The 57,048-nt window shown below is 73.5% G+C and carries 46 protein-coding genes (1 of these 46 only partly in view); 24 read left to right on the top strand and 22 right to left on the bottom strand.

Annotated elements, in window-relative coordinates; genetic code table 11:
- A protein-coding gene (locus KV557_RS08740; protein WP_218199200.1) for a cation:dicarboxylate symporter family transporter crosses the window boundary here: on the bottom strand, nucleotides 1-1,454 show its 5' portion. 16 nt of this gene lie to the left of the window's left edge; only the first 1,454 of its 1,470 coding nucleotides appear in the window; its start codon is at nucleotides 1,452-1,454; the stop codon falls past the left edge of the window.
- 186 nt (nucleotides 1,455-1,640) lie between these two features.
- Between KV557_RS08740 and KV557_RS08735 the strand changes: the two genes are divergently transcribed.
- From KV557_RS08735 to KV557_RS08710, 6 genes are all read left to right on the top strand, one after another.
- A complete protein-coding gene (locus KV557_RS08735; protein ID WP_218199199.1) occupies nucleotides 1,641-3,389 on the top strand; it encodes a sensor histidine kinase in 1,749 nt (582 codons plus the stop codon).
- The gene (locus KV557_RS08730) at nucleotides 3,386-4,138 is read left to right on the top strand and encodes a response regulator (RefSeq protein WP_218199198.1); all 753 of its coding nucleotides are present in this window, start codon (nucleotides 3,386-3,388) and stop codon (nucleotides 4,136-4,138) included. The genes KV557_RS08735 and KV557_RS08730 overlap by 4 nt, the downstream gene beginning before the upstream one ends.
- A gap of 190 nt (nucleotides 4,139-4,328) precedes the next feature.
- A complete protein-coding gene (locus tag KV557_RS08725) occupies nucleotides 4,329-5,828 on the top strand; it encodes a diaminobutyrate--2-oxoglutarate transaminase (protein ID WP_218199197.1) in 1,500 nt (499 codons plus the stop codon).
- Nucleotides 5,825-7,369 carry a pyridoxal phosphate-dependent decarboxylase family protein gene (locus KV557_RS08720; protein WP_218199196.1) on the top strand — a complete coding sequence of 515 codons (1,545 nt, stop codon included), beginning with the start codon at nucleotides 5,825-5,827 and terminating at the stop codon, nucleotides 7,367-7,369. Before KV557_RS08725 ends, KV557_RS08720 begins: the two co-directional genes overlap by 4 nt.
- Nucleotides 7,370-7,935: 566 nt before the next feature.
- Nucleotides 7,936-8,667, top strand: a complete 732-nt coding sequence (locus tag KV557_RS08715) for a tRNA-dependent cyclodipeptide synthase (protein WP_218199195.1) — start codon at nucleotides 7,936-7,938, stop codon at nucleotides 8,665-8,667.
- 29 nt (nucleotides 8,668-8,696) lie between these two features.
- Entirely contained in the window at nucleotides 8,697-9,995 is a 1,299-nt protein-coding gene (locus tag KV557_RS08710; RefSeq protein ID WP_218199194.1) for a cytochrome P450, read from the top strand.
- A gap of 21 nt (nucleotides 9,996-10,016) precedes the next feature.
- Here the strand turns inward: KV557_RS08710 and KV557_RS08705 are convergent, their stop codons facing one another.
- The 10 genes from KV557_RS08705 to KV557_RS08660 all read right to left on the bottom strand — a co-directional run bounded on the left by KV557_RS08705 (nucleotide 10,017) and on the right by KV557_RS08660 (nucleotide 22,244).
- Nucleotides 10,017-10,814 (bottom strand): inositol monophosphatase family protein, encoded by a 798-nt coding sequence (locus KV557_RS08705; protein WP_256177156.1) that lies wholly within the window; start codon nucleotides 10,812-10,814, stop codon nucleotides 10,017-10,019.
- Nucleotides 10,815-11,042: 228 nt separating this feature from the next.
- Nucleotides 11,043-12,245: a type III PLP-dependent enzyme gene (locus KV557_RS08700; protein ID WP_218199192.1), complete on the bottom strand. Its 1,203-nt coding sequence runs from the start codon at nucleotides 12,243-12,245 to the stop codon at nucleotides 11,043-11,045.
- A complete protein-coding gene (locus tag KV557_RS08695; protein ID WP_218199191.1) occupies nucleotides 12,242-13,948 on the bottom strand; it encodes an IucA/IucC family protein in 1,707 nt (568 codons plus the stop codon). The genes KV557_RS08700 and KV557_RS08695 overlap by 4 nt, the downstream gene beginning before the upstream one ends.
- Nucleotides 13,945-15,195, bottom strand: coding sequence for an MFS transporter (locus tag KV557_RS08690; RefSeq protein ID WP_218199190.1), 1,251 nt, complete (start codon nucleotides 15,193-15,195; stop codon nucleotides 13,945-13,947). Before KV557_RS08690 ends, KV557_RS08695 begins: the two co-directional genes overlap by 4 nt.
- Nucleotides 15,192-16,967 carry an IucA/IucC family protein gene (locus KV557_RS08685; RefSeq protein ID WP_308129814.1) on the bottom strand — a complete coding sequence of 592 codons (1,776 nt, stop codon included), beginning with the start codon at nucleotides 16,965-16,967 and terminating at the stop codon, nucleotides 15,192-15,194. The genes KV557_RS08690 and KV557_RS08685 overlap by 4 nt, the downstream gene beginning before the upstream one ends.
- On the bottom strand, nucleotides 16,964-18,172 hold the full coding sequence (locus KV557_RS08680) for an ATP-grasp domain-containing protein (protein WP_218199188.1): 1,209 nt from the start codon (nucleotides 18,170-18,172) through the stop codon (nucleotides 16,964-16,966). Before KV557_RS08680 ends, KV557_RS08685 begins: the two co-directional genes overlap by 4 nt.
- Nucleotides 18,173-18,288: 116 nt before the next feature.
- On the bottom strand, nucleotides 18,289-19,302 hold the full coding sequence (locus KV557_RS08675) for an ABC transporter substrate-binding protein (RefSeq protein WP_218199187.1): 1,014 nt from the start codon (nucleotides 19,300-19,302) through the stop codon (nucleotides 18,289-18,291).
- A gap of 61 nt (nucleotides 19,303-19,363) precedes the next feature.
- On the bottom strand, nucleotides 19,364-20,248 hold the full coding sequence (locus tag KV557_RS08670) for an ABC transporter ATP-binding protein (protein ID WP_218199186.1): 885 nt from the start codon (nucleotides 20,246-20,248) through the stop codon (nucleotides 19,364-19,366).
- Nucleotides 20,248-21,282, bottom strand: a complete 1,035-nt coding sequence (locus tag KV557_RS08665) for a FecCD family ABC transporter permease (RefSeq protein ID WP_218199185.1) — start codon at nucleotides 21,280-21,282, stop codon at nucleotides 20,248-20,250. The genes KV557_RS08670 and KV557_RS08665 overlap by 1 nt, the downstream gene beginning before the upstream one ends.
- Nucleotides 21,279-22,244 (bottom strand): FecCD family ABC transporter permease, encoded by a 966-nt coding sequence (locus KV557_RS08660; protein WP_256177153.1) that lies wholly within the window; start codon nucleotides 22,242-22,244, stop codon nucleotides 21,279-21,281. The genes KV557_RS08665 and KV557_RS08660 overlap by 4 nt, the downstream gene beginning before the upstream one ends.
- Before the next feature lie 228 nt (nucleotides 22,245-22,472).
- Between KV557_RS08660 and KV557_RS08655 the strand changes: the two genes are divergently transcribed.
- Both KV557_RS08655 and KV557_RS08650 read left to right on the top strand, forming a co-directional pair.
- The gene (locus KV557_RS08655) at nucleotides 22,473-23,417 is read left to right on the top strand and encodes a (2Fe-2S)-binding protein (RefSeq protein WP_256177136.1); all 945 of its coding nucleotides are present in this window, start codon (nucleotides 22,473-22,475) and stop codon (nucleotides 23,415-23,417) included.
- Between the two features lie 60 nt (nucleotides 23,418-23,477).
- Nucleotides 23,478-23,882 carry a VOC family protein gene (locus KV557_RS08650; RefSeq protein ID WP_218199184.1) on the top strand — a complete coding sequence of 135 codons (405 nt, stop codon included), beginning with the start codon at nucleotides 23,478-23,480 and terminating at the stop codon, nucleotides 23,880-23,882.
- Here the strand turns inward: KV557_RS08650 and KV557_RS08645 are convergent.
- Nucleotides 23,843-24,235 carry a DUF6191 domain-containing protein gene (locus KV557_RS08645; protein WP_218199183.1) on the bottom strand — a complete coding sequence of 131 codons (393 nt, stop codon included), beginning with the start codon at nucleotides 24,233-24,235 and terminating at the stop codon, nucleotides 23,843-23,845. The two genes, KV557_RS08650 and KV557_RS08645, sit on opposite strands and share 40 nt — an antisense overlap.
- A 209-nt stretch (nucleotides 24,236-24,444) precedes the next feature.
- On the opposite strand from KV557_RS08645, the gene KV557_RS08640 reads away from it, so the two are divergent.
- On the top strand, nucleotides 24,445-25,203 hold the full coding sequence (locus tag KV557_RS08640) for a dienelactone hydrolase family protein (protein ID WP_218199182.1): 759 nt from the start codon (nucleotides 24,445-24,447) through the stop codon (nucleotides 25,201-25,203).
- A 50-nt stretch (nucleotides 25,204-25,253) separates the two neighbouring features.
- Here the strand turns inward: KV557_RS08640 and KV557_RS08635 are convergent, their stop codons facing one another.
- Nucleotides 25,254-25,613 (bottom strand): hypothetical protein, encoded by a 360-nt coding sequence (locus tag KV557_RS08635; RefSeq protein ID WP_218199181.1) that lies wholly within the window; start codon nucleotides 25,611-25,613, stop codon nucleotides 25,254-25,256.
- A 424-nt stretch (nucleotides 25,614-26,037) separates the two neighbouring features.
- On the opposite strand from KV557_RS08635, the gene KV557_RS08630 reads away from it, so the two are divergent.
- From KV557_RS08630 to KV557_RS08620, 3 genes are all read left to right on the top strand, one after another.
- Complete coding sequence (locus KV557_RS08630; RefSeq protein WP_308129828.1) at nucleotides 26,038-26,805, top strand: alpha/beta fold hydrolase; 768 nt, start codon at nucleotides 26,038-26,040, stop codon at nucleotides 26,803-26,805.
- 115 nt (nucleotides 26,806-26,920) lie between these two features.
- Nucleotides 26,921-29,101 (top strand): serine/threonine-protein kinase, encoded by a 2,181-nt coding sequence (locus KV557_RS08625; RefSeq protein WP_218199179.1) that lies wholly within the window; start codon nucleotides 26,921-26,923, stop codon nucleotides 29,099-29,101.
- Between the two features lie 720 nt (nucleotides 29,102-29,821).
- The gene (locus KV557_RS08620) at nucleotides 29,822-31,462 is read left to right on the top strand and encodes a M4 family metallopeptidase (protein ID WP_256177135.1); all 1,641 of its coding nucleotides are present in this window, start codon (nucleotides 29,822-29,824) and stop codon (nucleotides 31,460-31,462) included.
- A 506-nt stretch (nucleotides 31,463-31,968) separates the two neighbouring features.
- On the opposite strand, the gene KV557_RS08615 is transcribed toward KV557_RS08620, so the two are convergent.
- From KV557_RS08615 to KV557_RS08605, 3 genes are all read right to left on the bottom strand, one after another.
- A complete protein-coding gene (locus tag KV557_RS08615; RefSeq protein WP_218199177.1) occupies nucleotides 31,969-33,252 on the bottom strand; it encodes an MFS transporter in 1,284 nt (427 codons plus the stop codon).
- 284 nt (nucleotides 33,253-33,536) lie between these two features.
- On the bottom strand, nucleotides 33,537-34,508 hold the full coding sequence (locus KV557_RS08610) for an ABC transporter substrate-binding protein (protein WP_218199176.1): 972 nt from the start codon (nucleotides 34,506-34,508) through the stop codon (nucleotides 33,537-33,539).
- A gap of 59 nt (nucleotides 34,509-34,567) precedes the next feature.
- Nucleotides 34,568-35,380 carry a MerR family transcriptional regulator gene (locus KV557_RS08605; protein WP_218199175.1) on the bottom strand — a complete coding sequence of 271 codons (813 nt, stop codon included), beginning with the start codon at nucleotides 35,378-35,380 and terminating at the stop codon, nucleotides 34,568-34,570.
- Between the two features lie 189 nt (nucleotides 35,381-35,569).
- Between KV557_RS08605 and KV557_RS08600 the strand changes: the two genes are divergently transcribed.
- From KV557_RS08600 to KV557_RS08590, 3 genes are read left to right on the top strand one after another with little or no spacing between them, the layout of a single operon-like run.
- On the top strand, nucleotides 35,570-37,168 hold the full coding sequence (locus KV557_RS08600) for a flavin-containing monooxygenase (RefSeq protein ID WP_218199174.1): 1,599 nt from the start codon (nucleotides 35,570-35,572) through the stop codon (nucleotides 37,166-37,168).
- A complete protein-coding gene (locus KV557_RS08595; protein ID WP_218199173.1) occupies nucleotides 37,165-38,148 on the top strand; it encodes an alpha/beta fold hydrolase in 984 nt (327 codons plus the stop codon). The genes KV557_RS08600 and KV557_RS08595 overlap by 4 nt, the downstream gene beginning before the upstream one ends.
- Nucleotides 38,145-39,056, top strand: a complete 912-nt coding sequence (locus KV557_RS08590) for an SDR family oxidoreductase (RefSeq protein ID WP_218199172.1) — start codon at nucleotides 38,145-38,147, stop codon at nucleotides 39,054-39,056. The genes KV557_RS08595 and KV557_RS08590 overlap by 4 nt, the downstream gene beginning before the upstream one ends.
- A 107-nt stretch (nucleotides 39,057-39,163) precedes the next feature.
- Here the strand turns inward: KV557_RS08590 and KV557_RS08585 are convergent, their stop codons facing one another.
- On the bottom strand, nucleotides 39,164-40,546 hold the full coding sequence (locus KV557_RS08585; RefSeq protein ID WP_218199372.1) for an aminotransferase-like domain-containing protein: 1,383 nt from the start codon (nucleotides 40,544-40,546) through the stop codon (nucleotides 39,164-39,166).
- A 104-nt stretch (nucleotides 40,547-40,650) separates the two neighbouring features.
- Here KV557_RS08585 and KV557_RS08580 point away from each other — a divergent pair, with 104 nt between their 5' ends.
- The 3 genes from KV557_RS08580 to KV557_RS08570 all read left to right on the top strand — a co-directional run bounded on the left by KV557_RS08580 (nucleotide 40,651) and on the right by KV557_RS08570 (nucleotide 44,330).
- Nucleotides 40,651-41,313, top strand: coding sequence for a LysE family translocator (locus tag KV557_RS08580; protein WP_256177134.1), 663 nt, complete (start codon nucleotides 40,651-40,653; stop codon nucleotides 41,311-41,313).
- A gap of 108 nt (nucleotides 41,314-41,421) precedes the next feature.
- Nucleotides 41,422-42,195, top strand: coding sequence for an SDR family NAD(P)-dependent oxidoreductase (locus KV557_RS08575; protein WP_218199171.1), 774 nt, complete (start codon nucleotides 41,422-41,424; stop codon nucleotides 42,193-42,195).
- Between the two features lie 290 nt (nucleotides 42,196-42,485).
- A complete protein-coding gene (locus KV557_RS08570) occupies nucleotides 42,486-44,330 on the top strand; it encodes an ABC transporter ATP-binding protein (RefSeq protein ID WP_218199170.1) in 1,845 nt (614 codons plus the stop codon).
- 44 nt (nucleotides 44,331-44,374) lie between these two features.
- On the opposite strand, the gene KV557_RS08565 is transcribed toward KV557_RS08570, so the two are convergent.
- Nucleotides 44,375-45,043 carry a lysophospholipid acyltransferase family protein gene (locus tag KV557_RS08565; protein WP_218199169.1) on the bottom strand — a complete coding sequence of 223 codons (669 nt, stop codon included), beginning with the start codon at nucleotides 45,041-45,043 and terminating at the stop codon, nucleotides 44,375-44,377.
- 173 nt (nucleotides 45,044-45,216) lie between these two features.
- On the opposite strand from KV557_RS08565, the gene KV557_RS08560 reads away from it, so the two are divergent.
- A complete protein-coding gene (locus KV557_RS08560; protein ID WP_218199168.1) occupies nucleotides 45,217-45,429 on the top strand; it encodes an EF-hand domain-containing protein in 213 nt (70 codons plus the stop codon).
- 104 nt (nucleotides 45,430-45,533) lie between these two features.
- On the opposite strand, the gene KV557_RS08555 is transcribed toward KV557_RS08560, so the two are convergent.
- Entirely contained in the window at nucleotides 45,534-47,732 is a 2,199-nt protein-coding gene (locus tag KV557_RS08555) for a bifunctional glycosyltransferase/CDP-glycerol:glycerophosphate glycerophosphotransferase (protein WP_218199167.1), read from the bottom strand.
- Nucleotides 47,733-48,536: 804 nt separating this feature from the next.
- Here KV557_RS08555 and KV557_RS08550 point away from each other — a divergent pair.
- Nucleotides 48,537-48,803 (top strand): hypothetical protein, encoded by a 267-nt coding sequence (locus KV557_RS08550; protein WP_218199166.1) that lies wholly within the window; start codon nucleotides 48,537-48,539, stop codon nucleotides 48,801-48,803.
- Nucleotides 48,804-49,044: 241 nt separating this feature from the next.
- Nucleotides 49,045-49,491, top strand: a complete 447-nt coding sequence (locus KV557_RS08545) for a YjbQ family protein (protein WP_218199165.1) — start codon at nucleotides 49,045-49,047, stop codon at nucleotides 49,489-49,491.
- A gap of 28 nt (nucleotides 49,492-49,519) precedes the next feature.
- Here KV557_RS08545 and KV557_RS08540 read toward each other — a convergent pair whose 3' ends face one another.
- Nucleotides 49,520-50,155, bottom strand: a complete 636-nt coding sequence (locus KV557_RS08540) for a DUF1990 family protein (RefSeq protein ID WP_256177133.1) — start codon at nucleotides 50,153-50,155, stop codon at nucleotides 49,520-49,522.
- 139 nt (nucleotides 50,156-50,294) lie between these two features.
- Between KV557_RS08540 and KV557_RS08535 the strand changes: the two genes are divergently transcribed.
- Nucleotides 50,295-50,510 carry a hypothetical protein gene (locus tag KV557_RS08535; protein ID WP_218199404.1) on the top strand — a complete coding sequence of 72 codons (216 nt, stop codon included), beginning with the start codon at nucleotides 50,295-50,297 and terminating at the stop codon, nucleotides 50,508-50,510.
- A 22-nt stretch (nucleotides 50,511-50,532) separates the two neighbouring features.
- Here KV557_RS08535 and KV557_RS08530 read toward each other — a convergent pair whose 3' ends face one another.
- Both KV557_RS08530 and KV557_RS08525 read right to left on the bottom strand, forming a co-directional pair.
- Nucleotides 50,533-53,571 (bottom strand): AAA family ATPase, encoded by a 3,039-nt coding sequence (locus tag KV557_RS08530; protein ID WP_218199164.1) that lies wholly within the window; start codon nucleotides 53,569-53,571, stop codon nucleotides 50,533-50,535.
- On the bottom strand, nucleotides 53,568-54,737 hold the full coding sequence (locus tag KV557_RS08525; protein ID WP_218199163.1) for an exonuclease SbcCD subunit D: 1,170 nt from the start codon (nucleotides 54,735-54,737) through the stop codon (nucleotides 53,568-53,570). Before KV557_RS08525 ends, KV557_RS08530 begins: the two co-directional genes overlap by 4 nt.
- A 516-nt stretch (nucleotides 54,738-55,253) precedes the next feature.
- Here KV557_RS08525 and KV557_RS08520 point away from each other — a divergent pair.
- Together KV557_RS08520 and KV557_RS08515 are read left to right on the top strand one after the other, a co-directional pair.
- Entirely contained in the window at nucleotides 55,254-56,114 is an 861-nt protein-coding gene (locus KV557_RS08520) for a hypothetical protein (protein WP_218199162.1), read from the top strand.
- Nucleotides 56,115-56,320: 206 nt separating this feature from the next.
- Nucleotides 56,321-56,959, top strand: coding sequence for a hypothetical protein (locus KV557_RS08515; protein ID WP_218199161.1), 639 nt, complete (start codon nucleotides 56,321-56,323; stop codon nucleotides 56,957-56,959).
- Nucleotides 56,960-57,048: the final 89 nt, after the last annotated feature.

The raw sequence follows: 57,048 nt of genomic DNA, 5'->3' as shown, positions 1-57,048 counted from the left end.
GCGCTGCCCCGGGCGGGAACGGCTTCAGGTTCAGGCGAAGGCGAACCCGCCGGAACTGCATGCGGCCCGTCCCCGTCGTGCGTGTCGATCAGCGTCCGCTCGTCGAACGGCAGCTCGCCCGCCAGCACCCGCCGCGCCCGCGCCGCGTCGAACTCGCCGGTCCAGCGCCCGATCAGGACGGTGGCGACGGCGTTGCCCGCGAAGTTGGTGAGCGCCCGGGCCTCCGACATGAACCGGTCGATGCCGACGATCAGCCCGACCCCGTCCACCAGCGCCGGCTTGTGCGACTGCAGCCCGCCGGCCAGGGTGGCCAGCCCGGCGCCGGTTACCCCGGCCGCGCCCTTGCTGGCGATCACCATGAAGACCAGCAGCGACAGCTGCTCGCCGATCGCCATCGGCTTGTCCATCGCCTCGGAGATGAAGATCGACGCCATGGTGAGGTAGATCGCGGTGCCGTCGAGGTTGAAGCTGTAGCCGGTCGGCACGGTGATGCCGACGACCGGGCGGCTGACGCCCAGGTGCTCCATCTTGGCGATCAGGCGGGGCAGCGCGCTCTCGGACGAGGACGTGGAGAGGATCAACAGGAACTCGCGGCCGAGGTAGCGCAGCAGCGCGAACACGTTGACCCCGGCGACCAGTCGCAGCAGCGCGCCCAGCACCACGATGACGAACAGGGCGCAGGTGACGTAGAAGCCGATCATGATGACGGCGAGGCTCTTCAGCGCGGCCGTGCCGGTCGCCCCGACCACGGCGGCCATCGCGCCGAAGGCGCCGATCGGCGCGACCCACATGATCATCGCCATGACCCGGAACACCAGCCGCTGCACGTGCTCGACGCCGCGCAGCACCGGGGCGCCGACCGGGCCCATCGCCTGCAGGGCGAAGCCGACGAGCAGTGCGACCAGCAGGGTCTGCAGCACCTTGCCCTCGGTGAGGGCCGAGAACATGGTGGTCGGGATCATCCCGAGCAGGAAGTCGGAGGTGGACTGCGCGCCGCCCGCCGCGGCCTGGGCGTGGCCGGACTTGGCCAGCGCGGCGGTCAGGTGCAGGCCGCCGCCGGGCTGCAGCAGGTTGCCGACCGCGAGGCCGATGGCCAGCGCGACTGTCGACATGGCGAGAAAGTAGCCGAGGGCCAGTCCGCCGACCTTGCCGACCTTGGCGGCCTTGGTGACCGAACCGATGCCCAGCACGATGGTGCAGAAGATCACCGGGCTGATCATCATCTTGATCAGGTTGACGAAGCCCGTCCCGACCGGCTTCAGCTCGACGGCGAAGTCGGGCGCGGCCAGCCCGACCACCACACCGGCGATCACGGCGGCGATGACGGCGAGGTAGAGGTAGTGGGTGCGGTCCCGCTTCGCGGGGGGCGGCGCGTCCTGCCCCCGCGTGCGGTGTCCGTCCGAGGTCTCCTCGGGTCTGCCCCCCGCCGGCTGTGCGGCTCCAGCGATCGACATCTGTGGCTCCTTCGCCCTGCAGTCCTGGCGGCCCCGGGTGGTGGGCCGCTCCGACTATCGGGCCCGGGAGTGACGGAGGTCACGTTTGCGTTCATAGAGTTCACGATCGGCTGAGCTGCCGTCGAGGTCCTGCAGGCGGGATCGCACCTCTGGGGGTGCGCGCGGACGTGGTGCACACTGGCAGGCATGTCCGTGCGCACCCCCACCGCCCCGCGCCGACTGCTCCTCGCCCCGCGCCGGCTGGTCCGCAGTCTGGCCGGGCAGCTGTTCGTCGTACAGGTGGTCATCGTCGCCGCCGTGGTGGCGGGCGGCGCCGTGCTCGCGTACCTCTTCACCGCCGACCGCACCGAGGCCGCGGCCCGCCGCGAGGTGACCGCCGTCGCCCACTCGGTCGCCGACTCGCCGACCGTCCGGACCGCCGTCACCGGGCCGGACCCGACGGCGGTGCTCCAGCCCTACGTCGAGCAGGTGCGCGCGGACACCGGGGTCTCGTTCATCACGGTCATGAACACCGACGGCGTGCGCTGGACCCACCCGTTGCCGGACCAGATCGGCAAGCGCTTCCTCGGGCACATCGACTGGGCGCTCGCGGGCGAGACCCGCAGCGAGACGTACACCGGCACGCTCGGGCCCTCCGTGCGCGTGGTCACCCCGGTCCTGGACGACCGGCACCGGGTGATCGCGCTGGTCAGCGCGGGCCTCACGGTGGAGAGCATCTCCGCACAGCTGAGCGGCCCGCTGCTGGCCCTGGCCGGGGTGGCGGTGGCCGCGCTCGCGGTCGGCGGCGCCGGTACGTACCTGGCCAACTCCCGGCTGCGACGGCATACTCACGGCATGGGGCCGGCCGAGCTCAGCCACGTCTACGAGTACCACCAGGCGACCCTGCACTCGGTGCGCGAGGGCCTGGTCCTGCTCGACCGGACGCACCGGGTGGTGCTGTGCAACGACGCCGCCCGTGAACTCCTCGGCCTGGCGGGGGAGGTGGAGGGTCGGCCGGTGGCGGAGCTGGGCCTGCCGGAGACGCTGGTGGCCGCCGTGCTCGGCGACGAGCCGGTGCGCGACGAGGTGCACCTGACCGCCGAGCGGGTGGTGGTGCTCAACACGTCCACCATCGGCACCGGCCTCGGCCGGGTCGTCACCCTCCGCGACCACACCGAACTGCAGTCGCTCAGCGGCGAGTTGGACTCCGTTCGCGGCTTCACCGAGGCGCTCGGCGCCCAGGCGCACGAGGCCGCCAACCGGTTGCACGCGGTCGTCTCGCTGATCGAACTCGGCCGCCACGAACAGGCGGTGGAGTTCGCGACGGCCGAACTCGCGCTCGCCCAGCAGCTCACCGACCGGGTCGTCGCCGCCGTCAGTGAACCCGTCCTGGCCGCGTTGCTGCTCGGCAAGGCAGCCCAAGCGGCCGAGCGGGGCGTGGAGTTGACCCTCACCGAGGACAGCCGGATCGACGACGGCGTGCTGCCGCCCGGCCTCTCCGCCCGGGACCTGATCACCGTGCTCGGAAACCTGATCGACAACGCCGTGGACGCGGCGATCGCCGGGGCCGCCGAGAGTCCTGTCCCGCCGGAGGTCACCGTCACCGCCCGGATCGACGTCGACCGCGGAGAAAACGAGGGCGGAGACATCGACGGCGGAGACATCGACGGGGCCGAGCACCTGGTGCTGCGCGTCGCCGACACCGGAACGGGTATCGACCCAGCCGCCGTCGAGGACGTGTTCCGGCGCGGCTGGAGTACCAAGCAGGACGGTCGCGGCCACGGCCTCGGGCTGGCCCTCGTCGCCCAGGCCGCCCGGCGCAACGGCGGCACCGTCGAGGTCGGCCGGGAGCGGGGTGCGGTGCTCACCGTCCGCCTGCCGCTCGCGGGGCAGGCGGGGCAGGGAAGGCAGGTCGGGCAGGGACTGCCCCTGCAAGGGGCGGGGGCGGCGTCGTGACGGGCGCTTCCGGGGCCGGCGCTTCGGCTCCCGGGATCCCGGTGCTGATCGTCGAGGACGACCCCGTCGCCGCCGCAGCGCACACCCTCTACGTCGAGCGCGAGCCCGGCTTCCACGCCGCCGGGACGGTGCACAGCTGCGCGGACGCGCTGCGCTTCCTGGAGCGCGCCCGCGCCGCCGGGACGCCCATCGGCCTCACCCTGCTCGACCTCTACCTGCCGGACGGTCACGGCCTCCAGCTCTGCCGCACGCTGCGCGCCGCCGGCCACACCACCGACGTCATCGCGGTGACCTCGGCCCGCGACCTTGCCATGGTCCGGCAGGCGGTCTCGGCGGGGGTTGTTCAGTACCTGCTGAAACCGTTCAGCGCCGCCGCCCTGCACGACCGCCTCGAACGCTACGCCCGCTACCGCGACACCCTCGGCCGGACCGGGGAGGCGACCGGCCAGGACGAGGTGGACCAGGCGCTCGCCCTGCTCCGTACGGCCGAGCGCAGCGCCCTCCCCAAGGGGCTCAGCGCGCCCACCCTGGACACCGTCGCCGGCGTGCTGCGCGAGGCCTCGACCGGCCTGTCGGCAGCTGCCGCGGGCGCCGCCGCCGGGGTCTCGCGGATCACCGCCCGCCGGTACCTGGAGCACCTCGTCGACACGGGGCTCGCGGCGCGCGAGCCGCAGTACGGGAGTGTCGGGCGGCCGGAGCTCTGCTACCGGTGGAAGGGGGACGGGGCGACGGCGGGGCGCCGGGGCTGACAGCGGTCGCGTCGGGGCTGACAGTCGGGGCTGACAAGGGAAGCGGTGGCATGCGTGACCTTTCGGCCGTGCGCTCGTTGGAACAGCGGGGGCTGTTCACCCGGTCGGGTGGTTCTGGGTGCCCCCGAGGCAATCGGCCAGGTCAGGGGCGATAAAGTTAGGCTTACCTAACTTCTTCTGGGGGTTCGTCTTGTCGCTCGCCACCGTTCCCGCCCAGGCCCCCGGCGAGGCCGTCCTGCGCCGCCAGCGCGTCCGCGAGTCCGCCGCCCGGACGTACGCCCGGTCCTTCCCGATCGTCCCCGTCCGGGCGAACGGCATGACCGTCGAGGGCGCGGACGGGCGGCGCTACCTCGACTGCCTCTCCGGCGCCGGGACGCTCGCCCTCGGGCACAACCACCCCGTGGTGCTCGAGGCGATCCGCCGAACCCTCGACAGCGGGGCGCCGCTGCACCTGCTCGACCTCGCCACCGCCGAGAAGGACGATTTCACCACCGCCCTGTTCGAGAGCCTCCCCGAGGAGTTCGCCGCCCGCGCCCGCGTGCATTTCTGCGGACCGGCCGGGACCGACGCCGTCGAGGCCGCGCTCAAACTGATGCAGACCGCCACCGGCCGCTCCAGCGCCCTCGCCTTCACCGGCGGCTACCACGGCATGACCGCCGGCGCCCTCGCGCTCACCGGCAACGTCGCCGTCAAGGAGCCGCTGCCGAGCGGCGGCGAGGTCGTCCGGCTGCCCTACCCCTATGGCTACCGCTGCCCGTTCGGCGTCGGCGGCGACGCGGGCGCCGACCTCGCCGCCACCTACGTCGAACGGCTGCTGGACGACCCCTCCGGCGGCGTCGTCACCCCCGCCGCGATGATCCTGGAGGCCGTCCAGGGCGAGGGCGGCGTCGTCCCCGCCCCCGACGGCTGGCTGCGCGAGATGCGCCGGATCACCGCCGAACGCGGCATCCCGCTGATCGTCGACGAGGTGCAGACCGGCGTCGGCCGCACCGGCGCGATGTGGGCCGTCGAGCACAGCGGCATCGTCCCGGACGCCATGGTGCTGTCCAAGGCCATCGGCGGCAGCCTGCCGCTCGCCGTCGTCGTCTACCGCGAGGACTACGACGGCTGGCGGCCCGGCGCCCACACCGGCACCTTCCGCGGCAACACCCTCGCCATGGCCGCCGGTGCCGCCACCCTCCGGTACGTCGCCGCCCACGGGCTCGCCGAGCGCGCCGCCGTGGTCGGTGACCGGATGGCCGCCCGGCTGCGCGACCTCGCCACCGAACTGCCGGTCATCGGGGACGTTCGCGGGCGCGGCCTGATGCTCGGCGTCGAACTCGTCGACCCCACCGCGGAACCCGACGCCTGCGGTGCCCGGCCGGCCGACCACACGTTCGCCGTGCGGGTGCGCGAGGCATGCCTGGCGCGCGGCCTGATCGTCGAACTCGGCGGCCGGCATGACGCGGTGCTGCGGCTGCTTCCGCCGCTCACCATGACGGACGAGCAGGCCGCCGCCGTGTTCGACCGGCTCGCCGACGCGATCGGTGCTGCGGCTGCGGGCGAGGGTGCAGGCGGGGCCGCAGGTAGGGGTGGGGCCGCGGGCGGGGGGCGGAATGCCGCGCGGGGTACTGCCCGGGGCTCCGTCCAGGCTGCCGCTCGGGATTCAGTCCGGGACTCCGCCCGGGACTCTGCCCGGGACGCCGGATGAGCGGCGGCGCGGGCACCGGTTCAGGGCACGGCTCCGAGTCCGACTCCGACCCCGAACTGCCCGGCAGTGCGGTCCCGTTGGACGCCCTCGCGGGCGGCGCCGGCGGGCCGGGCGCGCTCGGCCCGCTGCTCGCCACCGTCCTCGACGCCCTCGACACCGGCACCGGCCTGCGCGCCGGACCGCTGCCCGCCGGAAGCCCCGCCGAGCTCGCCGCCCTGGTCGCCGACGGCCTCGCCGGCGCTCACGGCCGCGGCGCCCTCGCCCGGCTCACCGAACTCCTCGCCTACGGTGCCGCCGACCCCGCCGACCCGGCCTGCGCCGCCCACCTGCACTGCCCGCCGCTCGCCGTGGCCGCCGCCGCCGACCTCGCCGTCAGTGCCCTCAACCCCTCCCAGGACTCCTGGGACCAGGCCCCCGCCGCCACTGCCCTGGAAACCGCGCTCCTCGCCGAACTCGCCGCCCTGGTCGGCTACGACCCCGCCCGCGCGGCCGGCGTCCTCACCTCCGGCGGTACCGAGTCCAACTTCATGGGCCTCATGCTGGCGCGCGACCAGAAGCTGGACGGCATCGTCGAGTTGGACGGAATCCCGGCCGGCGCCAGCCCGCGCATCATCGCCTCGGAGGCCGCCCACTTCTCCGTCCAACGCGCCGCCGCCCTGCTCGGTCTCGGCGAACGGGCCGTCGTCGCCGTCCAGGTCGACCGCCAACTCCGCATGGACCCGGTCGCGTTGGAACGCGCGCTCGCCGAGAACAGCTGGGCCGGACACACCCCGATCGCCGTCGTCGCCACCGCGGGCACCACCGACACCGGCGCGATCGACCCGCTGCACACCGCCGCCGACCTCGCCACCCGCTACGGCGCCTGGCTGCACGTCGACGCCGCGTACGGCGGCGGCGCCCTGCTCTCCGACCGGCTCGCCCCGCTCCTCGACGGCATCGCCCGTGCCGACTCGGTCTCCCTCGACTGGCACAAACTCGGCTGGCAACCCGCCGCCGCCGGCGTCTTCCTGGTCCGCCGGGCCGAGACGTACGTCTCCCTCGCCCGCCGCGCCGAGTACCTCAACCCCGTCGACGACGAACGCGCCGGCTACCCCAGCCTGCTCGGCCGCTCGCTGCGCACCACCCGGCGCGCCGACGCCTTCAAACTCGCCGTCACCCTGCGCACCCTCGGCCGCGACGGACTCGGCCGCCTCGTCGACGCCTGCCATGACCTCGCCCATGCCGCCGCCGGCGCCGTCCGCGCCGAACCGTCCCTGGAACTCCACGGCGAGCCCGTCCTGACCACGGTCGTGTTCCGCTTCCGGCCGTCGGAGGCGACGGACGAGGCGGCCGTCGACGAACTCAACGGCCAGCTGCGACGGTTGCTGCTGCGCACCGGGCGGGCGGTGGTCGGGCGCACCGAACTGCCGGGGGACGGGCCCGGCCGGGTCCGGCTGAAGCTGACCCTGCTCAACCCGCATGCCACGGTGGGGGAGGTCCGCGCGGTGCTGCGCGAGGTCGTCAAGGCGGGGCGCAAGGTCGCGGGGGAGCGGGCGAGTTAGGTCGGTCGGCACCGGCTCCGGCTCCGGCTCTGGCATCTGCTTCCGTTGCTGCTCCCGTTTCTGTCTCTGCCTCCGCCTCGCTTCTGCTTCGTACAAGGCCATGTGTGTGGGGTCGTTCACGTGCTTCCAAAACAAGTCCCTCTTTCAGTAGGGACCTTGGAGGAAGCCACACTGGCGTGAGAGGCTGGCCGGGCGATATCCCGCCGCGACCGGAAAGCGTCCGTGGACATACCGACGCAGGGGAGTACAGGCTGATTCCGGCCGCGCGGTGATCACATTTCGCCAACCCCGGGGCAGGACTTGCGGAGATCCCGAACGGCGGCGGTAACTTCATGTGGTCGCAGCCCCACCATGCGCACACGGCACTCCGGGGCAGGCCGCCTGACCAGGCGCGCGTCATCCACCGTGGTGAGCTCCCCCTTACATCCGGGTGAACTCCGCCTACCCGCCGTGCACTTCTGTGAATCCCGGTAAATCCCCATGAACACCGTCCTGCGACCACTGCTGCGATGCGGAGGCAAGGCATGCGCGAAACCCTCCCGGACGAAAGCCCGATAACCACTCCCATGACCGGTCCGACGGCTGCCTACGAGGCACTTCCCTACTCCCGCCGGTGCCACGAGATCTGGCGGCGCGGGGAGCACCTGCTCATCGGCGTCAGCCCGGGCAACAGCTATTTCAGTCACCGTCGGATCGCCGAACTCATCGGGTGGGGGCGGAAGTTCTTCGAAAGGATCGACATCGTCTACGCCGACCTGCACGTCGGTGCCCAGTACGAGACCTTCGGCTACACCCCCGAACACGCCGAGCGCCGCGCCCTCAAGGAGGTCAAGGCCACCGCCCGCCGGATCGAGCGCGGCGTCGAGGAGGCCGGCCGCCAGGAGGACGTCCGGGTGCACGCCCTCTCCTCCTTCACCGGCGAACCGGCCTACCGGCGGCTGCACTCACAGACCGTCGAGGCGCTCCGGACCGACCGGGTGTTCCGCGAGGCCGCCGAGGGCATGGCCCGCGGCTTCCTGGCAGCCCGGCTGGACGAGGGCCTCGCGCCCAGCGAACCCCAACTCGCCGCCGGACTCCGGTACATCGCCGCCGAACTGCCGTTCTTCCTGGACACCCCGGCGCTGCTCGGCGTGCCGTCCTCCGTCAGCTGCTATCACCTGGAACTCCCGCTCACCCCGGTCCTGTTCGGCCGTGACGAAGGCCTGCGCGCGGTGCCCGGCCAGGCCTACGCGGTGGTCCGCCCGGCCGCGACGCTGGCGGCCACCGCCGACTCTGTTGTGCCCGCCCGCGCCGCGTAGTTGACCATCCCCCCAGAGGAGCCACACCCATGACCGTGACCGATCCGGTAACCACCGATGACGCGGTAACCACCGATGACGCGGTAACCACCGATGACGCGGTAACCACCGATGACGCGGTGATCGCCGATGATGCGGTGACCACCGACGTCACCTTCCCGTTGCCGCGAAGAGGCGACGTCCTGCCCGTGGAGGCGAGCCGGCTGCGTGAGAAGCAGCCGATCGCCAAAGTCCGTACCCTGACCGGCGATCCGGCCTGGCTGGTCAGCAGCTACGCGCTGGCCAAGCAGGTGCTGGAGGACGAGCGGTTCAGCCTCAAGGACACCGCCAACCCCGGCGTCCCCCGCCAGTACGCGCTGACCATCCCGCCGGAGGTGGTCAACAACATGGGCAACATCAACAGCGCCGGGCTGCGCAACGCCGTCATGAAGACGCTCTCCCCGCGCGCCGACAAGGAACTCGACGGCTGGCTCCAGGCCGAGGCCCACCGGCTGATCGACGCGCTGGTCGCGCACGGCGCCCCCGGCGAACTGCGGGACGGCTTCACCGAGCCCTACTCCGCCGCCCTGCACTGCCGGTTGCTCGGCATCCCGGCCGACGACTGGCGGCGGCTGATGGCCGGCATCGACGTCGCCTTCCTCACCAGCCCGGTGCCCTTCGCGGGCTCGACTCCCAACTGGTACAAGGACCTCGGCTACATGCTCGGGCGGCTCAACGCAGACCCGGAACCGGTGGACGGCCTGCTCGGACGGTTCGCCGTGCTGCGCCGCTCCCCGGACGTCTCCGACCGGGTCAGCGACGAACTCCTCGCCACCGTCGCCCTGTCGCTGTTCGGCGCGGGCGCGGTGTCGACCTCGTCGTTCCTGCTGAACGCGATCATCTACCTGTGCGAGCAGCCCGAACTCGCCGACCGGCTGCGGCGGGAGCCCGCGCTGATCGGGCGCGCGGTGGACGAGCTGCTGCGGGTCAACCTGTCGATCGGCGACGCCCTGCCGCGGATCGCGCTCGCGGACGTGCGGGTGGGCGACGTGCTGGTGAAGGAGGGCGAGCTGGTGCTCGTCCTGGTCGAGGGCGCCAACTACGACCCGGCGGTGTTCCCGGACCCGGAGCGGATCGACTTCGACCGGACGAGCAACCCGCACCTCGCGTTCGGCGCGGGCCGCCACTTCTGCCCGGCCTCGGCGCTCGGCCGCACGCACGCCGAGATCGCGATCACGGCGCTCGTGGAGCGGCTGCCGGGCCTGCGGCTCGCCCTGCCGGTGGAGCAACTGGCCTGGCGGCCGGGGTTCATCAAGCGACTGCCGGAGCGGCTGCCGGTGGTGTGGTGACCCGCCGCACGGGGGTGGTCGTCAGTCGCCCATGAGGACGGCGCGGGTGAGCTCCCAGGTCGCCGGGTCGGCGGCGACGAGCAGGCCGTCCTCGCCGCCCGGGGCCTCGGGGCGGTAGGGGCGGCCGTCCAGGCGGGCGGCGACGCCGCCGGCCTCGGTGAGGAGCAGGGAGCCGGGGGCGTGGTCCCAGGGGAGGGTGCGCCAGTACAGGATGAAGTCGAACCGGCCCTCGACGACGTCCGGGTACTCGATCCCGGCGGCGCTCCGGCCGGGGGAGACCTCGCCGAAGGCCGAGCTGTTGGCCTCCAGGCGGCGGCGGTGGTCCGGGTCGAGGAAGCGGCTCTTCAGGATGCCGGTCAGCTTCCCGGCGTCGGCCGGTGCGGGCGCGCGGGTGAGGCGGACGTCGTCGCGCCAGGCACCGGCGCCCAGTTCGGCGCGGTAGGCGGTGGCGGTGGCGGGCTGCCAGATCCACGAGGCGACGGTCTGTCCGGTGCGGACGAGGGAGCACATCACGGCGTACTCGGGGCGGCCGGCGACGAAGTTGGACGTGCCGTCGACCGGGTCGACCAGCCAGACGGCGGGCTCGGAGTGCAGGGCCCGGGCGAGCGACGGGTCGGCCGCGACGGCCTCCTCGCCGACCACCGGGATGGGGAGCAGTTCGCGCAGCCGCCGTTCGATGATGGCCTCGGCCTCGCGGTCGGCGATCGTCACGACCTCGCCGGGCGCCTTCTCCAGCACCTCGCCGGTGGCCAACGCCCGGAAGCGCGGCTCCACCACCTCGGCCGCGGCCTCGGCGAGGATCTCCGCCACCCTGTCCATCAGCACGTTCGCGCTCCCTTCGCTGCCTATTACTGTCGCACGCCCGTGCGAATGGGTCCTGTGGGGGTGGCGGCCGACAGGTAACAGATGACAGATAACAGATTTCGAAATCTGTCATCTGTCATCTGTTACCTGCTATCTGTTATCTGCTCGGCGCCTCAGGAGCGCCGAAGGTGCGCGAGGTGTCAGAGGTGCACGAGCTACCAGAGGTGCGCGAGGTGCCTTCCGTCAGTCGCCCAGGTAGTGGAAGCCCGGGCGGGGGTGCATCAGGAACTCGTGGTGCGAGATGTTCCATGCGTACGCGCCGGCCATCGTGAACAGCACCCGGTCCGCCGTCCGCAGGCCGTTCGCGCCCTCGGCGGCCCGGGCGAGGACGTCCTTCGGGGTGCAGAGCTGGCCGGCCAGCGTGGCACGGCCGGTGGTGACGGCGGGGCGCGGCCACGGGTGCGGCCAGGCGTCCACCGGCAGCACCTCGAACGGCTGGGAGTGGCCCCGGGTGGCCGGGGTGCGCAGGTGGTGGGTGCCGCCACGGACGACGGCGAAGTCCTCGCCGTGGCTGCGCTTCACGTCCAGCACCTCGGTCGCGTACCAGCCGCAGTACGCCGTCAGCGCGCGGCCGGGCTCGATCCGCAGGGTCAGCCCGGGGTGCGCGCCGAGCAGCTTGGCCAGCCCGTCGCCGAAGGCCGTCCAGTCGAAACGGGCGGCCGGGTCCTCGTAGTCCACGGCCATGCCGCCGCCGACGTTGACCTCGTCGAGCGGGAAGCCGTGCCGCTCGGCCAGGGCGGCCGACCAGCCCACGATCTGCTCCGCGACGGCGAGTTGCTCCGTCGCGGCCAGCCCGCTGGCGAGGTGGGCGTGCACCCCGCGCAGGCGCAGCTGCCGCCCGAGCGGGCCGTCGCCGGTGAGCAGTCGGACGCATGCCTCGGCGCGGTCCGGGTCGAGCCCGAACGGTGTCGGCCGCCCGCCCATCGCGAGCGCCACCGCGTCCAGGGCGCCCGTGCTGACCGGTAGGTTGACCCGCAGCAGCACGTCGACCACCGTGTCCGGCTGCTGCGCGAGGACCGCTGCGAGCCGGTGCAGCTCCTGCTCGCTCTCGACGTGCCAGCGGTGCACGCCGGCCGCGACGGCGGCGGCGATCTCGGTGGGGGTCTTGCCCGGTCCGCCGAAGGCCAGCGGGGCGTCCGGCACGGCCGCCCGTACGTGCGCCAACTCGCCGCCGCTGGACACCTCGTAGCCGTCCACCGCGCCGCGCAGCGCGGCCAGTACCGGCGCCTCCGGGTTGGCCTTGGCGGCGTAGTACAGCTCCACCCGGTCCGGCAGCGCGGCCCGGACGGCGGCGGCGTGCTCGCGCAGCTTGGCCAAGTCGTAGACGTAGGCGGGAAGTTCGTCGGTGGCGAGGGCGGCGACGTGCCAGCGGACGGACTCGGTCATCGGGCGCTCCCAACGGGGACGGGGAAGGGGAGCCGGGCGGCCTCGGCGAGGACCTCTCCGGCCAGCGGCGAGGGCAGCCGGACGTAACCGGCCTCGCGGTCGGCCTTGCGCTCCCAGCGGGTGAGCAGGTTGGCCTTGGCGGGCAGCGGGACCCCGGCGAGCAGCGCGCGCAGCCGCGGCGGGCGGCCGTGGGCGGTCGCGTACTCCTCCAGGGTGTCCCGGACCGCCTGCCAGAGGGCGCTCTCCTGCTCGGGGTGGCGGTCGGCGAGCGCGGCGAGCAGTTCGGCGACGTGGTTGACCAGCAGGCAGTAGACCACCCGGTCCCAGCCGCGCTCGGCGTCGTACGTCATCGGGCCGGCCACCTCGGGCGGCAGGGCGGCGAGCAGTCCGGCGTTGTGCTCGGGGACGAGCTTGGTGCCCTCCAGGTCGCGGAAGAGGACCTGTGCCGGGTGTCCGTCGGTGTCGACGCCGATCAGCACGTTCTGCAGGTGCGGTTCGAGCACCACGCCGTGGTCGAAGTAGGCGGCCAGCACCGGCGGGACGAGCAGCCGCAGGTAGGCGCGCCACCAGTCGAGGGCCCTGCAGCCATCCGAACTCCCGTCCAGTAGGCGGGAGATGTGTGCCGAGCTGGTCGGGTGTTCGGCGGCGACGGCGGCGGCGAGCAGCGGGGTGACGCCGGGCCGGAGCACGTCTGCGAAGCCCTCGCGGACGATCAGTCCGAAGCCCTCGAACAGTGACTGCTCCGGGCGGCCGTCAGCACCGGGCAACGCGAGCGTGCGGAAGGCGGGTTCGCGCAGCATCGCCGCGTCCGGGAAGCGTCGCGCGAGGTCGGCGAGCGCGGGGGCGAGCAGCCAGGTGAGCATGACGGCGCCGGTCAGCTCGTAAGCGGCGTTCTTACGCAGGCAGTTGGTGATGCGGACGTTGAGGCTGAACTTGAGGAAGGCGTCCGCGCCGTGGAGGGTGCGCACCGAGGCGGTGGCGGCGAACTCCTCGCCGCGCGGGCCGAGGTCGAGCACGTCGCCGCGGGCCAGGGCGCCGCGCAACAGTGGGTGGTCGCCGATGAGTTGGTACTGCCAGGGGTGAGCGGGCAGCAGCCGGTACCCGGCCGGCACCTCGCCGAGTCCGTCGAGCAGGGCGGTCGCGGTGTCGTCGAGTGAGTGCTCGGCCAGCAGCTCCTCCCGGACTGCCAGGTGGCGCAGCTGGAACGCGGCCCGCGACTCCGGCGCGTAGCGGCGCCAGTCGCCCCGGGCGGCGGAGCGGGACTTGGGTGCGGGGTGGAAGCGGTGGCCGAACAGCAGGGCCTGCTCGGACTCAAGGTAGCGGTCCACGCCGGAGTCCGGCCGGGCCTCCAGGCCCTCGCGCACGCCGTCGTGGCTGGATGCCACCTGGCCGAGGAACTCCTCGTTCACCGTGCCGGTGCGCAGCTCCAGTTCGCCCTGGACGTGGCCGGCCAGCTCGCACCAGTCCAACTCCTGCCAACCGCTGGCCCGTTCGATCTCGACCGGTCCGGCGAATCGATGTGCGCCGAGCAGGGAGGTGCGGCGCAGCGCGACCCGCAGCAGGACGCCGCGTCGGGGAAGGCGGATCTGCAGCCTCCCGTCGGCGACGGCGGTCTGGTGCTCGGGCGCGGAGACCTCGCGCAGCAGGCAGTTGAGCAGGGTGTGGGCCACCGCTTCGTCGGCGGTGGGCAGTTCGGGGGTCATCGGCGACTCCAACGCTGGCGGGAGGACGGGACGGTGAGTGCGGTGGCCGCGAGGGCGGCCAGCAGGGCGGCGGCGGTGCCGGCCACCACGGGAGCGGCGGCGCCGAATCTGTCGTTGGCCAGCGCGGCGACGGCGCCGGCGGTGACGGCGCCGCCCTTGGAGACGAGTTCGAGGGTGCCGAACATCCGCCCGGGCGCACGGCCCTTGGCGGCTCCGGCGGCGAGCACGGCGAGGCTGACCAGACCGAGCGTGAGCCCGGCGCCCAGCAGTAGGCGGACCGCGACGAACACCGGCAGGGAGTAGGCGACGGCGTGTCCGGCGAGGCCGAGGGTGACGAAGCCGAAGCCGAGGGCGATTCCGGTGTGCGGGTGGGCGTGGAGGACCGCGTGCGTGCGGGCGGCGAACACCAGGTAACACAGGTGCGGCAGGGCGAACAGGACGCCCGTGGTGACGCCGGAGACGCCGGGCAGGCGCTGCTCGGCGAGCGTGATCAGGTAGGGGAGGGAGATCACGGTGGCGAAGACGAAGGTGAACTCGAAGGCGTAGAGCGGCCGCAGGGAGGCCGGTGCAGTGCCCTCGGGCTCGTTCTCCGTCGTGGGGCTGGTGGCACTGATGGTGCTGGACGTGGTGGCCGCAGGCCGGGGCCGGGGCTCGGGCAGCCGCGACAGCAACAGGGCGGCGGCGAGGGGGAGTACGGCCATCACCAGGTACTGCCGGTGCGGGTCGATCCACGGGGACAGCGCGCCGACCAGGATCGGCGCGGCCACCAGCGCGGCGCGTGCGCTGCCCTGCATCAGGGTGAGCGCACGGGAGAGCCGTGGGCCGTCGAGCGCGGCGGCGAGGTAGCCGTTGGTGGCGGCGAAGGTGCCGCCGAGGAAGCCCTGGAGCACCAGCGCGAGGGTGAACGCGGGCAGGCTGTCGGCCGCGCCGGCCACCAGGAACGAGACGGTGAGCCCAAGTTGGGCGCGCAGCAGCAGTCGCTTGCGGCCGAACCGGTCCGCGAGCCGGCCCCACAGCGGAGCGCCGAGCGCGCTGAACACCGTCGGCACGATGTAGAGCACGCCGGCCCAGCGGGCCTGGGAGTCGCCTAGTGCGGGCAGGATCGCGGTCAGGTACGGCGGCAGGCCGAGCGCGGCGAAGGAGGCGACGAAGTAGCAGGCCGCGACGGCGTGGACCTGGCGGCGGCCGAGCTCGCCCGAGCTGTCGACCTCGCTCCCGGACCGCTGCGGCAGGGTGTCCACGCTCATCGCGTGCGGCGGTTCGCCGGACGGTCGTCGGACAGCGGGTAGCCGGGCAACAGGTGGCTGGGCAACAGGTGGCTGGGCAGAAGGTAGTTGGGGCCGCTGGTGTAGTGCTTGTTGATGTCGGCGGCGCCCGAACGCTGCTTGGTGAGCAGGGTCCCGGCGGTGACCATGGCCTTGACCGGCAGCCGCTGGGCGTCCAGCAGGTCCGTCCGCAGTGGGTCGCCCACCGGCCCGAGCCGGTCGACGGCCTCCGTCAGGCGCTTGCGCAACAGGGAGAGGGCATCGCCGAGTTCGGCGCGGTCGTGGTCGGCGAGGCCGAATGCGAGGGAGGCGGTGCAGAGGTGGCCGGTGATGGTGGTGAACAGGTCGGTCAGTGCCCGATCGTCGTCGCCGAAGATCCGCGCGTCATCGAACTCCTCGGGAGAGGGAGCGAGTTCGCCGAGCGTGGCGGCCAGGCGGGCAGTGTGGACGCGGGGGCCGTCGTCGTCCTTGTAGAGCAGGCGCAGGCCCTCCTCGTCGAGGACCAGCGAGGTGTTCTGTTGGTGGGACTCCAGTGCGATGCCGTAGCCGAAGAGCGTGGTCTGCCAGTCGAGCAGCAGCTCCAGCAGGGCGTCGTAGAGGGCGAGCGGGTCGCCGCCGTAGAACCGGTCGGCGAGGTGGTCGAGCACGAGCCGGTCCCCGGGTGCGGGCGCCAGCAGGGCGGCCAGCGGGACGGTGACGGCACGGTCCAGCCCGGCCGGACAGCGGCGCAGCAGGACGGCGAGCAGCTCGTGTCCGGCGTGGGCGAACGTCTGCTCGTCGGCGTGGAGGATCCGTCCGGCGAAGCGCGGTTCGCGGGCCAGCACGGCCTCGATCAGGCGCTGGCCGGCGGCGCCGTCGACCAGCGTGCCCGGCTTGATCGTGCGGCGGTTGAGCCGGCCCAGGCTGGCCGTGGCGAGCGGGAGTTTGAGGTGGCAGACGGGGTCGTCGGCGACGGCGACGGTGCGCATGGAGAGCGTGGGTACGACCGTCAGGTAGGCGCGGTCGGCGAGCACCGCGCGGCCGGCCAGGCCGGTGGTGGCCAGCGCCTCGTCGAGCGGCGCGCCGACGGTGAGCGGGTGGACGGGCAGGGTGGTCCAGCCGTCGCCGGGGCAGGTGTCGCCGAGGCCGAGCCAGGCCGGGGTGGGCCACCAGCTGGGGAGCGGCTGTTCGCCGTGGGTGGTGAGGGCTTCGGTGGGCACGGCGAGCCAGCGCAGCTCGAACGCCGAATGGAACTCCGGTGCGTAGGAGCGCAGTTGGGCGTTGCTGAGACCGGCCCGGCCGCGTGCGGTCGGGTAGACCGGGTGGTCGAGGTAGGCGGCCAGGGTGTCGTGGCCGAGGGTGGCGGCGGGACCGGCCCAGGCGGCCGGGTCGGCGCCGTACAGGTCGGTGAGGCGCGCGTGCACCTCGGGCCGGGCCTGCTCGTGCAGTTCCATGGTGGCGAGGGTCTGGCGGCACTCGTCGGCGAGGGCGGTCCAGCCGGGCCGGTCCTCGGTGTCGGCCAGCTCGGCGAGATTCGCCACAATGGCGTCCAGACCTGCGAGTTCGCGTCCGCCGAGTTCCAGTAGCGGCAGCCGGACAGCGTACTCGGACTGGAACCCCTCGGGAGCGACGGGCACGGCCAGTGCGGCGTCCGGGAGTTCGAGCCACGGTCCGTCCGCTCGCTGCTCGATCGTCCCGCGCGTGCGCAGGCCGAGGACGTCCTCGCGTACGAGCGCGGAGAGCAGGCGCAGGGTGAGCTGCTCGGCGGCGGTCACCGGGTGATCTCCCAGCGGTTGGCGGCGCGGAAGCGGGCGACGACGGCGTCCACGGCTGCCTGGTCGGTACCAACGGCCCATATGACGCCCAGGTAGTCCCGGTTGGTGCGGTAGTGCTCGTGCCGTTCGCCGAGCGGGCGCAGCGGACGGTAGGCGAGCCGCACGCCGTCGCGCTCCTCGTCGTACGGGCCCGGGGCGGCGGTGAGGACGCCGGCCCGGTCGGCGCAGATCACCTCGTTGCGGGCGCGGCGCGGCGTGGCGGCGCACAATTCGCCGAGCCCGGCATGAAGTTCACGTCCGAGGTGGACGCCGAGGATGTGCTCGAAGAGCGGTATGCCGAGGATTTCGGCGAGCATCAGGTCGCACTGGTCGCCGATGGCACGGTAGTTGACCTCGATGATCCGGGCGCGGCCGTCCGGCTGGAGGACGAACTCGGTGTGGCAGGCGCCGAGTCCGACGCCGAGCGCGTCGAGCTGGGCGAGGACCTGGGCGATGACGTCGGCGGGGTGCGCGGGGACGAACTCCAGGACCTCCTCGATGAAGTCCGGGGGAGGGGAGAGCCGGGTGCGGAACCCGCCGAGGACGTGGCGGCGCCGGCCGTCGCCCAGCGTCTCCAGGGTGCACAGCTGCCCGTCCAGGAACTCCTCGACGACCAGCGTGGCGCCGGCCCGGCGGTGCTGGATCTCCTTGCAGCGGAGGGTGAGTTCGGCGGCGTCGGCGACGAGCGTGACGTCCTCGCTCGCGACGCCCTCGCGCGGCTTGACCACGCACGGGAACGGCGGCTCCAGCGCGGTCGGGTCCTGCCCGGGCGCCAACTCGGCCGACCAGACGGTGTCCTGGCCGGTCAGGGCGAGGTGGCGGCGCAGCTGGCCCTTGTCCTTGGCCCGCAGAGCGGCCTTCCAGTCCTTGGCGGGCAGGCCGAAGTACTCGGCGGCCAGGGCGGTCTGGGTCTGCAGGTGGTCGCTGTTGCTGAACACCGCGTCGGGCGCGTGGTGGCGGGAGATCAGGCTGATCACCGCGCGGAAGTCCCGGACGTCGCACTCCAGCACCTCGGGCGCGGTGAACGGGAGGACGGCGTACGCCCACTGGTGGGACTCGGCACTGTCGGTCAGGACGGTGACGTCGAGTCCGAGCCGGGCGGCGGCGGGCAGGAAGCCGGCGGTGACCGAGTCGGTGGGGTTGTGGGCGAGCAGGTAGAGGCGCATGTGGTGGTGGTCCTCGGGGTGGTGGCGGGCGACAAGTGCGACGGCGCGACGAGCAGACCACCGTCGCAACACTCGTCGACGACGGCGGTTGCACGGCGGCTACTGCAGCGCCTCGACTACTTCGGCGCCTCGACGCCCGTGGCCTTGGCAATGTCGCCGAGCATCGCGTCGGCGGCCTGGACGCCGATGCCGGACATCCAGGTCTCGTCCGGAACGGTGAACACCTTGTTGTTCTTGACGGCGTTCAGGCCCTGCCAGACCGGGGTCTGCTGGACCTCGCTCTCCTTGGTCTTGGACGGGTCGTCGGCCGTGGTGACGAACACCAGGTCGGCGTCGGCCTGGTTGATCTGCTCGGCGCTCACCTCGACGATGTTCTTGTCGACGTCCTGGGAGGCCGGGCGGGCCAGGCCGACGTCCTTCAGCACGACGCCGCTGTAGGAGGACTTGGCGTACAGACGGGTCGGGCCGGCCACGAACCGGACCACGGACGTCGTCGGCATCGCGCCGCCGTTCTTCGCCTTGATCGCCTCGCCGAGCTTGGCCGCGCGCGCCTCGTAGTCGGCGAGCGCCTTCTTCGCCTCGTCCTCCTTGCCGAGCGCCTGCGCGTAGAGGGCGAGGTTCTCCTTCCACGGGAAGCCGGTGGTCTCGGCGAGCACGGTCGGCGCGATCGCGTTCAGCTGGTCGTAGACCTTGGCGTGGCGGACCTTGGAGGAGAGGATCAGGTCGGGCTTGAGGGAGGCGATCAGCTCCAGGTTCGGCTCGTTCATCGGGCCGACGTCCTTGGTGTCCTTGATCTTGTCCTTGAGGTAGTTCGGGAAACCGCCCTCGGTCTTCATGTGCGGCGAGACCGCGCCGACCGGCGTGATGCCGAGCAGGGTGACGTCGTCGAGCTCGCCGCTGTCCAGCACCACGACGCGCTTCGGCTGGGCCTTGATCTCGGCGGTTCCGGCGGCGTGCTTGACGCTGCGCGGGAAGACGGCGTTCGAACCGGCGCCGCCGGCGGCGCCGGAAGCGGACGAGGAGGCGGAGTCGCCGTTCGCCTTGGTGCCGTCCCCGTTGCTGCCGCAGGCGGCGAGCAGCGTGGTGGAGAGCGTGACGGCGAGGACGGCGACGGGGAGTCGGCGGTTCATTGGTGTTCCTTGGATCGGGGCGAACGTTCGGGGTGAACGGGGGTGGGGGAAGGGGGGTTGGTCAGACGGCGGCAGCGGAACGAGCACGCGCCCGGGCCCGTGGCACGACCAGCGGCGAGCCGGTCTCCGGGTCGGGCACCACCCGGCACGGCACCTGGAACACGGCCTCGACCAGCTCGGCCGTCAGCACCTCCGCCGGCGGCCCGGCCGCGGCGAGCCGCCCGTCCTTGAGGACGACCAGGTGGTCGGCGTACCGGGCGGCCTGCCCGAGGTCGTGCAGCACCATGACGACGGTGCGCCCGGCCTCCTCGTGCAGGTCAGTGACGAGGTCGAGGACGTCGAGCTGGTGGCGCAGGTCGAGGAAGGTGGTCGGTTCGTCGAGCAGCAGCAGGTCGGTGTCCTGGGCGAGCGCGAGCGCGATCCAGGCGCGCTGGCGCTGCCCGCCGGAGAGCCGGTCGACCTGCTGGTCGCGCAGTTCGGCGGTCCCGGTGCGGGCGAGCGCGTCCTCGACGGCGGCCTGGTCGGCCTTGGACCATGGGCTGAGCATCCGCTGGTGCGGGTACCGGCCGAGCCGCACCAGCGACTCGACGGTGATCGCCTCGGGGGTGACCGGCTGCTGCGGCAGCAGGCCCATCCGCTTGGCGAGCGCCCGGGCGGGCATCCGGTGGATGTCGGAGCCGTCGAGGGTGACGGTGCCGGCGGCCGGTTCGAGGAGGCGCACCAGCCCGCGCAGCAGGGTGGACTTGCCGCACGCGTTGGGTCCGACGATCGCGGTGACGGCGCCGCCGGGCAGTTCGAGGTCGAGCCCATCGACGATCGTGCGGTCGCCGTAGCGCAGGCCGAGGCCGTGGGCGGCGAGGCTGTTGGCGACGGGGTTGTCGGCGACGGGGTTGTTGGGGATGGGGCTGTTGGCGGAGGGGCGGTTGGCTTCCTTGGCGGTGGTCATCAGCTGCTCCTCTGGGGAAGCCGGCCCTGGCGGATCATCAGCACCAGGAGCCAGGGCGCGCCGAGCGTGGCGGTGACGGCACCGACCGGCAGGCCGTGGACGGGGATCACGTGGAGCACGAGGAGGTCGGCACCGAGCAGCAGGACGGCGCCGGTGAGCGCGGTGAGGCCGAGCGTGCCGAGGGTGGATGGCCCGGCGAGCAGCCGGACCAGGTGCGGGACGGCGAGCGCGACGAAGGCGACAGGGCCGGTGAGGGCGGCGGCGAGCGAGGCGAGGGTGATGGTGAGCAGCAGCAGCCACATCCGGTCCCGGCCGGGGTTGAGGCCGAGGCCGCCGGCCGAGTCGTCGCCGAGGTCGAGGACCGCGACGCGCCGCTGGCAGAGCAGCACGGCGACGGCGGTGAGCGCGATGGCGGTGCCGCCGATCCGGACCTCGGTCCAGTTCCGGCCGTAGAGCGAGCCGGTGGTCCACTGCATCGCGGACGCGGCCAGCTCGGCCGGGAACCGTACGATCATCAGGTTCACGGCGGCGGCGAGGCCCTGCTGGAGCGCCAGGCCGACGAGAACCAGCCGCGTGACGCCCATCCGGGAGCGCCAGGCGAAGCCCCCGAGCAGCAGCGCGGCGAGCAGCCCGCCGCCGAGCGCCGCGAGCGGGATCAGCTGCTGGGAGGCGCCGGTGGCGAGCATCAGCACCGCGCCGAAGGACGCGCCGCCGGTGACGCCGATGGTGTCGGGGGAGGCCAGCGGGTTGCGGAAGAGGCGCTGGAGCATCGAGCCGGCCATCGCCAGCCCGGCGCCCGCGATCAGTGCCGACACCACGCGCGGGGCCCGGAACTGCTGCACCACCAGGACGTTCCCGGGCTCGCCCTGTCCGGCGAGGGCGCGCAGCGCGTCCCACACGGACATGCTGACCTGCCCGGTGCCGAGGGCGACGCCGGTCAGGAGCACCAGCAGCGCGGCGGCCAGCACCGACCAGGCGGCGGTCCGGGCGCGGCGGCGGGCGATCACGCCGATCGGGGTGGCGAGCGCGGTCACCGGGCCACCCTCCGCGCCAGCACCGCGAGCAGCGGCGCGCCGAGGAAGGCCGTCACGATCCCGACCTCGATCTCGGACGGGCGGGCCACGAGCCGGCCGAGCACGTCGGCGGCGAGCAGCAGCAGCGGACCGGCGATCAGGCAGCCGGGCAGCAGCCAGCGGTGGTCGTTGCCGAGCAGCGGGCGGACCAGGTGCGGAGCCGCCAGTCCGATGAACGCCACCGGTCCGGCGACGGCGACCGCGCTCCCCGCCAGGAGGACGACGGCCAGCCCGCCGGCCACCCGGATCCGGGCCACCGGCACGCCGAGCGACTGGGCGGCCTCGTCGCCGAGGGCCAGCGCGTTGAGGGCGGGCGAGATCGCGAACGCGCCCAGCAGGCCGACCGCGAGGAAGGGCAGGACTGGGGTGAGCGTGTCCAGCTGTCGCCCGGCGATCGAGCCGGCCAGCCAGAACCGGGCCTCGTCCAGGGTGCGGTGACTGGCCAGCATCAGCGCGGAGGTCCACGAGGTGAGCACGACGGTGAGCACCGTGCCGCCGAGCGCGAGCCGGACCGGGTCGAGGTCCCCGCCGCGCCGGGACATCGCGTACGCGGCGACCGCGGCGACGGCCGCGCCGGCGAAGGCGAACCAGACGTACTGGGCGGGGCGGGCGAGGTCCAGCGCGTAGATCGCGGCGACCACGGCGAGGCTCGCGCCCGCGTTGATGCCGAGCGTGACCGGCGAGGCCAGCGGGTTGCGGGTGACGCCCTGGGTGACCGCCCCGGCCACGCCGAGCGCGGCCCCGACCGCCAGCCCGATGACCGTGCGCGGGACGCGAAGGCCCGTCACGACATCGGCGTCGCCGCCGTGGACGGCGCCGGTCAGGGCATCGGCCACGGTGGACGGCGGAATGGATCGGGCGCCGAGCGCGAGGCTCAGCGCGGCACACAGCGCGAGCGCGCACAGCCCGGCGAGCAGCAGCAACGGCTGCCGTACCGCCGAGGGCCGAGGCGTCGCCGGGGCTGTGGTGGCCGGCGGGTCGGTTCTCAACACAGGTCGATCTTAGGTTAGCTTTGCCTAAGTTCGTCAACTATCGACAATTCGGGCGAATCTCCGATTGGGCTGCTGGGGCCCGGTGTGGCAAGTGCTCTGAGTGTCTGTAAGGTGAGCCTCACCTAATTCGATCACGGGAAGCCGATCCCGGGAGTGCCGATGATCTCCGGACCACCCCTGCCCGTCGCGCGGCCTCAGATGCCGCCGTCGTCGCCGTTGTTGCCGTCCTCGTCGCTGTCGCCGGACGGGCAGCGGCACGGGCAGGCGCCGTCGCCGCAGCTGTGCCTCGACTACCAGCGCCTGCGCGACCTCTGCCCGGTGCTGAACCTGCGCGTGCTCGACCCGGCCGAACCCGGCCCGTCCGCCGCCGACGGCTGGTACTCAGGCGCCCAACTGGCAAGCGACGAACGCGCCCTGGCCGCCGCCCTGGCCTGCGAGGAGACCCGGATCGCCGCCGAGCACGGCCGCGCGCCCCGCCCGCACGTCACCGCCTCCCGCCTGCTCCACCACTACCTCTGGTCCGCCTGCCTGCTCATCGCCGGCCCGTGGCACCTCGCCCGGCGCGTCCCGCGGATCGACCCCGCCGACCTCTGGCTGCATGCCCCCACCGGCGACCTCGCGCTGCGCCCGCGCGGCCACGTCTCCCTCCCGGGCGAGTCGCCGGTCTGCGGGAACGAGCCCCTCCTCGCCGAGCCCCTTCCGGGCGAGAGCCTCCCCGGAGAGGACGAGCTCCGCGCCGAGCTGCGCGCCGCCGTCGTCGCCCACGTCGAACCGCTGCTCGCCGCCTTCGCCGGGCCCACCCGCCGTCGCGACCGCGCGCTCTGGGGCATGGTGACGGACGATATGGCCTCCGCCCTCTGGTACCTCGGCCGGATGCTCGGCGAGGAGGACGCTGCGGTCGCCGCGGCCGAGGCTGTCCTGCCCGGCGGCACCCTCCCGCTCCCCGGCGCCGCCGACTTCCGCCGCCTGCACACCCCCGACGGCCGCAGCCACCCCATCCGCACGCGGCTCGGCTGCTGCCTCTACTACGCCGTCAAGCCCGAGGCCGTCGCCTGCATCACCTGCCCGCGCACCTCGGACGAAGAGCGCCTGCGGCGTCTGTGACGAGCTGTCGGAGCCACATCCGACGGCCGTTTGTCAGTGTCGACTGCTAGGTTCGCGCACATGATCATCGATGCGACGACGCGGGTGCGGATCGCCCGCCCCTCCCGGGACCTCGCGGCGGCCGAGCGGTTCTACGCCGGCGGCCTCGGGCTCGACGTGCTCTGGCGCACCACCGAGCGGGTCTCCGGCGAGCACGACCTGCTGATGGTAGGCCCGCCCGGCGGCGCCTGGCACTTCGAGCTCACCCACGACCCGGAACACCCGCTGGAACCCACCCCGACCGTCGACGACCTGTTCGTCGTCTACCTCGGCGCGCCCGTGGACGACGTGCTCGTCGCCCGGCTGGAGGCCGCCGGGGGCACCCGGGTGACGTCCAACAACCCGTACTGGGACGAGTACGGCGTGACGATAGCCGACCCGGACGGCTACCGGCTGGTGCTCTGCTCCCGCACCTGGGGCGCCTGACCACGCCCGTCGCCGTCCGGGAGCCGGTCCGGGATCCCTTCCGCGGGCTGCGCTTTCGGCATGTTCCGCAGCACCGCCACGCCCGCCTCCAGATCCACCCCGAAGTGCGGCGGTGCCCCGGCCTCCGCGTCGTCGCGCAGCGTGAGCTGCACTCGCTTCTGCTCGATCTGTATTTGCTTGCCGGAGCTGAACATCGCGTGCAACTCCTCCAGCCCGGCGGCGCTCAGACCGAACCCGCCCCCGGTCCCGGAGCGGCGCCGGGGCGTCGTCTCGTCCCGGATCTGCCACACCGCCAGCAGCACCAGTCCCACGATCGCCGCCACCACCGCCGCCGAACCCACGATCATTCCCATGTCATGCCCAACGTGCCTCGCCCGCACAGGCGTTCCCACATGGCAGGCCGGCCCGGTGGCCATCCACGGCGTCCGAGAAGAGGCCCGGCGGATCGCCTTCCGGTCCTGAACGTCCGTTATCCGGAGGTGTGCGGCGCAAATATTCGCACGCCGAACGTCGGCTCACCCGTTACCCTGCCGCGCGAGCCCCGACAGAGAGAGCGATCACCATGACCGTGCGCGGCACCACCGTGGACATCCCGACGGCGGACGGCATCGCCGACGCCTACCTCGCCCACCCCGACGACGGGCGACCGCACCCCGCCGTCATTCTCTACATGGACGCCTTCGGGCTCCGGCCCCACCTGATGGCCAAGGCGGACCGGCTGGCCGAGGCCGGGTACACCGTCCTCGTCCCCAACGCCTACTACCGGAACGGCCGCGCGCCGATCATCGACTACCCCCAGCCGATCGACCCGGACAACGACCCGACCCTCTTCGAGCGCCTCGGCCCGCTGCTCGCCGCGCTCACCCCCGAGGTGACCGAGCGCGACGCGGACGCCTACCTCCGCTGGCTCGCCGAGTCCCCGCTCGTCCAGGACGGCCCGGTCGGGCTCACCGGCTACTGCCGGGGCGCGGTGCACGCGCTGCGCACGGCCGCCACCCACCCGGACCGGGTCGCCGCCGTCGCCGGGTTCCACGGCGGCAACCTGGCGAGCGAGGCCCCGGACAGCCCGCACCTCGGGGTCCACCGGATCACCGCCGAGCTGTACTTCGGTCACGCCGACCAGGACCCGTCGCTGCCGCCCGAGCAGATCGCCCGGCTCGCGGAGGCGCTCACCGAGGCCGGCGTCCGCTACGAGGCCGAGGTGTACGCGGGCGCCCTGCACGGCTATACGCAGGGGGACACCACCCGCTACGACGAGGCCGCCGACGAGCGTCACTGGGGGGCTCTGCTCGCTCTGCTGAAGCGCACGCTGCCCTCCTGAGCCGCGCCCAGGCCCGAGCCGGGCCGCCCGCCTGAGCCGCGCCGCCGCCGTCAGTTCGGTGGGGCCTGCTCCTCCAGTGCGTCGGCCCGCTGCTGCAGTTGCGCCGCGATGTCGTCCCAGCCGGGTCCGTGGAGGCGCAGGCTCGCCGCGGCCTCGCGCAGCAGGTCCGGGTCGTCCGGGCGCTGGAGGAGCACCAGGCGGTAGGCGAGGTTGCGGACCCACACCGGAAGGTAGCCGTCGCACAGGAACGGGCTGAGCTCGCGCAGCATGGCGAGGATCGCGTCGGCGTCCGCGAAGGTCAGCCTCTCGAAGAAGTAGGACTCCTCGTGGTGCCGCTCGGCGCAGGCGGGCGTGGGCCGGTACTCGTCGCCCCAGAGGCACCGCGCGTGCTCGGTCAGGGTGCTGTGCATGCCCGGGAGCCTACGGCGCCGGTCGTGGGCGCTGGATTTCGGCCCCGCGCCCCTTCTCTTCGCCCTTTACTCACGCGACGGACACGAAGTGTTCGGGCTACCGTGTGGCTGGGCGGCAAAGGTCTGGGTCCGGCGGCGAATGCCGTCCGGGCCGCCGGGGCCGCCGCACGGGCGCCTGGGGGAGGCACCCGGAAGCCGCCCGAGCGGTGAGGACCGACCCGCGCCCCCGGAACCGCAGACCGGGGCCGTGTGGGCGGGCGGTGATCCACGAGGATCCACGACGATCCACGACGTTCCAGGGGGGAACTGGACTGTGCGTACTGTGCGTACTGAGCAAGTTGGCATGACGACGGCGCCGGCGGAGCGCGTCCCGGGTGGGGTGCGCCGGGGCTAACTGAACCGGGGCGGACGGGCGTTGCGCCGGGTGGAGGCGGGCCGGGGCGGTCCCACGGTCGTCCTGGTGGCGGGCAGCGGCACGGCGTCGCCGACCTGGGCCCCGGTGCTGCCCGGACTCGCCGCGCACACCCGGGTCGTGGCGTACGACCGGGCCGGGCTCGGCGCGAGTGACCCCGACCGCATGATGACGCTGGAGACCCAGGTCGCCGACCTGGCCGCGCTGGTGGAGCACACCGGGGACGGGCCGTGCGTCCTCGTCGGGCACAGCTGGGGCGGCCTGCTCGCCCAACTCCTGGGCTGGCAGCGGCCGGAGCTGGTCGCGGGCCTGGTGCTCGTCGACCCGGCGCACGAGGAGTTCCAGCCCCCGGCGGTCCGCGCCGCGGAGGCCGTGCTGCTGCGCCTCGGACTGCTCCGGTCGGCGCTCGCACCCACCCAGCGCGTCCCCGGGGACGCGCTCGCCGGGAACGTGCCCGCCCGGGTGCGCCGCCGACGCTGGCGGACCGCCGTCGCCGAGAACCGGCTGATGACCCTCGCCGTGCCTGAGATCCGGCGCCGCCGCTCCGCCGCGCGGCTGCCCGACGTGCCGGTGGCCGTCCTCAGCGCGACCGAGGGCCTGCCCAAGGTCCTGCGCACCCGCTGGACGCTCCTGCAGTCGCGCATCGCCGAACACGCCACCCGCGGCACCCACATCGTGGTGCCCGGAGCCGGCCACGCCGTTCACGTCGACGACCCCGGAGCCGTCACGGCCGCCGTCCTGGAGGTCGCCGAGCACGCCCGGCAGGCGAAGCACGCCTGACGGCGGCGGGCGCGGTCGTCGAAAACCGGTTCGGACAGCGGGCGCTGACCTCGCGGCACCCTCTGGCACACTGTGTGCCGAAGGCCCGCTGGGGAGGGTCATGACACATGGGGGCATGGGCATGAGGGGTCGGGGCGCCGTACTCGGCGGGCGGTACACGCTCACCGAGCGGATCGGTGGCGGTGGCATGGGCACCGTCTGGCGGGCCGCCGACTCGGTGCTGGCGCGGCAGGTCGCTGTCAAGATCCTGCACTCCGCGCTGTTCGAGGACGGCACGTTCGTCCAGCGCTTCCGGCGTGAGGCCCAGATGGTCGCCGCGATCGACCACCCCGGGATCGTCGACGTGTACGACTACGGCGAGAGCGGCGAGAGCGGCGCGGGCGGCGCGGGCGCTGGCGACGGCGAGGCTGACGGCTCGGGCGGTGGCTCCGGCGGCGGCTCGGGCGGCGACGGCGACGAGGAGCGCTACGCCTACATCGTCATGGAGCTGATCGACGGCCGGCCGCTCGACCAGGTCCTCGCCGCGGACGGCCCGATGGCCCCCGAGCGCGCCCTCACGCTGATCGCCTCCGCGCTGGACGCCCTGCACGCCGCCCACCGGCAGCAGATTGTCCACCGGGACATCAAGCCGTCCAACCTCATGGTGCGGGCCGACGACCGGGTCACCATCACCGACTTCGGCATCGCCCGCGCGATCGCCAGTACCAAGATCACCGCCTCGCACGCGATCATCGGCACCGCGCTCTACATGGCGCCCGAACAGGCCGAGGGCAAGGGCGGCGTCGTTCCGGCGTCCGACCTGTACTCGATCGGCGTGGTCTGCTACGAACTGCTCACCGGGCAGCAGCCGTTCACCGGCGAGAGCGTGCTGGAGGTCGCGCTCAAGCACGTGCGCGAGCCCGCGCCGGAGCTGCCGGCCGCTTTCCCGCGGGCCGTACGGGAGCTGGTGGCGAGGGCGCTCGCGAAGAAGCCCGAGGACCGGCACGCCGACGCCGCCGCGATGGCGGCCGCGGCGCGGGCGGCGATCGGCGCTCCGGGCGCTGTCGAGGCGGCGGGCGGGCCGGCGGGCGGTGGCGCGGTGGTGGCCGGCGGGGCGGCCGGGGCGGCGAACGACGGCGGTACGGCCGTCGAGGGCAAGGACGTTGAAGGCAAGGACTCCAAGGGCAAGGCTGTCGAGGGTAGGAACGTCGAGGCCAAACCGGCAGACACGGGCCCCGGCGGGGACACGGGCGGCGGAGCGCCGAACGAGGTCGCGAAGGTGGAGCCGCAGTCGGTCACCGAGCCGGGCCGACGGCGGTCGCGGCGCGCGCTGCTGGTCCCTATCGTCATCCCGGCCGTGATCTCGATCGGTACCGCGAGCGTCCTGCTCATCGACCGCAGCCCCGGCAGCGCCGACGCCAAGACGCCGCCCGCCGCGCAGCCGTCCGTCGTCGTGACCGCCCCGGTGACACCGGGCACCGGCACCCCGGCCACCCCGTCCACGACGGCCCCCGCCACCCCGGCCCCGGGCGACCCCGCAGCGGCCTCGACCGCCGCCAACCAGCCGCCGGGCACCCCGAACCAGCCGCAGCAGCAGGTCCCGCCACCGGCCGCGGGCGGAAACGGCGCGGCGGCGTCGGGCGGCCGGGGCAACGGCGGCGCGGTCGGCGGTGGCGCAGCAGGTGGCGCGGCGGGCGGCGGTGCGGCGGCCGGCGGGGCGTCGGGCGGCCAGGCGAACCCGTCGGGCGGAGGCGGCGGCGGTACGGGCAACCCGCCCGCCAACAACCCGAAGCCCCCGTCAGGCGGTGGCGCGGCCGCGGGCGGCTCGGCCTCCGGCAGCGGGTCCCCGTCGGGTAGCGGCTCCCCCTCGGGCGGGGGGAACCCGCCACCCCCGCAGACCAATCCCCGGCCCCCCGAGTGTGGCGGTACCGACTGGAGCAGGATCGTCAACGAGCAGTACGGCGTCCCGCTCGGGCTGGAGAGCGACAACCTGTCGGCCGGCAACCCGGCAGTCCTGGGCGGCGCTTCGCAGTACGGCTGGATCGGCACCCTCGGCCCGGGCAACTACACCAACTACAACGCCTGCAACAAGGACGGCCGGCTGCTCGTGCAGAACACGGACGGCACCGTCTCGCTGAATCCCGGGTGGAGTTATCTGACCGCCTGGGTCGTCCAGCCGGCGTCGGCGCCGGGTACGTACACGCTGGCCGAGAACGGCGGCGCGCGGTGCATGACCGCCAACGGCGTGGGCAACCGCGTCACCATGACCGCGTGCACCCCCGGTCTCAAGACCCAGCAGTGGAAGTTCAGTGGCTGACGGCTCTGACGACTCTGGCAACTCCGGCCGGAAGAGCTGACGACCCGCACCCACTCCAGGACATCGCCATTTTCCAACTCGGCCACGGCCGAGACCTGTTCGCTCTCCCGCCGAACGGGACGCGGGATCGGCGGAAGGCGTAACCAGGCGCCACCGGTTGGTGCGGACCATTCGCGCCGGCACCCTTGTGGTGCTCAACTCGCCGACTGCGCAACGGAGTCGGGCGACCACGCGACTACGGTTCGCTAGCAGACGACCCGATGGCGAACAAGTGCGGTCAGTGGCGGGACCTCGCCAAGCGGATGTCAAGGTTCCGCGTAGGAAGTTTTACAGGCATGTAAAACCTGGCCAAGCGCCGAACTCCGCTCCGCCTCCGGAAAGCCGATGGGGTGTCGGCGCGGGCTGCGGGGCTTCGTTCGGGTGAGAACTCACTGCAAGGCCGGGTGAATTGCCCCCCTTTGCCGCCCTCTCCGAGTCCCCGTCGGGCTGGCGGGACTTGGCCATTTGATGAACCAGACCTGTCAAAACGCTTGTCGGGTTGTCATGCTTTTCGCCAGCCCCCGCCGGCAGGCCCCCACCCCCACCCCTTGGTGGCGCCCGTCGCTCGACCGCACGGGGCCCAGTACGTCAGTGCCCGTCCCGCCCCACAGGTGCCGACCCCGGCCCCCGGGACGCGGTGCGACCGCGCACAGGCGCGGTTTCCCGGAAGGACTCCGTACTTTGAAGCGAAAGCTCGCAGCCGTCGCTGTGCTCTCGGCCACGGCCCTGCTGACCGGCGTGATCCAGGTGAGCACCACGGCCGCCCAGGCCGCCCCGACGGCGGCCCTGCAGGCGCAGGCTGCCCAGCAGCGCGCCGCGGTGATCGCGCTGGCGAACGGCCAGTCCGGCCCGCTGGCCAAGGCGCTGGCTCTGGGTGACCAGGAGAAGCTGGTCGCCAAGGACGCCGCGGTGGACGCCGACGGCACTCGCCACCTCCGCTTCGAGCGGACCTTCGCCGGCCTGCCCGTGATCGGCGGCGACCTGGTGGTCCACCAGAGCGCGAACGGCGCCGTGAAGTCCGTGAACAAGGCGGTCGCCGCGCAGATCAACGTGCCGAGCCTCACCCCGCAGATCCCGGCCGACCGCGCCGCCGCCGACGCTGCCGGCGCGGTGCGCGCCACCGTGGGCGTCACCCTGGACGCCGACGAGTCCCCGATGGCCGACGTCCACCAGGCCGGCGCCGCCGAGCTCGTGGTCTGGGCGACCGACGGCAACCCGCGCCTGGCGTACCGTGTCCAGGTCGAGGGCACGCGCGCCGACGGCACCCCGAGCCGCCAGGTGCTGGTCACCGACGCCGCCTCCGGCCAGGTCCTGTCCACCCACGAGAAGGTGGAGACCGCGGCGGGCACCGGCACCGGCGTCTTCGTCGGCAATGTCCCGCTCAACACCACCCAGAGCGGGTCGTCGTTCCAGCTGAAGGACGACTCCCGCGGCGGCCAGTCCACCAGCGACATGAACAACGGCACCGCCGGCAGCGGCTCGCTGTTCGCCAACACCTCCAACACCTTCGGCGACGGCACCGCATCCAACCGTGAATCGGCCGCCGTGGACGCCCAGTTCGGCGCCGCGACCACGTGGGACTTCTACAAGAACACCTTCAACCGCAACGGCATCCGCAACGACGGCGTCGGCGCCGCCAGCCGGGTCCACTACGGCTCGAACTACGTCAACGCGTTCTGGAGCGACGACTGCTTCTGCATGACGTACGGCGACGGTTCGGGCGACACCCACCCGCTCACCGAGATCGACGTGGCCGGCCACGAGATGACGCACGGCGTCACCGCCGCGACCGCCGCCCTCAACTACTCGGGCGAGTCCGGCGGCCTCAACGAGGCCACCTCGGACATCATGGGCACCATGGTCGAGTGGTACGCCAACCTGCCCTCGAACCCGCCGAACTACTGGATCGGCGAGCTGATCAACCTGCGCGGCGACGGCAGCCCGCTGCGCTACATGGACCAGCCGAGCAAGGACAGCCAGTCCGCCGACTACTGGTCGGCCGACGTGGGCAACCTGGACGTGCACTACTCGTCGGGCGTGGCGAACCACTTCTTCTACCTGCTGTCGGAGGGCAGCGGCGCGAAGACGATCAACGGGTTCAACTACAACAGCCCGACGTACGACGGCTCGACGCTCGCCGGAATCGGCCGGGACAAGGCGGCGCAGATCTGGTACCGCGCGCTGACCACCTACTTCACCTCCACCACCGACTACGCGGGTGCCCGTACGGCCACCCTCAGCGCCGCGGCCGACCTGTACGGCTCGGGCAGCGCCGAGTACAACGCGGTCGCGGCGACGTGGACCGCGGTGAACGTCAACTGAGGCCACCCGGGGACGCGGTAGCAGCAGTGCTGCGGTGACGTCAGTTCAGTAAGCGGTAAAGCACGGTGAAGCACCGACGCGGTGAACCGGTGCTGCGGCGGGGGCGACGGTGGGCGGACCACCCGCGCCCCCGCCGTGCGTGCGTGCTCGTCAGGTCGGCCGAGATCCTGGGCGGTGTCGATGCGGGCACGAGGCACTGACAATCCGTCACGATGCCCGCGCGCCCGCCCGGTCGAAGCGCTCCTGGGCGGCGAGGACGGCGTCCCCGTGCGCGTCTGACCACGCGCCGAGCGCGCGGATCGGGCCGAGCAGGGCCGTGCCTGCCTCCGGTGATGGTGGGCGGCCGCGATCGCGCGGCGCTACTGGAGGCGACGGCGGTGCTCGCGATCGGCGTCTGGTGGTCCGGTGGCGAGGAACGGCACGCCTTCCCCTCGCCTGCGCTGGCGCCGGGGGCGGTCGACGACGACGCGTAGCCCCGAGACCCTCGGTCGTCCGGACGGTGCCGGTCAACCGAGCTGTGTGGACGGGGTGTTCGTGCGGGCCGCCGGTTCGTGCGGATGGTTCGGGGCATCTGCTGCAGCCGGGAGGGGTGCCGCGTTCCGGCGGCGGTAGCGGTGGTCGGTGGCGGTGCAGGCGGCGAGGAGCAGGGCGGTCGCGGCGGCGGTGGAGGTGACGGCGAAGGGGGCGCCGGGGCTGAAGTGGTCGGTCGCCCAGCCGCCAAGGAACGTCCCGGCCGACTGGGCCAGGATCAGCGCGCTGACCAGCGCCGCCATCGCCTCGCCCAGCCGGGCGGCCGGCACCGTCCGCTCGACCAGGCCGAACATCGTGATCATCTGCGGTGCGACCGCGACCCCGAGGAAGCCGACGGCCGCCGTCAGCGCCACCAGGCTCCCGTCCGCGAACAGCAGCACGCAGGAGGCGGCGAACAGCAGGACCGTGCCCGCCCGCAGCCGGGCCGGCAGCTCCCAGCGGGCGGGCAGTGCGGTGGTCGCGATCCCGGCGAAGGAGCTGGTGCAGCCGACGAAGCCGTACAGCAGCCCGGCGACCCCGGGGCGGCCGAGCGCTTCCGTGGTAGCGGTGATCCCGACCTGCACCGAGCCGAAGCACGCGCCCAGCAGTGCCATCCCGGCCAGCAGCAGGACGTACGGCGTGCTCAACAGCCGCTCGGCGGAACGGGCGTGGGACTTCGGGACGCCCGGCGAGGCGGTCGGGTGCAGCGCGAACAGGCTGGCGCAGACACCGGACAGCACGGCCGCGGTGAGCAGCCCGACGGCGGGGGAGGCAGCAGTTGCGAGCACACCGACGAGGGCCGGTCCGGCGGTGAAGCCGACCTCGTCCACGATCCCGTCCAGGGACAGCATGGAGGACGTCAACTCAGGCTCGCCGGCGGCCAGTCGGACCCAGCGACTGCGCGACAGCGGGCCGACCAGCGGGACCGACAGGCCGATCAGCGCGGCGGGCGCGATCTGCCAACCGAGTGCGAGCCCGCGCTGTGAGGCGGCCACCAGGGCGACCAGGGCCACCGCGTTGACCAGGGCCGTGACCAGCCCGACCGTCCGCTGCCCGCGCCGGTCGGCGAGCCGGCCCACCACGGGTCCGCCGACCGCCTGGCCGCCGGCAAGCGCCCCGGCCACCAGCGAACCGCACCACACGCTGCCGGTGTTCCGGCTGACGAGGAGGAGGGTGCCGATGGGGCTCATCGCGTTGGGCAGACGGCCGAGCAGTGACCACAGCAGCACCCGGCCACCCGTCAACTGCGCCGCCGTACGGAACTTCACGGCCACGGACATCGGTAACGACATGGGTAACGCCCCCACACGGAGCCGACGCGGGCGCCCGCCTCCCGCCGCCGGCCCGACCAGGCGACAGCGACCCGCGGGTGAGCCTCGACGGTAGGGGCGGGGAGGGGAGGTGGGTAATCGTCCGATCACCCAGCGGAGTCAGTGGGTGGGGTGTGGGGTGGTTGGAGGAGTGGCCAAGTGGGCGGGTGGGTGGCGGGCGACAGCTGACAGATAACAGACGACAGATTTCAACATCTGTTATCTGTCGGCTGTCATCTGTTCTCTGTCGTCTGTCAGCCGTTCACGAGGTCCTTCCGGATCTGGTCCAGGATCAGGCCGGCCCCCGTGTACCCGATGCCGAGCATCCACAGGCCGTCGTCCACCCGGAATATCCGGCCGTTGCGGACGGCGTCCAGGTTCTTCCACAGCGCGCCCTCGGTGACCTTGGCCTGGTCGGACTTGGCCGCGTCCCCGTATACCGAGTAGAAGATGACGTCGGCCGCCGCCTGGTCCACCTGCTCGGGGCTGATCTCCAGGGAGAACCCGGGCTTGTCCTGGTTCGCGGGCCGGCCGACCCCGAGGTCCTTGAACAGCGAGCCGACGAAGGTGTCGTTCAGGTAGAGCCTGGTCGGCGCGCCCGCCAGGAAACGGGCCATCTCGACCTTGGTGGCCGCCGCCTTGGCCGGCCCGCCGAGCGCCGTGACCAGCTCCCGCACCTTCGCCTGGTATGCCGCCAAGGCCGCCGCAGCCTCCGTCTGCCGGCCCAGCGCCTCGGCGTGCAGCCGGACGTTCTCCTTCCAGGTCGGCCCGGTGGTCTTGGTCAGCACCGTCGGCGCAATCTTCGACAGTCCGTCGTACCGCTTGTCGTCGCGGACCTGGTTGCTCAGGATCAGGTCCGGCCGGAGCGCCGCGACGGCCTCCAGGTCGGGCTGGCCGATGGTGCCGACGGCCTTCGTCCCCGCCAGCCGTTCGCCGGGGAGGTAGGCGGGGAAGCCCGCGCCCTCGGCGACGGTGGTGGCGCCGACCGGGGTGAGCCCGAGGGTGACGACCGAGTCGAGCGCGTCCGTGTCCAGTGCCACCACCCGGGTCGCGCGGGCCGGTACGGTGCTCACGCCGCGCGCGTGCCGGACGGTCTGCGACCCGGCCGAACTCGCGTCAGGCGCCGGGATGTTGGATCCACAGGAGGCGAGTGCGAGGCCCGGGGCGAGCCCGGCGGCGAGGCCGAGGACGGCGCGGCGGGTGACGGGTCCGGGTATCGGCGACATCGGCGGCTCCTCCAACGGGTGGGCGGGGCGTGGGAATCCCTGCCCGCCGCGCGCGAGTGCTACGCCTCGGGATCGCCGCCGCCCTCGCCCTCGGAGCTGTTCTCCCGCCGCTGGCGCAGGAGTTCGTCGTATTCGGCGTGCACCCGACGATCCATCGCGAGCGTGAACTGGGCGTCCGCGACCGTCCGGGCCAGCGGCCGGACCCGCAGGATGCGCTCGGTGAGCCGGGCCGCCTCGCCGGGCGGCAGCGGGGTGTCGGCGGAGAGGGCGCCGAGCAGCTGCTCGCTGACCAGCTCGATGAAGATCTCGGCGATGGCGTCCACGTGTTCCTGGGTGCGCCGGCTGGCGTCCAGGACGACCGAGAGCGGCACGCCCTCCGCGACCAGGGCGGTGGTGGCGTCCATCAGGCGCCGGCTGATGTGGGTGATGCCGTCGTCGTCGATGGCGATGTAGCCCTGGGCGATCGATTCGGCGGTGTTCTCCTCGGTGAGCTGGTCGCCGAAGGTGGCCTTGAGCTCGTCCCAGGTGAGGCGTACCGGCGTCTCGTCCGACCACGGCGCGACGATCGCCGCCTCCAGCCCGATCAGCTCGGCGACGTCCCGCCCGCTCTCGCCGGCGCCGATCAGCTCCGCGATGCCGCCCAGGGTGTGCCCGCGTTCCAGCAGTTCGCCGATCATCCGGAGCCGCGCGAGGTGTTCCTCGCCGTACCAGGCGATCCGGCCCTCCTTGCGGGGCGGCTGGAGCAGCTTGCGCTCGCGGTAGAAGCGCAGTGTCCGGGTGGTGATGCCGGCCGCCTCGGCCAGTTCCTCCACCCGGTACTCGCGTTTTCTGTCGCCGGCAGCAGCTCTGACCTTGTCCACGGCGATCAGCATAGGACCGTCGGCCGGGGATGCCGCCGAATCCGGGCGGTCGTGCTTCTTCCCTCCGCTGTCGGCAGGGGCTACTCTGCCAACCATGCCAGTGATTGCTGGCATGGTTATCGGAATCCCGGGCAGACTGTCCGGGAGAGTTCCTCTTGGCGGCGCGCAGACCACCGCCCCCCACCCTCAGGAGGACGCCGCATGGCATCCAGCAGCAAGCGCCCCCGCTCCGGCGCCCCCGCGGCCGCTGAAGTCGCCGAGGCCGCCGACGCGGTGGCGGCCGCCGAAGTCGTCGAGGCCGTCCCGCACGTCCGAGTGGCGGTCATCGGTGCCGGCTTCGGCGGACTCGGCGCCGCCGTCCGGCTGCGCCGCGCCGGGATCACCGACTTCGTGGTCCTGGAGCGCGCCGATTCGGTCGGCGGCACCTGGCGCGACAACAGCTACCCGGGCTGCGCCTGCGATGTCCCCTCGCACCTCTACTCCTTCTCCTTCGCGCCCAACCCCGAGTGGCCGCGCAGCTTTTCCGGCCAGCCCGACATTCGTGCCTACCTGGAGAAGGTCGCCACCGTCTTCCGCCTTCGCTCGCACCTGCGGTTCAACGCCGAAGTGCTGGAGGCGCGTTGGGAGAGCGAGCACACCCGCTGGCGGATCACCACCTCGGCCGGTGAGTGGACCGCCGACGCCATCGTCTCCGCGTCCGGCCCGCTCGCCGACCCGCAGATTCCCGACCTGCCCGGGCTCGGCAGCTTCCCCGGCAAGGTGTTCCACTCCTCCCGCTGGGATCACGACTACGACCTGACCGGCAAGCGCGTCGCGATGGTCGGCACCGGTGCGTCCGCCGCCCAGATCATCCCGTCGATCCAGCCGCAGGTCAGTGAACTGACGGTCTTTCAGCGCACCCCGGCGTGGGTTCTGCCGCGCCGGGACCGGGAGATCAGCCAGTTGGAGAAATGGCTGCACAGCCGGCTCCCTGTCACCGGCAAGATCCGCCGCGGCACGCTGTTCGCGCTCCGCGAGCTCCAGGTCGACGCCTTCGTCCGGCGGCCCGGGCTGCTGCGCGTCATCCAGCAACTCGCCGAACGTCACATCGCCCAGGGCGTTTCCGACCCGGTCCTGCGTGCCAAGCTCATGCCGGACTACCGGATCGGCTGCAAGCGCATCCTGCTGAGCAACACCTATTACCCGGCGCTCGCCGCCGCCAACACCGAGGTGGTCTCCTCCGGCCTGCGCGAACTGCGCGGCTCCACCCTGGTCGCGGCAGACGGCAGCGAGCGCGAGGTGGACGCCATCGTCTTCGGCACCGGGTTCCACGTCACCGACATGCCCATCGGCGCACGGGTGTTCGGCGCCAACGGCACCAGCCTGGCCGAGGAGTGGAAGGACGGCATGGAGGCGCTGCGCGGCTCGACCGTGCACGGCTTCCCGAACCTCTTCTTCGTGATCGGCCCCAACACCGGCCTCGGCAACAGCTCGATGATCCTGATGATCGAGTCCCAGCTGAACTACCTGATCGACGCGCTCACCACGCTCGGATCGATCGGCGCCGCCGCGATGCAGCCGACCGTCCGCGCCCAGCGCCAGTGGAACCTCGAACTCCAGCACCGGATGGACCGTACGGTCTGGACCACCGGCGGCTGCCGGAGCTGGTACCTGGACCCGAGCGGCAAGAACACCGTGTTGTGGCCCGGCTCCACCTCCTCCTTCCGCCGTGCGACCCGCAAGGTCGACCTCGGCGAGTACGAGCTGATCATGCGGGCCGTGCCGGCCGCCGCCCGGGCCGCCCAGGGGGTGTCCGCGTGACCCCGCAGCTTTCCGCCGACTGCGTACCGCCCACGCCCGTCGAGGAGTTGAGCGTCCGCTCGGCCGACGGTACGCGCCTGCACGTCGAGGTCCACGGACAGCCCGGCGCGCCGACCGTCGTACTGGCCCACGGCTGGACCTGCTCAACCGCCTTCTGGGCGCCGGTGATCCGCGAACTCGCCGACCGCTACCGGGTGGTGGCCTACGACCAGCGCGGCCACGGGCACAGCGAGATCCCGCCGAGCCGGGTCCGCTACTCCACCCGGGCGCTCGCCGAGGACCTGTCCGCCGTGCTCACCCGGACCGTTCCGGCAGGGGAGCGGGCCCTCCTGGCCGGCCACAGCATGGGCGGGATGACCATCATGGCCGCCGGCGGACGCCCCGAGGTCGCCGAGCGTACCGCCGCCGCCGTCCTCGTCTCCACCGGCCCCGGGCGCCTGGTGGACGAACTCACCGTGGTGCCGGATGCAGTGCGCCCGGCAGGGCTGCGCCGCTTCCTGCACCGGCGGCTGCTGTACTCCCGGATGCCGCTCGGGCCGGTTTCGGCAATCAGCCGTGCGGCGCTCAAGTACGCGACCATGGGCCCGGATTCGCCCGCCGGACGGGTGGAGGCGACGGCCCGGATCGTGCACGCCTGCCCGACCACCGTCCGCGCGCGCTGGGCGGGCGTCCTCGGGCGGCTGGACGTCCACGCCGGGCTCGCCCGGCTCGCCGCGCCCACCGCCGTGGTCGTCGGCACCGCGGACCGGCTGACCCCGCCGGTGCACGCCCACCGCATCGTCGCCGAACTCTCGGACTCGCAGGGGCTGTTGCTGCTTCCCGGAGTCGGCCACATGGCGCCGCTGGAGCGGCCCGTCGAGGTCGCCGCCGAGATCCACCGGATGGCCGGCGCGTACTTGAGCGCCGCGGCCGAGTCTGCCCCCGTTCCCGCTTCCGCTCCCGTTCCCGCTTCCGTTGCCGAAAGGACCGCCGTCGCATGAACGCCATCCCGCCGCTGTCCGCGCAGGTCGTCGTCGTCACCGGGGCCGCCCGCGGGGTCGGCGCGTCGCTCGCGCGCAAGCTCGCCCGGCGCGGAGCCAAGGTCGCGCTGCTCGGTCTGGAACCGGCCGAACTCAAGGCCGTCGCGGCCCAGTGCGGCCCGTCCGCGACCGCGTGGGAGGCCGACGTCACCGACGTCGACGCGCTCACCGACGCCGCCGCCCGGATCAAGGAACACTACGGCCGGATCGACACCGTCGTGGCGAACGCCGGGATCGCCATCGGCGGACCGCTGATGGACAGCGACCACCGGGCGTTCAGCCGGGTGATCGAGGTCAACCTGCTCGGCAGCGTGGCCACCGCGCGGGCGTTCCTCCCGGCGCTCATCGAGAGCCGCGGTTACCTGCTCCAGATCGCCTCGCTCGCCGCGCTGACGCCCGCGCCGCTGATGAGCGCGTACTGCGCGAGCAAGTCCGGGGTGGAGGCCTTCGCCCACTCGATCCGCGCCGAGGTCGCCTACCAGGGGGTCAAGGTCGGTGTCGGATACCTGAGTTGGACCGACACCGACATGGTGCGCGGCGCGGACGAGGACGCCGTCCTCAAGCAGATGCGCAGCCGGCTGCCGTGGCCGGCCAACAAGACGTACCCGCTGGAGCCGGCCGTGGACCGGATCGCGGCCGGTATCGCCCGCCGCTCCGCGCACGTCTACGCCCAGCCCTGGCTGCGCGGCATGCAGCCGGTCCGCTGGCTACTGCCGAGCCTCATTGCGGTGGTGGGTTCACGGGATGTGGCCAAGATCGCCCCGCAGCTCGCCGCCACCGCGGCCTCGCGCCTCCGCGCGGTCGGCGCCGGCGGAGCGGCGGACACGGCGGCGCGCGGCAGCGGGAGCGGTGCGCGGGCCGACAAGTGACGGTGGACGAATAACAGATGACAGCTGACAGCTGACAGATTTCGAAATCTGTGATCTGTCAGCTGTTCGTTGTTCCCGCTCCTGCTGCCCCTCGCTGCCCCTCGCCGTCACTCCAGCAGCTCCTCCGGCGAACTCCGCGCGATCCGGGCGAGCGTCTCCAGGGCCCGCGACAGGACCGGCAGCGGCGGCGAAGCGAGGCCGACCCGAACGGCGGACGGGGAGACCCGGGGGTCGACGGCGAAGGCGCCGGCGGGTGTGATGGCGATGCTCTCCCGCGCCGCCGCCGCAACGAAGGTCTCCGCCCGCCAGGCCGATGGCAGCTCCCACCAGACGTAGTACGAGCAGGGGTCGGACCGCAGCTGCTGCCCCGCCAGCAGCTCCCGCGCGAGCAGCTGACGCTCCGTGGCGTCGGCGCGCTTCGCCTCCTCCACCGCCGCGACCGTGCCGTCCCCGATCCAGCGCACGGCCGCCTCCAGCGCGAAGCCGCCGGGCGCCCAGCCGCCGGAGCGCAGTGCGGCGGCCACGCGATCGCGGAACGCGGCGGGAACGACCGCGACCCCGGTGCTCAGGCCGGGGGCGAGACGCTTGGCGACGCTGTCGACCAGGATCGTGCGCTCCGGCACCAGCGCCGCGAGCGGGGCGAGGTCGGGCCGCAGGAAGGACCAGATCGCGTCCTCGACGACGGGCAGGTCGTGCCTGCGCAGCTCGTCCGCGAGGGCCGTCCGACGCTCGGCCGGGAGACTGCCGCCGAGCGGGTTCTGCAGGCGCGGCTGGACGTAGACGGCGTTGAGCGGGGTGGACCGGTGCACGGCGGCGAGGGCGTCGGGCAGGAGGCCGGACTCGTCCACGGGCAGTGGCGCGAGCGTGATGCCCAGGCGCTGTGCGACGGCCTTGACCACCGGGTAGGTGAGCGCTTCGACGCCCAGGCGCCCGCCGGGTGGGACGAGCGCGGCGAGTGCTCCGGCGATCGCCTGCCGGCCGCTGCCGGCGAAGAGCACGTCCTCGGGGGAGGCCCGCCACGAGGCCCCGGCGCGCGTTCCGGACACCAGCGTTCCGGAAACCAGTGCTCCGGACACCAGTTCCGCGAACGCGTGGCGGGCCGCCGCCGTCCCGGCCGCACCCACCGGGCGCAGCGCGGCGTCGAGCGCGTCCGCCCGCAGCAGTGGCGTCAGCCCGGCGGCGAGCAGCGCGGACTGCTCGGGGACGACGGGGTAGTTGAGCTCCAGGTCGACCGGCGTGCCGGCCGGTTCGGCCAGCGGCACGTGCGGGCCGGGCGGGCGTCGGTCGGCCCGCACGAAGGTGCCGCGGCCGACCTCGCCGGTGGTCAGCCCGCGCCGGACCAGCTCCCGGTAGACGCGCCCCGCCGTCGAGGCGGCGATGCCCCGGCTGCGGGCGAAGGCGCGCTGGGTGGGGAGCTGTTCACCGGGACGCAGGCGTCCGTCGGTGATGGCGGCGGCGATCCCGTCGGCGATCAGCCGGTAGTCGTCCATCGGCATGGCAGGTCCTCCGGGGGTCGGTCGGCGGGATTGCCAGGATTGCACCGAGTGCAAAGTCATCATTGCATCGAGCTGTCGGTGGACCATAGCCTCCTCGCATGGACGCGCTCACCTCCGCCGTTGACCCGCACGCCATGCTCGGAATCGCCGCCGTGGCGCTGGGCATGGTGCTCACGCCGGGGCCCAACATGATCTACCTGGTCTCGCGCTCGATCGCCCAGGGCCGCCGCGCCGGACTGCTGTCGCTGATCGGGGTCGCGGCAGGCTTCCTGGTCTACCTCGGCGCCGTGACGGTGGGCGTCGCCGCCGTCTTCACGGTGGTGCCGGTCCTCTACACCGCCATCAAGCTGGCCGGCGCCGGGTATCTGCTCTGGCTCGCCTGGAAGGCCGTCAAGCCGGGCGGCGCGGCGGTGTTCGCGCCGCAGCAGCTGCCGCCGGACCCGCCGCGCAAGCTGTTCGCGATGGGCTTCCTGACCTGCCTGCTCAACCCCAAGATCGCCATCATGTACCTGTCCCTGCTGCCCCAGTTCGTGAACCCGGAGCGCGGTCACGTCGCGGCGCAGAGCCTGGTGTTGGGCCTGACGCAGATCGCGATCGCGGTCACCGTGAACGGGCTGATCGCCGTGAGCGCGGGCAGTATCGCGTCCTTCCTCAACCGCCGCCCCGCCTGGCTCCGGATCCAGCGCTACGCGATGGGCACGGTCCTCGGCGGTCTCGCCCTCCGCATCGCGGCGGACCGCGCCAAGGCCGTCGCTGTCTGAGCTGTCCGACGCTGCGAGCTGGGTCGGATGCCGGCATCCGCGGCGCGCTGAGCAGGGATGTTGCGCTCGGTGTGGGCGCGGTCGCGGCGAGTCGGTACCGTCGGGGGCATGACCACAGCCTTGATCACCGGCGCAACCGCCGGTATTGGAGCCGCGTTCGCCCGCCGGCTCGCCCGCGGCGGCTACCGGCTCGTCCTGGTGGCCCGGGACACCGAGCGCCTGGAGCGTGCCGCCACCGACCTGCAGCGGAAGTACGGCGTCGAGACGGAGGTGCTCACCGCCGACCTCGCGACCGACGAGGGCATCGGGGCCGTCGAGGCGCGGCTGGCGGACACCGGGCGCCCGGTGGACCTGCTCGTCAACAACGCGGGCTTCGGCAACAAGGGCGCGTTCCTGACCGTCCCGCTCCAGGCCGAGCTGGACATGCTGAAGGTGCACATCGAGGCGATCCTCCGGCTGACGACGGCCGCCCTGCCCGGGATGCGCGAGCGCGGCCGGGGCGCGATCATCAACGTCGCCTCGGTGGCGGCCTTCCTGCCGCGCGGCACGTACGGCGCGAGCAAGGCGTGGGTGGTGAGCTTCACCCAGGGGGTGCTGCGCGACCTCGGCGGCAGCGGGGTGCGGATGATGGCGCTCTGCCCGGGCTTCACGCGGACCGAGTTCCACCAGCGGGCGGGCATGGGCACCGGCAACATCCCGTCCTGGTCCTGGCTCTCGGCCGAGCGGGTGGTGGACGAGGCGCTGCGTGACCTGGGACGCGGTCGCTCGGTGTCCGTGCCGGGCAAGCGGTACAAGATCGCGGTCGCGCTGGCCCGCGTGCTGCCGTCCGGGAAGCTGGGCGGCCTCTCCTCGAAGGCGGCGCGCACCTACCGGACGAACTAGCGCCGGGACGAACCAGCGCCCGGGCGAACCAGCGCTCGGGGTGAACCAGCGCCCAAGACGGTCGGGTGGCCGCAGCACGCACAGCAGGGAATAGAGCAACCCTCACTATTAGCTTGCCTAACTATGAGCTATTCTCGCTATGCTGGCGGCCGCCCGACCGCCATGCCGGCCATGCCGGCCATGCCGGCTGTGCCGGCTGTGCCGGCTGTGCCGACCACGCTGACTACGCCGACTACCATGCGGGCCAGACCCGCCGCGCCCCCGCGCGTCCGACCCAGGGAGGTCCGCCCTTGAGGCCCGACGCCATCAACTGGACCCCGCCCGCGCCCGCCGAGGGCGAGTCCCGCCCGCCGGCCCAGTGGCGGCGCATCCTCGCGCTCTTCCGCCCCTACGCGGGCCGCCTCACCACCGTCGGCCTGCTGGTCGCCGCCTCCGCCGTCGTGTCGGTCGTCTCGCCGTTCCTGCTGAGGGCCGTCCTGGACACCGCCATCCCGCAGGGCCGCACCAGACTGCTGAGCCTGCTGGTGCTCGGCATGATCGCCGCCGCCGTGGTGAACAGCGTGTTCAACGTCCTGCAGACGCTGATCTCCACCACCGTCGGCCAGCGCGTCATGCACGACCTGCGCACCGCCGTCTACGGGCACCTCCAGCGGATGTCGCTGGCCTTCTTCACCCGCACCCGCACCGGCGAGGTGCAGTCCCGGATCGCGAACGACATCGGTGGCATGCAGTCCACGGTGACGTCCACCGCGACGAGCCTGGTCTCCAACTTCACCGCGGTGATCGCCTCCGTCGTCGCCATGGTCGCGCTCGACTGGCAGCTCACCGTCGTCTCGCTGGTCCTGCTCCCGCTGTTCGTGTGGATCAGCCGCCGGGTCGGCAACGAGCGGAAGAAGATCACCACCGAGCGGCAGAAGCAGCTGGCGGCGATGAGTTCGGCCGTCCAGGAGTCACTGTCCGTCAGCGGTATCCTGCTCGGCCGCACGATGGGCCGCTCCGACTCCCTCGCCCGGGAGTTCACCGAGCAGTCCGACCGCCTCGCCGACCTGGAGGTGCGGGCGAGCATGGCCGGGCGCTGGCGGATGAACACCATCCAGATCGTGATGGCCGCGATGCCCGCGGTGATCTACTGGGCGGCCGGGCTGACGGCGGCCGGCGGCGCGCCGATCGTCTCGGTCGGCACCCTGGTCGCCTTCACCACGCTCCAACTGAACCTGTTCCGCCCGACCGTCGGCCTGCTCTCCACCGGCGTGGACGTCCAGACCTCCCTCGCGCTGTTCCAACGGATCTTCGAGTACCTCGACCTGACGGTGGAGATCGCCGAGCCGGCGAAGCCCGTCACGCTGCCGGAGATCCGCGGCGAGGTCCGGTTCGAGGGCGTCGACTTCCGCTACGACCCCGGGCAGGAGCGCCCGACCCTGTCCGACGTCGAACTGAAGGTCCCGGCCGGGAGTTCGCTCGCCGTGGTCGGCGAGACGGGCTCGGGCAAGACCACGCTCAGCTACCTCGTCCCGCGGCTCTACGACGTCACCGGCGGCCGCGTCACCATCGACGGGACGGACGTGCGCGAGCTCTCCTTCGACACGCTCGCCCGCGCGGTCGGCGTGGTCTCCCAGGAGACGTACCTGTTCCACGCCTCGGTCGCCGAGAACCTGCGCTTCGCCAAGCCGGACGCCACCGACGACGAACTCGTCGAGGCCGCCCGCGCCGCGCAGATCCACGACACCATCGCCGCCCTACCGGACGGCTACGACACCCTGGTCGGCGAGCGCGGCTACCGCTTCTCCGGCGGGGAGAAGCAGCGCCTCGCACTCGCCCGCACCATCCTGCGCAACCCGCCGGTGCTGATACTCGACGAGGCCACCAGCGCGCTCGACAACCGCACCGAACGCGCCGTCCAGCAGGCCGTGGACACCCTGGCGGCGGGCCGTACGACGATCACCATCGCGCACCGGCTCTCCACCGTCCGCGGCGCCGACCAGATCGCCGTCCTGGACCGCGGCGAGGTCGTCGAACTCGGCACCCACGACCAGCTGGTGGAGCTGGACGGCCGGTACGCGGCGCTGCTGCGCCGGGAGGCGCCGGACGCCACGCACGCGGACGCCGCGGACCCGGCCGCGCTCGGGCATGTGTGATCGACGCCCGGGCGTAGGAATCCCGGCCCGGGCGTAATCCGGGCCTAGGCGGCCTTCGGAACCTCGTTGTAGCTCTCCACGACCTCCTGGCCGGAGAGCCGCTGGATCGCCGCCATCACCTCGTCCGTCACCTGCCGGCGGGCCTTCAGCGAGCGGGCCTGCCCGTGCAGCTCGTCGAAGTGCAGCGGCTCGCCGAACCGGACGGTCACCTTCTTGATCCGCGGCACCCGCTTGCCCACCGGCAGGATCTGCTCCGGGCCCTCCAGCGCCACCGGCACCACCGGGACGCCCGCGGTCAGCGCCAGCCAGGCGACGCCCGTCTTGCCGCGGTAGAGCCGGCCGTCGAGCGACCGGGTGCCCTCGGGGTAGATGCCGAAGGCCTTGCCGTCCTCCAGGATCTCGAGCGCCGACTCCAGGGAGGCCTGGGCGGAGCGGTAGGTCCCGCGTTCGACCGGCACGGCGCCGATCGCCTCGAAGAAGGCCTTGGACAGCCCGCCCTTGAGCCCCGTGCCGGTGAAGTACTCGGCCTTGGCCAGGAAGTGCACCCGGCGCGGGGCGGTCAGCGGGATCACCACGCTGTCGATGAACGACAGGTGGTTGCTGGCCAGGATGACCCCGCCCTTGCGCGGCACGTTCTCGACACCTTCGATGGCCGGCCGCCAGATGCCGCGTGAGACGGGCTTCAGCACCAGCCTGGTGACGAGATCGAGCATGGTCCCTCCCTGGACGAACGAGCGCCCGGGAGGTGCCCGGGCCGTTACCGGTTCCGCAGACTACGCCACCGGCCCCGCCGCCCGTCCACTCCCGCCGACCGTGGCCCTCACCACGGCCGGGTAGGGTACGCCCGTCCGAACACCGCACAACCCGCAATACCAGGAGGGCAACCATGGAGACCACCGAGGCGATCAAGGCCATGTTCGACCGTTTCGACAAGAACGGCGACGGCAAGATCACTCCGGCCGAGTACGCGCTGGTCGCGAACGAGATGGGCGACCACGACGTGACGCTGTCGATGGCCGAGGCCCTGATCCACGCCATGGACACCCACCACCAGGGCTACCTGACCTTCGACGAGTTCCTGGCCGCCCGCCGGGGCTGAGCCCGCGTCGGCGGGGCCGGTCGCCGTACCGGCGGCACCGGCCCCGTCCGCAGGCCCCCGGAGCCCGCTCGTAGAACGTCCGGAGCTCCTGTGCCCACGAGGGCCTACCCCGTCACCGGGAACACCCGGCGCACCACCCGCTCCGCCGCCCCGCCGTCGTCCCACGGGCAGAACTTCGCCCGGAACCGCGCCCGCGCCGCCGGATCGGCGTCGCCCGCCAGCAGCGCCTTCGCCAGCCCGTCCGCGTCCACCGTGACCGCGCCCGGCGGCTCCGCGAACAGGTCGAAGTAGACCCCGCGCACCCGCCGGTACTCGTCCCAGTCGGGCGCGAAGATCACGATCGGCCGGTCCAGCACCGCGTAGTCGAACATCATCGACGAGTAGTCCGTCACCAGCACGTCCGCCGCGAGGTACAGGTCCTCGACCGTCGGGTGCGCCGAGACGTCCACGATCTCCGCCGCGTCCTCGCCCGCCGCCAGGTCGCCCGGGCCGCCGGTGTGGAAGTAGTGCGTGCGCACCAGCAGCGTGTACGCGGGGCCGAGCCGCCGGGCGAGCTCCTTCACGTCCAGCAGCGGCACGTAGCCGCCCTTGGCCTCGCGGTGCGTCGGCGCGTACAGCACGGCCGTACGGCCCGGCCGCAGGCCGATCCGCTCGCGCATGGCGCGCACCTCGTCCGGGGTGGTGTTGGCAAGCCGGTCGTTGCGCGGGTAGCCGGTGTCCAGCATCTCGTACCGGCCGGGGAAGGCGCGGGCGAAGTGCTCGCTGGTGTGCGGGTTGGAGGAGACCAGGAAGTCCCAGCGGTCGATGGCCTCCTGGAGCCGGCCGAAGTCCATGCCGTCGGCGGCCTCGGGGCGGTCCCGCAGGTCCATGCCCATCGCCTTGAGCGGGGTGCCGTGCTGGGTCTGGACGTGCACCGTGCCGGGCCGCTTCGCCATCGTGCGTGGGAAGTTGACGTTGTTGACGAAGTACTTGGCGGTCGCCATCACCTTGAGGTAGGCGGGGGTGTTGACGATCACGTACGGCACCCCGGGCGGCATGGTGGCGGCCTGCTTGCGGTTCTCCACCACCCACACGCCCCGGATCTGCGGGGCGAGTTCCTGCGCCTTCTCGTAGATCGCCGCCGGGCTGCACGCGTAACCCCGGTGCCAGTAGGCCGCGTAGACGGCCAGGTGCTCGTCCAGCGGCAGCCGGCGGAAGGCGTTGTACGCGGTGAACCGGGCGCTGCTGCGCACACCCTTCTTCACCGCCGGGGCCACCGCCCGCGCCCCGCGCTTGAGTTCGCGCGGCAACCGCCCGGTACGGCGCAGCTCCGCGTACGCGATCCGCGCGCCGCGGGCCGCCAGCCGGTACTGCACGCCGCGCACGCCGCCGGGGAACTGGTAGCCGTCCGGGCGGTGGCGGGCGAAGTGCTGGGAGATCCGGCGGAAGAACTCCTTGCGCCGGTCGGCCGGGACGAGCCCGGGGGTGTCGTAGACGTTCAGCGCCTGGCGGACGGTCCGGTCGAAGACCAGGGTGCGCAGCGCGGCCGGGACGGGCCGGCCGGGGCGGTCCGGGCGGTCCAGGAAGGCGAAGATCGCGTCGTACTGGGCGAACACGTCGGCGTGTTTGGGGGAGGTGGTGGCGGTGATCGCGCCGTCCCGGCCGCGCCGGTAGACATAGCAGGGGCGGTCGAGGAAGCGCAGCCGATCGGCCGCGAGCAGCGCGGGGTAGGTGACCGAGATGTCCTCGTAGTAGCCGCGCCCGAAGGAGACGCCGAGGTCGTCCAGGTACGCGCGGCGGAACACCTTGTTCCACACCGACATCACGGTCTGGAACAGCGCCGGGTGCTCGGCCAGCGTGCAGCCCTCGACGAGCGGGGAGCCGAGCAGCACGTGGCGCCACGGGTTGGGCTCGGTCTCGCCGTCCGGATAGACGTGGGTGAAGTCGGTGATCAGGACGTCGGCGGGGACCGGCTGCCGGCCCTCGTGGCGCAGCTCCTCCAGGACCACGCTGACGGTGCGCTCGGGCAGCCAGTCGTCGCTGTCGACGAACCAGACGTACTCGCCGCGCGCATGCGGCAGGGCGGCGGCGCGGGCGCCGCCGAGGCCCTGGTTCTCGGTGAGGTGCAGGACCCGCAGCCGGGGGTCGCGGGCCGCGTACTCGTCCAGGATCGCGCCGGAGCCGTCGGGGGAGAGGTCGTCGACCGCGATCACCTCGAAGCGGGATTCCGCGGCGGGGGTGTCGCCGAGGATCGAGTCGAGGCAGCGCGGCAGGAACCGCTCCACGCCGTGGACCGGGAGCACGATGCTGAGGAGGAGGGACACGCTGGCCGAGTCTACCGATCCACCGGACGCGACCTGCGGGAAGGCCGGTCGGGGCGGTCTCCGGGCACTCTGCGGACGCGCGGCCGGACAGGAGCCGGGCCGGAGCCGAATCGGGGTGGGGCCGGGGCCGGAATCAGGGCTTCAGCCAGGGCTCGGGTCGGGGCTTCGAGTGGGCCCGGAACCGCCGGTGCCGGGCCCCTGGTCGGGGCGGCACCGGCAGCCTGGTGGCGGCCCGGCCGACCCTCTACGGCCGGCCGCCGGTCCGGGCACCCGTCCGAGCCTGGCCGCCGCAGCGTCGAGGCGGCCGGGCAGTGGCTCGGGGGAGCCGGAGTCCTTCATCATTCGAACACGCGCCTGGGCCAGGTGCGGGCCCTCGCGCGTTGTAGGAGATATTGCTTGGAGGTTTCGCCCGAGTCAATCCCTCGAATGTGTTCACTTCATGAATGATCGCTCCGGCTCCGCTGCGTCCGGCTCCCCCGGGCCGGGGGGTGTCCCCTTATCTGGGGGGTGTCCCCTTATATGGACCCCTGTGCTCTCCGCGCTCCCTCCGCGTCATGACCCCGTGCGCCCGGCGCGTACCTCGGGGCCGGGCGCCGGGCCCGTGCCTCCGGAACCCGCTGACGGGCGGCCGCTCGTGCACCATCATTGATGCCTAGTCGGGATCGGCTCTGGTGGCCCCTGGTGCATCGTCAGTTGACGCCGCACGATACGGTGGCACAACACCAAGGACGGTTGTGCGAAGGCCGTCCGTCACGGATAGTCTTCGCCTCACGGCCCTGGCGCCTCGTAGGGGTGGGAAAACTGATGGAACACATGCAAGTGCGGACTCGGCCCCGTGTGCCGGCGATCCAGTGCGGTGTCGGCGCGACCGGCCGCCGGATCGACCGACACCTGGCCGTGCTCGGCGCGCCCGCACTCCCGGCGGTGGACACCGCCGAGGCGCTCGGGCTGATAAGGGAGCTGACGCCGCGCGGCGCCGGCGCCCCGACGGCGCGGCGCCGCCACGCGCGGGTGTCGCTGCTGGCGCCACTGCGTCGCCTGCGGCGCAGCCTCTTCGGGGGACGCGGCTAGGGCTTCGGCCCGCCCCGCACACCCCGGCACCGGCCCGGCGGACCTCATGGACCGTCGGGTTTTCGGTGTGCCTGCTGGTGCCTTGACGTCTTTCGAGCGTTCTTGGCCCGGTCAGGTTCGATCCGGTCCGTGCCGGCTCGATCTTGCTCTGAACCTTGCACCCTATGCCAGTTTGCCTGCGTGGCAAGCGGAGTCGGCGGGGCAGTGCGCCCGGCCCCGCGACGTGGGTCAGGATGGCGCCATGGCGGACAACATCCACTCCCACCCCACCGGTCTGTTCCAGACCGCCACCTTCGAGATCACCACCGGCAGCCGCGAGGTCGCGCTCGACATCACCGACCGCTGCGCCGAGTTCCTCACCGACCGGGCCGCCGGACGCGACGGCCTGCTCAACGTCTTCGTCCCGCACGCCACCGCCGGCATCGCCGTCCTGGAGACCGGTTCCGGCAGCGACGACGACCTCCTCGCCACCCTGCGCGAGCTGATCCCCGCCGACGACCGCTGGCGCCACCGCCACGGCAGCCCCGGCCACGGCCGCGACCACGTGGTCCCCGGCCTGGTCGCCCCGCACGCCACGCTGCCCGTGATCGGGGGCCAACTGGCGCTCGGCGTCTGGCAGTCCGTGGTCCTGGTCGACACCAACGGCGACAACCCGCGCCGGACGGTCCGGCTCTCCTTCCTGGGCTGACCTTCCCGGGTCGACCGGGGCTGCTGCCTCAGGTGCGCTTCGCGGCGGGGCCGGCAACGGCGGCGGCCACCGCGGCGAGGTAGCGCTCGATCGCCAGGTACTGGCAGAGCGCCGCGACCGGGCGGCCCACGCGGGCGTACCAGGCGGCCAGCCGGGAGAAGGCGGCGACCTCGAACCAGACCTCGCCGTCGGGGTCCATGCTCACCAGGAACGACTCCTCGCCGCACTCCGGGTGCCCGGGCAGCGTGCCGTACGCGAAGCCGATCCGGTCCGGCTCGTCCACCGTCCACACCACCCGGCACGGGATGACGAGGTGCGGCCGGCGGGTCCCCGGGAGGCTCAGCCGCAGCAGGACTGTCGCCCCCTCCTCGGCGGGCGCGTACGGGTGGACGGCGAAGCCGGTGCCCAACTGGCTGCCCCAGCCGAGGACGTAGCGCCCGGCCCGCTCCAGCACCTCGGGCCCGCGGCCGAGGTGCACCCGCCGCCGCAGGTGTGCGTACCCGTCCGGCAGCCGCCCCTCCCGGGTGGCCCCGACCTCGGGGTACGTCGGCGCGGCGGCCCGGGCGGCGAGGAGACGCTGGTGGAGGTCCTGGCGCATGCCGTCACCGTAGCGGGGGCGGTCGGGCCGGCGGGCGGCGGGGGCGGCCCGGATGACAGCGAACAACTAACAGATGACAGATTTCAGAGTTTGTCATCTGTCATCTGTTAGTTGTTCGCCGTTCGCTGCCATCCGTCCCCCCGCCCGCCAGCCGCTCTGTACGGCCGCCTTGCGGTGCCGCGGGTGCGCGAAGTAGGAAGGCGGCATGAGCGATAGCGAGACGGCGGACCCGGCGGTCTGCGCCCTGACCCCCGACGAGGGCGCCGAGGCCGCGCTGGTGCACGATCCGGCGCTGACCGGTCCGCGGGCCGACTGTGTGCTGTGCGGGGAGCCGACCGAGCTGCCCGCCGACCACCCGGGCACCACGCTCTGCCCGGTCTGCGCCTGGCAGCAGGCACAGCGCATCGCCTGCTCGGGCTGACGCAAGCGCCGGGCCTCAGGCGTCAGGCGTCCTCCCGCCCGGCCAGGGCCAGGGTCGAGCCGTGCCGGCCCTTGCGGACCAGGAGCTGGGCGGGGATGCGGCTGCGCAGGTCCGCGACGTGGCTGACGATGCCGACCGCGCGGTCGCGCTCGCGCAGGCCGTCGAGGACGTCCATCACCTCCTCCAGCGACTGCTCGTCGAGCGTGCCGAAGCCCTCGTCGATGAACAGGGTGTCGAGCGGCATGCCGCCCGCCTCGTCGGTGACGACGTCGGCGAGGCCGAGGGCCAGGGCGAGGGAGGCGAAGAAGCTCTCGCCGCCGGAGAGCGTCGCGGTGTCCCGCTCGGTACCGGTCCAGGCGTCGACGACGCGCAGCGCCAGGCCCGAGCGCTTGTTGCCGGTGCCGCGGTCGTCGCTGTGGACAAGGATGTACCGGCCGCCCGACATCCGGACCAGCCGGTCGCTGGCCGCGGCCGCGACCTGCTCCAGCCGGGCTGCCAGGACGTACGACTCCAGGCGCATCCGGAGCCGGTTCTCGGTGGAGGTGCCGGCGGCCAGCGCGGCGAGCCGGTTGATCCGCCCGTACCGGAGCAGGGCGGGGGCCAGCTCGGCGGCCAGTGCGGTGAGCTGCCGGCCGATCGCGGCCAGCGCCTCGCAGCGCTCGCGGGCCGCGGCCTGGGCGGCGTGCGCCCGGCGCAGTCGGCCGGTGGCGGCGTCGAGTGCGGACTGGGCGGCGGGCAGGTCGGCGGCGGGACGGGCCGCCGCCGCGGCGAGTTCGGGCAGCGCGAGCTCGTGCCGGACGGCGGCGAGTTCGGCTCGGTGCCGGTCCAGCCGGGCCTCCAGCTGTTCGCGCTGCTCGCGGGGGAGCAGGACAGCGAGTGCCTCCTCGGCGCTCGGGAAGCCGGCCGCGGCCGCCGCCTTGCCGAGCTCGTCGTCGGTGTCGGCGAGCCGGGCTTCCGCTTCTGCGCGGGCCCGGGCGGTATCGGCCAAGGCGGCTACGCCCTCGGCGAGTTGGGCGAGGGCCTCGGCCCGCTCGGCGACGGAGGCCGCCTCGCCCCGGGCGGCGGCCACCCGGGCGGTGAGCTCCCGCTGCTCGGCGTGGAGGGCCTCGATCCGGTCGGTGAGGACGGCGCCGCGCTCGCGGGCCTCGCGCAGCTCGTCGAGCCGGCGGGCACGGTCGTCGGAGAGCCGGCCGATCTCGTGCTCGACCCGGCCGAGCGCCTCCGCGGCCTGTCGCGCCTCGCGGTGCTCGCGCGCCAGCGCGGCGAGGGCCTCCGCGAGCGCGTCGGTGCCGTCCGGCCCGGCCGCCCCGGCGGCCGTCGCCTCGCGGACGCGCAGCGCGGTGAGGGCCTGTTCGGCGTCCGACGCCGCCTGCTCGGCGGCGCTCTGGGCGGCGCGCGCCCGGTCCTCGTCGGCGGCGCTGACCCGGCGGTCCGGGGCGGTCTCGGCGGGTGCCGGGTGCTCGGGCGAGCCGCAGACCCGGCAGGCCTCGCCCGCCCGCAGCTGCTCGGCCAGCTCGGCGGCCATGCCGGTGAGCCGGCGCTCGCGCAGGTCCTGGCTGTGCTCGCGGGCGTCCAGCGCGGCGGTGCGCAGCGCGAGCACGCGCGGTTCGGCGGCGGTGATCTCGCCCCGCAGGCCGTCGCGCTCCCGGGCGGCGTCCAGGCGGGCGGTCAACTCGGCGCGGCGGCCGTCCAGTTGCTCGACCCGGGCGCTTGCCGCCTGCGCCCCGGCCTGCTCTTCCTGGAGTCGGCCCAGGCGGCCGTCGAAGTCGGCCAGCCAGTTCTCGGCCTCCTCGGCGAGGTCCTCGGCGTGCAGCCGCTTCTCGTCCACGGTCCGCAGCTCGCGGGCGAGTTCGGCGCAGCGCCGCTCGTCCGCCCGGGCCGCCTCCAGGCGCACCACCTCGGCGCGCAGCCGCAGTTCGGCCTCGGTGAGTTCCGTGGCCCCGGCCCCGGCCAGCGCCGGGCCCTCGCCGCCGGTGCGGGCCAGCGCATCGCGGTGGCGGCGCTCGGCATCCTGGGCGCGGCCGTACGCCTCGGCGGCGCTCTCGCGCAGGCGCAGCGCGGACTCCACCCCGACGGCAGCCTGCGCGGCGGCCAGCCGTCGCCGGTCGCGCTCCACGGCCGGCCCGAACTCGGCCAGCCGTTCGGCCTGTTGCCCGGCCTGCCGGTGGCGGTGCTGGCGCCCGGCCAGCTCCTCGACGGCCTCGCGGGCCTGCTGGGCCGCGAGGTGGTCCGCCTCGGCGCCCGCCAGCGCCGCGTCCGCGACGGCCTTCTGCTCGGCCGCGCCGGCGCGCAGGATCGCCGCCCAGCCGAGCACGCCCGCCGTCAGCTCGGCGGACTCCTCCTCGGCGGGCACCCAGCCGTCGGCCGGCTCGGCGCCGGGGCCGGCCGCCTGTTCGGCCTTGCTGGCGAGATCGCGCAGCTGGCGCCGCCCGGCCTGGACGGCGGCCTCCTGGGCGCGCCGCTGCTCCGCCAGCCACGCCTCGACGTGCTGGAACCGCTCGGTGTCGAACAGCCGCCGCAGCAGCTTGCCGCGTTCCTCCGAGTCGGCCTTGAGGAACCGCGCGAAGTCGCCCTGCGGCAGCAGCACGACCTGGCAGAACTGCTCGCGGTTCATGCCGATCAGCCGGTGGATCTCCTCCCCGGCCTCCTGGTGCGACTTGCTGACCGCCCGCCAGCCCGGCATGCCGTCCCCCATGTCGGCCGCCCACTCGCGCAGCAGCGTCTGCGGCCGCTCGACCGTCGTGCCGGAGCCGACCTTCTTCGGCCGCCGCTGCTCCGGCAGCCGGGTGATCTGCAGCCGCCGCCCGCCGAGCGTCAGCTCCAGCCGCACCTCGGTCAGCCGGTGCGGGTCGGCGTGGTCGCTGCGCAGCCGGCTGGCCCTGCGGCTGCCCGGCACGTCGCCGTAGAGGGCGAAGCAGACCGCGTCCAGCACGCTGCTCTTGCCCGCGCCGGTGGCGCCGCGCAGCAGGAACAGCCCGCCGGCGGCGAGCGCGTCGAAATCCACCGACTCGCTGCCCGCGAACGGGCCGAAGGCGGTGACGGTGAGCCGGTGCAGCCTCATCGGGGCAGGTCCGCCTTCCGCTCGGCGGTCTCCCGCACGCTCTCGAACCCGGCCCGGAGCCAGCCGAGTTCGTCCCCGTCCGGCTCGGCGCCGGGGCGTACGTGCCGCAGGAAGCCCTCCGCGATCTCCAGGTCGGCCCGTCCGCTGACCCGGGCCGCGTACGAGCGGGACGCTGTGGCCTCCGTCTCCTCGGGGTCGAAGAGCAGCTGCAGGGTGTGCGGGAAGCGGCGGCGCAGGCGCTCCATGGGCTCGCTCGGGCGGGCGGCGTCGGTGAGGGTGGCCTGGACCCAGGACTGCTCGAACGGTGCGTACTTCTCGTCGGTGAGCAGGGCGTCGAGCCTGTCGCGCAGGGTGGCCAGCGGGCGCGGCTGCGGGCAGTCGACGCGCTCGGCCGCCACCGAGCCGTCGGCGGCGAGATCGACCAGCCACATGCTCTTGCGCTGGTTCACCTCGGAGAAGGAGTAGGCGAGCGGGGAGCCGCTGTAGCGCAGGTGCGGGGTGAGGGTCTGGCAGCCGTGCAGGTGGCCGAGCGCGGCGTAGTGCACGCCGTCGAACACCGAGGCGGGTACGGCGGCGACCCCGCCGACCGCGATGTCCCGCTCGCTGTCGCTCGGCGCGCCCCCGGTGACGAAGGCATGCGCCAGTACAACCGCGCGCGTCCCCTCAGGCCGGGCGGCGAGATCGTCCCGCACCCGGTCCATCGCCGCGCCCAGCACCGCCGCGTGCCCGCCGCGCTCCAGCCCGAACCGCTCGCGCACCAGCGTCGGCTCCAGGTACGGCAGCCCGTACACGGCGACCGGCCCGTGCTCGTCGGCCAGCAGCACCGGCACGGCGCACTCGCCCGGGTCCGTGCGCAGGTGGATGCCCGTGCGCCCGATCAGCCCGGCACCGACGCCCAGCCGGCGGGCCGAGTCGTGGTTGCCGCTGATGAACACCGTCGGCACCCCGAGCCCGGCCAGCCGGTGCAGCACGTCGTCGAACAGCGCGACCGCGTCCAGCCCCGGCAGCGCGCGGTCGTACACGTCCCCGGCCACCAGCACGGCGTCCACGCGCTCCTCCTCGACCACCGCCACCAGGTGGTCGAGAAAGGCACGCTGGGCGTCGTGCAGGCTCTCCCGGTGGAACGAACGCCCGAGATGCCAGTCGGAGGTATGCAGCAGTCGCATGGTCCCCGACCCTAACGTCCGCAACTGACAATTCCGCCCGGAACTGTGGACCCGGGGGTTTCGGGAGGTGGTACTCGCTCCGGTCCGCGGGCGGTGGCTTCCGGGCGTCGTGCGCGTTCCGGTACCCGCCGTGGGCGCTCCCTGGGCGTTCCGGGAGGGGCGTGTTCGATTGCGCAGGGTCGATTGTCAGTGACGGTGTGTATGTTCCTCATCGCCGGGCGCTGTGGGCGGTCGGCGAGCGGGCGGTCGTGTCCGCGGTGGGCGAGGGGTGAGGAGTGGACCATGTCGGTGCAGGGGCGGATGGCAGGGGCGTTCGGCCGGTCGGCGCGGGTGCGGTTGCTGGCCGGGCGTGGGGCCCGGCCTGCTGGGAGTGGTCCCGGGCGGGGTGGGGCCGCCTCGGGCGGGCCGGGCAACGGGCGGCCGCCGGGTGGCGGTGGCGGCAATGCGGGGGCCTGGGGGCGGCGGCCGGGTGGGCGGGCGCGCGGGGCACCGCCGCCGTTGCCGGTGGCCGTGGCGGTGGCCGTCGGGGCAGCCGACTTCGCCGGGCTGGCCCGGCACGGGCTGTTCGGCGAGCTCGCGCACCGGGAGTACCTGCGGCGGACGGAGGAGCAGCTGCGGGCCCTGCGCGGGCAGGGACTGGAGGTGCACCTCCGGGTCATGGAGGCGGCCGACTACGCGGACTACTGCGAGGCGGTCGGCCTCGATCCCGGCACCGCCGTCGCCCGGGTCGCGTACGCGGGCGATCCCGAGCTGGCGGGGGAGCCGTTCGTCTACGCGGGGGAGCGGCTGGCCGAGCTGGTCCCGCTGCTGCTGGACGACCACCGGGCCAGGGTGCGGATGTCCGTCGCCTGCGACGTCCTGCTGAGCGCCGTCGGCGCGGACCTCGCCGGGCAGCGGCAGCTGGAGGCGGTGATGGCGTACGTCACCGCGGTCTACGTGGCGGTGGCCGAGGGCGCGGGGGAGGGCTGTCACCTGCTGACGCTGCGTTGCCACGGCCCCGAGGACGGCGAGCAGCTCACCGCGGCGGCCGAGCTGTGCGTCGAGGCGGGCACCTTGTTCCCGGGCGGGCGGGACACGGAGGCCTTCTGCGTGACGCTGGCGGCGGGTGTGGCCGTCGGCGGCGCGGGCGCGCTGCTGCTGCACGGGGATGCGGGGCCCGAGGGGCTGCTGGTGCGCGGGTGGGCGCTGGCCGGCGGGCGGTTGCGGCCGATGGGCGCCCACGAGGTGTTCGACGAGCTGGCCGACGGCGCCGGGCGGGGCGTGCCCTTCCCGTCCGGGGCGCTCCCGAGGCCCGGCTTCGCGCTGCCGGAGTTCCCGGCGACGGCCGACAACGACCCGGCGGACGGCCCCGAGGACGGAGGTGAGCCCCTGGCCTGACCAGGTACTTTCCGCCTTCGCGTCCACCAAGCGGCGCTGGGGACTGTTCATCGACCGCCTGTTCGGGGAAGATTTCGGGGAAGATCAACAGCAGGAGCGTGCGGTGCCCCACGCCGTCGCTCCCGCCGCTCCGCCCCGAACCGCGCTCCGCAGGTCAGCCTCGCGTCCCGTCGGTCCCGGCGAGCCCGACACCGAGAGGGGGGCGCATGAGCAGGATCGAGTACAGCGCGGAGATCGCCGAGCTGCTCGGCCGGGTGCGCCGGCGTCCCACCGCGGGGTGGCCGTGGCGGCCGGGCGAGCAGGTGCCCGAGGGGCTGCCGGTGAAGCAGTCGTGGGGGTGGCTGTTCGCGCCGGACGGGCGGGTGCTGACCCTGGTCAACCCCCGGGACGGCATCTGCTCGCTGCCCGGCGGCTCGCTGGAGCCGGAGGACGCCGGGGACCCGGCCTCCGCCCTGGCGCGGGAGGCCGCCGAGGAGGCCCAGGCCGTGATCGGCCGGCCGTACTACCTCGGTTACCTCTACGACCGGGTCGGTTCGGCCAACGGCGGGCACGAGTGCGCCCGGGTGCGGATGGCGGCGGCGCTGCGGGCGGTCGGCCCGAGCGTTCCGGACCCGGCGTCCGGCCGGCACTACCGGCGGCTGCTGGTCGCGCCCGGGCTCGCGGTCGAGCTCCTGGGCTGGGGCGCGCCCGGGCTGCGCCAGGCACGGGCGGCGGTCGCGTGCGCCGTCCGCTGGCTCGGCGTGCCCGCCGCCGCGAACGAGACGATCGAGGAGCTGCCGGTGGAGGGCTGCGAGGTCTTCCCCGGCACGGTCTACTCGGGCGGCGTCCGCCCGGCGGGTGGCTGAGGCGCGCCGTCGGACGGTACGGCCGGCGCCTGAGGGGGGCTGCCGCGCGCGCCCGCCGCTCCCCGCCCGGCCGTTGAGAGCGGCTGCCG

Origin of the sequence: Kitasatospora aureofaciens (assembly GCF_019192735.1) — a bacterium.
In the GTDB taxonomy this organism is placed as follows: domain Bacteria; phylum Actinomycetota; class Actinomycetes; order Streptomycetales; family Streptomycetaceae; genus Kitasatospora; species Kitasatospora aureofaciens_A.
The sequence above is the reverse complement of the archived record's forward strand: the minus strand, read 5'-3'. Positions and strand labels throughout refer to the sequence as shown.

Excerpts from the sequence above, each read along its gene's own strand:
- KV557_RS08700 (WP_218199192.1), bottom strand. The coding sequence starts at position 12,245 with ATGACCGAGTCCGTCCGCTGGCACGTCGCCGCCCTCGCCACCGACGAA.
- KV557_RS08585 (WP_218199372.1), bottom strand. The coding sequence starts at position 40,546 with ATGGACGACTACCGGCTGATCGCCGACGGGATCGCCGCCGCCATCACC.
- KV557_RS08690 (WP_218199190.1), bottom strand. The coding sequence starts at position 15,195 with ATGAGCGTGGACACCCTGCCGCAGCGGTCCGGGAGCGAGGTCGACAGC.
- KV557_RS08535 (WP_218199404.1), top strand. The coding sequence starts at position 50,295 with ATGAGCGATAGCGAGACGGCGGACCCGGCGGTCTGCGCCCTGACCCCC.
- KV557_RS08625 (WP_218199179.1), top strand. The coding sequence starts at position 26,921 with ATGGGCATGAGGGGTCGGGGCGCCGTACTCGGCGGGCGGTACACGCTC.
- KV557_RS08605 (WP_218199175.1), bottom strand. The coding sequence starts at position 35,380 with ATGCTGATCGCCGTGGACAAGGTCAGAGCTGCTGCCGGCGACAGAAAA.
- KV557_RS08610 (WP_218199176.1), bottom strand. The coding sequence starts at position 34,508 with ATGTCGCCGATACCCGGACCCGTCACCCGCCGCGCCGTCCTCGGCCTC.
- KV557_RS08515 (WP_218199161.1), top strand. The coding sequence starts at position 56,321 with ATGAGCAGGATCGAGTACAGCGCGGAGATCGCCGAGCTGCTCGGCCGG.
- KV557_RS08550 (WP_218199166.1), top strand. The coding sequence starts at position 48,537 with ATGGAACACATGCAAGTGCGGACTCGGCCCCGTGTGCCGGCGATCCAG.
- KV557_RS08680 (WP_218199188.1), bottom strand. The coding sequence starts at position 18,172 with ATGCGCCTCTACCTGCTCGCCCACAACCCCACCGACTCGGTCACCGCC.
- KV557_RS08560 (WP_218199168.1), top strand. The coding sequence starts at position 45,217 with ATGGAGACCACCGAGGCGATCAAGGCCATGTTCGACCGTTTCGACAAG.
- KV557_RS08720 (WP_218199196.1), top strand. The coding sequence starts at position 5,825 with ATGAGCGGCGGCGCGGGCACCGGTTCAGGGCACGGCTCCGAGTCCGAC.
- KV557_RS08705 (WP_256177156.1), bottom strand. The coding sequence starts at position 10,814 with ATGGACAGGGTGGCGGAGATCCTCGCCGAGGCCGCGGCCGAGGTGGTG.
- KV557_RS08575 (WP_218199171.1), top strand. The coding sequence starts at position 41,422 with ATGACCACAGCCTTGATCACCGGCGCAACCGCCGGTATTGGAGCCGCG.
- KV557_RS08650 (WP_218199184.1), top strand. The coding sequence starts at position 23,478 with ATGATCATCGATGCGACGACGCGGGTGCGGATCGCCCGCCCCTCCCGG.
- KV557_RS08645 (WP_218199183.1), bottom strand. The coding sequence starts at position 24,235 with ATGGGAATGATCGTGGGTTCGGCGGCGGTGGTGGCGGCGATCGTGGGA.
- KV557_RS08710 (WP_218199194.1), top strand. The coding sequence starts at position 8,697 with ATGACCGTGACCGATCCGGTAACCACCGATGACGCGGTAACCACCGAT.
- KV557_RS08635 (WP_218199181.1), bottom strand. The coding sequence starts at position 25,613 with ATGCACAGCACCCTGACCGAGCACGCGCGGTGCCTCTGGGGCGACGAG.
- KV557_RS08640 (WP_218199182.1), top strand. The coding sequence starts at position 24,445 with ATGACCGTGCGCGGCACCACCGTGGACATCCCGACGGCGGACGGCATC.
- KV557_RS08715 (WP_218199195.1), top strand. The coding sequence starts at position 7,936 with ATGACCGGTCCGACGGCTGCCTACGAGGCACTTCCCTACTCCCGCCGG.
- KV557_RS08600 (WP_218199174.1), top strand. The coding sequence starts at position 35,570 with ATGGCATCCAGCAGCAAGCGCCCCCGCTCCGGCGCCCCCGCGGCCGCT.
- KV557_RS08590 (WP_218199172.1), top strand. The coding sequence starts at position 38,145 with ATGAACGCCATCCCGCCGCTGTCCGCGCAGGTCGTCGTCGTCACCGGG.
- KV557_RS08695 (WP_218199191.1), bottom strand. The coding sequence starts at position 13,948 with ATGACCCCCGAACTGCCCACCGCCGACGAAGCGGTGGCCCACACCCTG.
- KV557_RS08580 (WP_256177134.1), top strand. The coding sequence starts at position 40,651 with ATGGACGCGCTCACCTCCGCCGTTGACCCGCACGCCATGCTCGGAATC.
- KV557_RS08655 (WP_256177136.1), top strand. The coding sequence starts at position 22,473 with ATGATCTCCGGACCACCCCTGCCCGTCGCGCGGCCTCAGATGCCGCCG.
- KV557_RS08565 (WP_218199169.1), bottom strand. The coding sequence starts at position 45,043 with ATGCTCGATCTCGTCACCAGGCTGGTGCTGAAGCCCGTCTCACGCGGC.
- KV557_RS08675 (WP_218199187.1), bottom strand. The coding sequence starts at position 19,302 with ATGAACCGCCGACTCCCCGTCGCCGTCCTCGCCGTCACGCTCTCCACC.
- KV557_RS08530 (WP_218199164.1), bottom strand. The coding sequence starts at position 53,571 with ATGAGGCTGCACCGGCTCACCGTCACCGCCTTCGGCCCGTTCGCGGGC.
- KV557_RS08545 (WP_218199165.1), top strand. The coding sequence starts at position 49,045 with ATGGCGGACAACATCCACTCCCACCCCACCGGTCTGTTCCAGACCGCC.
- KV557_RS08615 (WP_218199177.1), bottom strand. The coding sequence starts at position 33,252 with ATGTCCGTGGCCGTGAAGTTCCGTACGGCGGCGCAGTTGACGGGTGGC.
- KV557_RS08670 (WP_218199186.1), bottom strand. The coding sequence starts at position 20,248 with ATGACCACCGCCAAGGAAGCCAACCGCCCCTCCGCCAACAGCCCCATC.
- KV557_RS08525 (WP_218199163.1), bottom strand. The coding sequence starts at position 54,737 with ATGCGACTGCTGCATACCTCCGACTGGCATCTCGGGCGTTCGTTCCAC.
- KV557_RS08735 (WP_218199199.1), top strand. The coding sequence starts at position 1,641 with ATGTCCGTGCGCACCCCCACCGCCCCGCGCCGACTGCTCCTCGCCCCG.